This is a genomic window from Bacillus sp. 01N45 (genome assembly GCF_056399205.1).
The window spans coordinates 1-56655 of the sequence record NZ_JBFTQW010000007.1 but is presented as its reverse complement, the minus strand read 5'-3'; the positions used below and the strand labels follow the sequence as shown (position 1 = coordinate 56655).

Sequence of the window (56655 nt, the reverse complement as noted above, 5' to 3'; positions counted from 1 at the left end):
CCTGATTGCATCATAGCAGTCCATGCACTCGCATCTTCTGAAGTTTTTGTTTCATATAGCGGTAGCATAAGAGCGAGTGGAAATACGCCGCCGAGCCCGATACCTAGTAAAATAGAAGGGACCCATGGTGTGGTTAATGGGTAAATCATAAGCGATAAACCTACGAGTACAAAGCATATACTCCCTAATAACCAAAGTGCTCTGTTTTTATAAATATCCGCTAATGTTGGAATTAAAAAGCTGCATATCATTTGAATCACTGTAAAAACAGTTATAAGAGTCCCCGCTTGTTCGCTACTCACACCCATACTTTGATTTGCCGGCGCAAGCCAAGTCGTAATGGAATAAAAGATTCCTGATTGTATCCCGAAAAAGATTGTGAACAACCATGCTTTTTTATTTCTTAAAGGTAAGCTATTATTCTTTTTATTTTGTGTACTCGTATTCTTATTTCGTTTCATAACGGGATACCAAAACATAATAGCGATAATAGTAAGTACACCCCAAAAAGCGAGTGCCATATTCCACTCGTCTTTTAATACATGTTGTAAAGGAATCGTTAACCCTGCACTTAAAGAAGCACCAGTTCCCATACCTACTGAATATATGCCAATCATTAAGCCGATTTTCGTAGGGAATTTTTCTTTAATAAAACCTGATAGTAACGGACCTGCAAGTGCAATTCCAATACCGATAAATAAAGAGCTCGCGAATAATGTGAAAATAGAAAAGGTAACAGCCCTCATACATGTGGCAAAGCCAATTAAAATAAGACAAGCCATAATTGCTTTTTCTGCTCCGAATTTTTTAATTACCTTCCCAGTCAGTAAGGCGAATGTCCCCATACAAAAAACAGGAATAGCTGTTAAAAAACTAACGGAAAAATTGCTTATATTTAAGTCTTGTCGGATTGTTTCTAATACAGGTGAAACAGATGTAATTCCGATACGTAAATTAATGGAAACAAAAAATAGTGCTAGTATATACAAATAAGTTCGTTCTTGATGTTTCAATTTCATTTTCTCCTCTCATAAACATCAGATGTTATTCGGTATATCATCTGATGTTTGTGTGTAATAGATAAGGAGCTTATTTCAGCTCCAAATTTTGAACAGCGTATGTTCGTGCCTCTTCTGCATTTTGTTTAAAAATAGCTTGGAATAACTTTTCATGAATGTCAGAGTTATCTTTATAGTCCACTGTATTTAATATGAATTGGCTTAAAATGTGGCGAAGGGCAGGTACGAAAGATTGATACAAATCAAGTAGAACTTCGTTTTTGCTCGCCTTTGCAATGGCTAGATGAAACTGAATGTCTGCATCTATGTATGCTACATAATTACCTTCTTGAAGGGCATGTTTTCTTTTGTTCAAATGTCCTTTCAAGTATAAAAGATCCTCGTCGCTTCGGCGCTGTGCCGCTAACATCGCTACTTCTTTATCTAGCATATTTCGTGCTTCATACACATGATTTATATTAGCTACTTGCAATCGTTTTTCAAATGAATCTTGCGTTGTATTGAGTGAGACAATACGAGTACCTTGTCCTTGTCGAACTTCTAATATGCCAGCATGTACTAATATCTTTATGCTTTCTCGCAGTGTTGAACGTCCTACCCCTAACTCTTCCATTAACTGCGGCTCTGTAGGGAGGCGATCACCAACTTCATACTCGCCAGAAAAGATTTTCTCTTGTAGACGTTCCAACACTTCATCGACTAATTTCCGCCGAGAAACTTTTGAAAAAGGTTTCTTTTCGTTCATATTCATCTGCTCATCTCCTGTTATATTCGTTTTTATGATAACCAATTTAAGTTCGGTTGACAATGTTATTTTTTAGGTAGTTGAAATGGGATACTAAAATAGGGTTTATAAGACATAAAAAAATCTATTTTGAAAAAATCAATCAAAATAGATCCTTCAATTGCATTTAATAGCTCGTCAAAAACACTTTCCCTTTCATTTTCTCAGCAGACTGCACAACATCAACCGCACTTTTCACATCTGCTAAGTCATACGTAGAATGGACTTTCATAAAATGTAATTGTTTGTTTTCCACTAAGCGAATTAAGTGACGAAACGTTTCTTGCCATTTATATGGTGATACTTCTTTATTCCAATGTCGTAAATGAAATATGTTCGCGTACACTTTTGCTTTCGTGACAATCTCTGCCCAGTTCACTTGTATTCCTGATAGAAGACCAATTGTTAAAAAGTGCCCGTTTGGACGTAAGGAAAAAGCTAATTCATTTCCATCTGGTCCTCCGATAGAGTCAATCGCAGCATCTGCACCGAGCCCGTTTGTTAATTCCATAACTGTTTCATAAAGCGGGGCAGTGGAGGTATCAATTACATACTCAGCACCAAGGCGTAGTAATTCTTCTGTATGCTTATTATTTCTTGTAACAGCAATTAATCGGAAGTTTAAAATTTGTGATAACTGCGCGAAAAGATGACCAATAGCGGATCCACAAGCGTTCACTAATAAAACGTCATCCTGTTTTAAATTTAGTGTTTCTGTACATGTAACCCAAGCTGTAAGGGGATTAATATACATTTGTGCCGCTGTAAAATCATCGATAGAATCAGGGATAGGGACTACAAAGTCAGCTGATGTTGTAACGAACTCTTGCCAGGTACCATCTCCGCGTAACGGTAAAACACGTTTACCGATAAGGTCTCTAGAAACGAAAGAGCCAACATCTTCTACAATGCCAACACCTTCATAACCAGGTATGCTAGGTAAAGGGATTCTATGTGCGTACGCTCCGGTTACTGGAATTAAGTCAGATGGATTAATCGGTCTAACTAACATACGAACTAAAACTTCATTATCTTTTAATGGTTCTATATTTTTATATTCAACTTGTAATACATCTTTTGGGTTACCAAACTTGTGAAATTGAATGTGTTTTCCGTGCAAAGTAATGTTCCCCCTTAGTGTAGTTGGATTTATTATAACACCTGTAGTTCAATTGCTTGTTTGATTTACATGTAGGAGGGGATATGTGCAAAATAAAAAGGAAGCAACCGCAGCTGCTTCCTACATCTATTAAGCCGAAGCCTTCTTCATTCTCTCAAGTAAACTAGATAACACATGCGTACGATATGATTCTAGTTTTTTACCTTCATAAGTACGAATACCTAATTTTTTAAGTTCTTTTACATACCAACCTTTGCTTCCGAAATACATGTGATCGCTCCCCTTCAACTTTGTTTTTATTTGTTCTGATTGCATATGGAGGTACAGGTAATATAATGAAGGAAATGAATTTCGCGCGAAAATGGTTAACTTTGTTGCAAAAGACATATATACTAAGGATAGTATATAACGAGGTGGGCAAGACGTGATTATAGAGAAGCACGAAATTCAAATTGACCAAATTACGAGCGGTAAAGTGAATATCTTTACTTTCTATAGGAATAGAAAGCAAGTTGATGATCATTTTTTACGATTGCAAGAACCATCGCTTACAGCAAACTACTTCTTCCATTTTCATTTTGATGCAGAGAGCTTGCATCTACTGCAGGAAGAGTTTCCGAGCGTATATCCGTACAACGGTAGTGAAACGATTCACGACTGGACGGAAAAGATGAAAGCAGAATTGCAACATCAGATCCAAACAGGAAAATGGAATAAGCGCGTACGTATCGGTAATCGCATTCTAGATGTGGTGTTTACGTGGTGTGACGAAGATATAGTAGAGTGAAAAAGAAGCGGATGACGCTTCTTTTTTTAGCGCTGGAATAAAACGAGCTTACCTGCAGAAGATGTGCAGCGATGTGTTTTTTCATACAATCCTTTTTCTTGTAAAATAGATTCACCTTTTGCTTTCGCTTCTTTTTCAGTTGCCGCCTCGAATGATTCGTCTAATGCTTTAGAACCATCTTTTTCAAAGACTGTTAGAACGTATACTCCCATGAAAATTCCCTCCAATAATAAAAATCAGAATCTTATAACTATTTTGGCATAAATCGCTAGAATATGCAAAGAAATATATGACATTGCGTGTTACAATAAAGTGAAACTTTAACTAGTGGGGAGTCTTTTCATCCCCACTAGTTATTAGTTGAACCAATCGGGTATTTATGGGCAGTTTACTTTCAGATTGGCTTCTTTGCCTACTGCCCGTTAATACGGGGTAAAGTGAAACTTTAATCAGTGGGGAGTTTTTTATTTCCTGCTTATTACTAGTTTTCACCAATTGAGCATGTAGTGTTTGTGTTCATGCGGATAAAATGAAACTTTTGAAATATAGAAAGGATCGTTATTTGTGAAACAAGTGAAGTTTATACATGCGGCTGATTTGCATTTGGATAGTCCGTTTAAAGGAATGGAGATGAATGTACCGCAGTCTGTTTGGGAGAGAATGAAGCAGAGTACGTTTGAATCGTTCGAGCGTATTGTTGATAAAGCGATTCAAGAGCGCGTTGATTTCGTATTACTAGCCGGGGATTTGTATGATGCGGAGACGAGAAGTTTGAGAGCGCAAGTGTTTGTGCGCGAGCAAATGAAGAGACTGTCGCAGTATGATATCCCTGTTTTTATTATTCACGGTAACCACGATCATTTAGGGGGAAGCTGGACAGCAATTGAGTTTCCGGAAAATGTTCATGTGTTTACGGAGCCTTATGTAGAAGAGAAATCATTTTATAAAAATGGTGAGTTGTTAGCTTCTATTTACGGGTTTAGTTATTTGCAGCAAGCGGTAACGGATAATATGACAGCGCAGTTTACGAAAATGAGTGATGCGCCTTTTCATATTGGCATGCTTCACGGAAGTGTGGAAGGAGATGCAGAGCATAATCGTTATGCACCGTTTCAAATTCGTGAGCTGAAAGAAAAGCAGTTTGATTATTGGGCTCTTGGTCATATACATAAACGTGAAATTTTATCAGAAGAGCCGTGCATTATTTATCCAGGTAATATACAAGGACGTCATCGTAAGGAGACAGGGGAAAAGGGTTCATACCTGATTGAACTCACGAAACAAGGAACGCACTGTTCATTTTTCCATACGGCGGATGTTGTGTGGGATGAGATAGAAGTGAATATTGATGGACTTGAAACTGTTGATGAACTTATGACGAGCGCATCGAGTGCGATGAATGAGTGCCGAAGAGAAGAGGAAGGGACGCTACTTACTGTCGTATTTACAGGACAAGGCCCACTTTCTCCTTATTTACGTGATGAAAAACGTGTGGAAGAGATCTTTCATATTTTAGCAGCTGGCGAAGAGCGAAAAGACTTCGTATATGCGATGAAGTGGAAAAATGAGACGGTTTCTTTTGCGGAAATCGAGCGTTTGAAAGAGGAAAATCATTTCGTCGGTAGTGTGCTGAAAGAGTTAGAAGCTTTCACCAATATGGACGGCGTATTGCGCAGTATTTGGACATCTCCTGTAGCGCGTAATAGTATTGAATCTTTTACAGAAGAAGAGAAGAAAGAGATTCAAAAGGAAGCAGAAAATATTATTTTAGAGCAATTATTCCAGCAAGAGAGGGATAAGAAATGAGAATTGAAAAACTCCATATTTATGGGTACGGAAAATTAGAAAATGTGGAAATGGATCTGTCAATGCTGACAGTGTTATACGGTGAAAATGAAGCGGGGAAATCGACAATTCGCTCATTTATGAAAAGTATTTTATTCGGTTTTCCAACGAGAGGACAGCGCCGTTATGAGCCGAAAGAAGGCGGCAAGTATGGCGGTGCGATGACTGTGCAAACAGAGAAGTACGGCCGTTTGAAAATTGAACGGTTGCCAAAGACGGCAGCTGGTGAGGTGACCGTTTATTTTGAAGACGGGAAAACGGGCAACGAGGAAATTTTACACGATATATTAAGCGGGATGAATGAAAGTTTATTTGAATCTGTCTTTTCATTTGATATGCACGGCCTTCAAAATATTCATCAGCTCGGCGAAGCGGATATCGGAAATTATTTATTTTCAGCAAGCGCAGTCGGAAGCGATGCGTTATTACAGCTAGATAAAAAGCTAGAAAAAGAAATGGATCAGCGTTTTAAGCCGAGTGGGCGTAAACCTGAAATTAACGTATCACTGCAAGAAATGAAGAAGCTTGAAGAGAAGATGAAAGAGTGGCAAGGGAAAATTGGCACGTATGAAAAGCAAGTGGAGCAGTTAAAAGAAAGTGAAGAGCAGCTAGCTTTTGTTCGCGTGGAAAAAGAGAGTGCAGAAAAGCGAAAGCAAGATTATGAAATATTAGCAGTGCTAGAGCCTCTCGTTATTGAAAAGCGTGCGCATGAGAAAGTGTTAGAAAACGAGGGCGGACAATTTCCTGTAAACGGGATGGCGCGCTATGAAGCGATTAAGGCGAAGATTGAGCCGCTTCAATTACAAGTGGATTCACTCCATAAGAAAATAGAGACTGTGCAAACGGAAATTGAATCGATTCAAATAGATGAAGAATTTTTACAAAAAGAAAGTTATGTAGAAGAACTTCGTATGCAGCATATGTCTTACGAAAATGCACGCCAAGAAATGCGTGATATAACAGGAACGATTACGAATATAAAAGAAGAACTGACAGAATTAGAGCAACAAATTGGTGCTACTTTTGAAAAAGAAACAGTTCTTTCGTTTGATATGAGTTTGGCAACGAAAGAGTTAATTACGCAAACGGTGCAAAAGGCGCGCGAACTAGAAACGCAAAAAGTACAGCTTGACGATCGTTTCAAAGTAGCGCAGGAGCAATTAGAAGAACAAGAAGAAAACATAAGACAGGTTAAGCACCAAATGTTAGCGGATGAAGAACGAAATACGCTAGTTGAGAAAGAAAAGTCATTCCAAGATGCGGCGTTTATCGGTATGGGCGCAGAGAGAATGAAGCGCAAGTATGAAGAGAAGGCAGGAGCGGCAGTGCAAAAGAAAAAACAGTGGCAAAGAGTTTGTCTTCTGTTACTTCTTATTAACACAGTCGTTTTATTCACAAGCTTATTTATAGACAACCGCCCGCTCTTATTTATTAGTGTCATTGTTTTTGTAGGGATTGTTCTTGCCCTCGTTTTATATAAAGATCCGTCAAGTGGATTACAAGAAGAGCTTCTTACTCTTCAGCAAAGTGCTGGTGGGAGACAAAGTGAAGAAGCAATGTCAGTTCGTTATCAATTAGAAAAAGATGAAGAGATACGTAAATTATTTGAGCGTGAGTCGTATAAGTTACAGCAAATGGAGCGAGCTTATGATAAAGTCGTTTCATCGTATGAGGAATGGGAGAGAGAAACGTTCCGCATTAGCGAACAAGTAAATGTGTATAAAGTGCGCTATATGTTCCCTGAATTTTATACGTATGCACACATATTGCCGGCGTTTGAGCGTATGGAAAAAATGCAGCAATTATATCGCGAGTTAGAGAAACAAAGTGAGCGGAAATCTTCATTATATGAAATGATTTCGCAATTTGAACATAAACTAGAAACTGTTATCGGTAGTGTGGAATATAGTAAGCTGCACGAGGCGCAAAGCCGTATGCAAAATGAGAAAGAAAAGCGCCAAACTTGTAAGCAGTTAAAAGAGAAGCTTGTGGAATGGCAAGAAGAATATGAGTTCATGCAAGAGCAATTGAAACAACTGTTAGTAGAACGAGATAGTTTATGGCATATCGCACATTCTACAGATGAAGAGATGTTTTTAGAAGCAGGTAAACTGGCAGAAAAACGTGAAGATGCTGAGCAGCAAGTCGGGCGTTTATTACCGCAAATTGATCTGTTAGAACAGCGTTTAACGAGTTTATCATTAGCTGAACATTATGAGGCTGACGGTTATGATGAAAAATTAAAGCAAGAAATGACAGCTGCGCAAAATTGTCTTATGAAAGAGAAAGAACTGACAGAGCGTATTGCGAAACATCGTATGGAAATCGCGAATTTAGAAGAAGGTAGTACGTACGGTGATTTACTGCACGAATGGGAAATGAAAAAAGCGCAAGTGCGTGAACAAGTGAAGAAGTGGGCTGCTTATGCGGCCGCAAAGACAGTATTAACGAAAACGAAGCAATATTATCATGAAGTACATCTTCCGCGTATTTTACAAAAATCAGAAGAGTATTTTGTCTATTTAACAGGCGGACGATATAGTAAAATCTTTTCACCGTCAGAGGCAGAACCGTTCATCGTTGAGCGTAACGACGGTATGCGTTTTTACAGTCATGAACTAAGCCAAGCGACAGCAGAGCAGTTATATTTATCGTTACGATTTGCATTAGCGAAAACATTTGAGCATGATTATCCGTTCATTATTGATGATAGTTTTGTACATTTTGATGCGGTAAGGACGAATCGTACAATTGAACTAATAAAGGAAATTGCGAAAGATAGACAAGTCATCTTCTTTACATGCCATGCGCATTTATTAACGTATTTTACAGAAAAACAGATTATAAAATTAACGCATAAGCGTAAAGAAAATGAGTTGTAGTATGCTATACTAAAAGTAATTGATATGGTGGAGGAATTCGAATGAAAAAGAAAATTGCAGAATATGAAGTTGGTGAACAAGTCGATGTTTTCTTGTTAATTAAAACAGCGACAAAAGGTTTAGCAAGCAATGGCAAACCATTTTTAACAGTAATCTTACAAGATCCAAGTGGAGATATTGAAGCGAAGCTATGGGACGTATCACCAGAAGTTGAGAAACAATATGTAGCAGAAACAATCGTTAAAGTAGCGGGTGATATTTTAAATTACAAAGGACGTATTCAATTACGTGTGAAACAAATCCGTGTTGCGAATGAAAATGAAGTGACAGATATCTCGGATTTCGTAGAAAAAGCACCAGTGAAAAAAGAAGATATGGTTGAAAAAATTACGCAATACATATTTGAAATGAGAAACCCGAACATTCAGCGTCTAACAAGGCATTTGTTAAATAAGCATCAAAACGAATTTTTAGAATATCCTGCAGCGACAAAGAACCATCACGAGTTCGTATCTGGACTAGCTTATCACGTCGTATCGATGCTTGATTTAGCGAAAGCTATTGCGGCTTTATACCCATCGTTAGATAAAGACTTACTATATGCAGGCGTTATTTTACATGACCTTGGTAAAGTAATCGAATTATCTGGCCCAATTTCCACAACATACACGTTAGAAGGAAATTTATTAGGCCACATTTCTATTATGGTGAACGAAATTGGTAAAGCAGCAGACGAGCTACAAATCGATGCAGAAGAAGTATTAATTCTTCAACACATCGTCCTTTCTCACCACGGAAAAGCAGAATGGGGTAGCCCAAAACCACCATTAGTAAAAGAAGCAGAAATTCTGCACTACATCGATAACTTAGATGCAAAAATGAACATGATGGACCGTGCATTAGGACGCACAAAACCAGGTGAATACACAGAGCGTGTCTTTGCACTTGATAATCGTTCGTTCTATAAACCGACGTTCCATAATTAAGATTGTGAATAAAGTGGCCTCATTAAGTGTTAATAAGCTTAGTGGGGCTGTTTTCTTTATTAAAAATGAAATAGTTAAAAAGATAGTACAGGATTTTCAGCTATTGAATACGCTAGAAAATTCCCATATAGATCAAGTTTAATTGAAGGGGTGAGAAAATATGGATAAAAAAGAGCCTGTTGAATTTATTGAAAAAGCTGGGGCCTGTATTGTTTCAAAAAATATAATAAATAAAACAGGAAAATTGAAATGGATATTGAGAGAGCAATCAATAGATGCGGTAGATAATGGTTGGAGATTTTTTTCAGAAATTGATGATGATGATTACATTAATAATCCTGATAATTTAGTAGTATGTGATTTTAATACTGTAGCAAATATTGAACCGGCTATTCTGGGAATATACGAACTACCAATAGGTAGTGATTTACAATTAGTTTCTGAAAATGGAAAAATAAGATTTATTGATAATTTAACTGGTAAAGAAGTTTGATGAGGATACGAAAATCTAAAGACAACAAGGTAAAATGGTTCGAGGAGATGTAAATTTAACAAGTGTGAGTTCATTAAATATCTTTGAAAAGAATGTGAAATATTATAATGAGCGAGGAACAAAGAGTAACCTTAAGACATTTAATTCTGAGACAGAAGCATGTGAATACTTCTATACTAGTTTAATTGAGATGTTAAAGGAATGGGTGTAATTTAAACCTGAAATAAAAGGGCATTTCCGTTTGGGGATGCCCTTTTATTTTATTAGCGTAATTGCACACACATAGGTTCTATTTGCAATTAAGCAGATTTTATTTCATACAAACATTGCTATACTAATCTAAAATTTCTGTATTTACATTTTTTTCTTTTTGTCTCATAATTTTAACCAGTAAGGAGATTGAAAATATGGGAGTTTGTGTAGACTTATTTAAAGAATATGAAAATAAAGAAGAAGTCGTTTATCGTTTTTTTCCTTGTGAAGATGAAGAAAAAGCAGGGAAAATTCAATTTAATAAACTAGAAAAAAAATCTGTAGAATTAGAACCAGCTAAAGGCGAAGGTGCAAATTATTATTTTCTTAAGGCAGTTGGCGCTATACAAAAACATGTAAGAAATTCACCTGATTTAGTTGAATTCCCTGAATTCTTATTTTCACAATCGTAAAAATAAGAACAAGCTCTCAGTATTGAGAGCTTGTTTTTATTTTATTATTACATATGTCGGACTTGCAGTAATATAGAATGTTTCGCCTTTACTATTATACACTTTATATTGTGGTGTTCCATTAACATTTACCTTTGCATCAATCCTAAACCTAAACCTAAACCTACAGTGCTAGCAACATCTTTATCCTGCATCAAGATTTAAGTAACTCCCTTTTTCAGCCCACACAATATAAGTTTCTGAATTCATTTTAATAAAAACACACGGCAATATGCCGCGAACAAAAACATTGAGTTAATCGATGGTGATGCGCTCATTCATATGATGAAGTTACGAATTTAGTATGTGGGGAATTTTTGAAATCAGATATGGACTTAATTCGTCATGAAATATTCGAATCTCGATTTGAAGGGATTTTTAAAACGGATTATAAAACAGCACATGATGCAACTTTAAGATCCGGTCGCCCTTGGAAAATACCTGATATAGATGCAGAATAAAAATGGAGGAGATACACTATGGCAATCCATATAACAATGAACAAAGAATTTGAAGATGAGGAAATAGTTGTATATCAATTTTATCCCTCGGAATATTCAGATAAAATAGGGAAAATGTATTTTCATAAAAAAGAGCAAATGTTTCATGAAATAGATCCAGTTCCGATAAAATCAGCTGCAACAAGTGAACATTACTTTCATTGTGCATGTAGTAGACTAATGAAATGCATCAAGAGTGGTGGAGAATTTTTGGAAGAAATGACATACGGAGTATAGCATAACAAACAAAGTTAAAAAAAACTGCTCAAATAAAGAGCCGGTTTCTTTTTCATACTGTTACTAGGTTAATAGACTTATACATAGACGTCATTTACAGTAACATCTTTACCCTGCCGAGAAGAGTATTATTGAAACGTAGATCATTAATCTATAAACCCTGCTGATTAATAATTGGAGGAAAAAATATGAAATACATGGCATATGTAGAAAAAATCGATGAGCTAATTGAAGAGGAAGTTACAATAAATATTAACGGTGTAGTGTTTACGGGATTCTCCACTGTTTGTTCATATAAAATTGAAGAAGGAAAAAGTTATCCTGTTATTCTCGACATTACAGTTTTCGATAATATTGAAATAAACGAAGGAATAGATGGAGTTAAAAGTTTAAAAAGAATTGATAATTCTTTTAAGTATCGTATTAGTGGAATGTTAAATCGTGGGTTTATTGATGCAGGGATTATTATTATAGATGAAGATGAAATATTCCCGGAACGCAGTAAATACTTTAACAAGTATGTTGAAATTGAAGTTGATAGAATTAACATTGAATTTTTAAAAGAAGACTAGTCATTTTCAACAATTTCAAACTAGAAATCAGGAAATTATTTTTCTCAGACAACTCCAAACATGAAATTCAATAAAAATAAAGGGGTCTTATTTATGGCAATATGTTTATTAATGACTAAAGAATTTGAGGATGAAGAGATAGTTGTTTATCAATACTATCCTTCTGAATCACCCACTAAAATAGGTAAGATGCACTATAATAAAAAGGAACGAATGTTTTATGATATAGAGCAAGCTCCAGTGGATTCATTAAATATGAGAGAACATTATTTTAATTGTACGTGTACTAGGATTGTGCGATGTCTTAGAAAGAACGAAGAATTTCCAGATAGCATGGCGTATGAAGCATAATAAACGAACAAAAAAAGAAGTCCAACAGGGCGGGTCTTATCTTACTTAACCTCATACCACCGACCACTACGATCAAGGTACCCTTTCACTTCATTAATTTTCCCATCTGGTGTTTCATAAGTGGAGAAAGATCCTGATTTGCTGATGTTGTGTTTTGCAGATGACGTTTTCAACTTTAATCTAGATTGACGGTTCTTTTCTCCACTAATGTTTTTTATATTTACTAAACCATTCTCTAGTCCAAAATGTTATGCAATAAAAAAATATCTCGAATTTGAGATAAATCTCTTGCTTTTTAATCACTTGAGTTGTAAAGTGATAGTAACGAAAGCGATTGAGTCATATGAAGAACATACACTCAGTTGCTTTCGATTAAAAAACAAAGTAACTTATTCAGTAAAAACTAAGATGAATTTACAAAAACATAATGAGGATAAATTGAAAAGCTAAGAAGCATATTATTTTTTAGGTATCACTTGACTAGTAAAATGAAACGGAGGAATTATCAATGTATGAAATTAAAGGGCATCATCACATTTCAATGGTTACAAAAAACGCGAGTGAGAATAACCATTTTTATAAAAACGTGCTTGGTTTACGCCGTGTGAAAATGACGGTAAACCAAGATGATCCGTCCATGTATCACTTATTTTACGGAGATAAAACAGGAAGTCCAGGTACAGAACTATCGTTTTTTGAAATGCCTTTAGTAGGAAAAACGTACCGTGGTACGAATGCAATTACGCGAATCGGATTACTCGTTCCGTCAGAGGAAAGCTTACATTACTGGAAAGAACGATTTGAGAAATTTGATGTGAAACATAGTGAAATGACAACATATGCAAATCGTCCTGCTTTACAATTTGAGGATGCTGAAGGTCTTCGCCTCGTGCTACTCGTTTCAAACGGAGAAAAAGTGGAGCACTGGGAAACTTGGGAGAAATCAGAAGTTCCTGCCGAACATCAAATTCAAGGAATGGGTTCTGTAGAAATGACAGTGCGTAGACTTGATAAACTGGCGAATACATTAACAGATATATTTGGTTATACAGAAGTTAGCCGAAGCGACGAAGAAGCGATTTTCCAGTCTATTAAAGGAGAAGCCTTCGGAGAAATCGTTGTGAAATATTTAGATGGTCCTACTGAAAAGCCAGGCCGCGGTAGCATTCATCATTTAGCAATTCGTGTAAAGAACGATGCAGAGCTTGCTTACTGGGAAGAACAGGTAATACAAAAAGGTTTCCATTCTTCAGGCATTATCGACCGTTTCTACTTTAAAAGCTTATATTTCCGTGAATCAAACGGAATCCTATTTGAAATTGCGACAGATGGACCAGGATTTACAGTTGATGGCGATGTAGAACATTTAGGAGAAAAACTTGATTTACCGCCGTTCTTAGAAGATCAGCGAGCAGAAATTGAAGCGAAATTAGCACCTATTGAAGAGAAAATATAAAGTGAAACTTTAATCATTGGGTGGGGGCTTTATCTCCAATGATTATTAGTTGAACCAATCGGGCTTTTACGGGCAGTTGATCCCAACCGAACTTCTTTGTTTTCTCTGAATTTTGAGGTGGGGATCTTACTGCCCGTTAATGCGGGATAAATTTAAAAACCATTGGAGGAATATAAAATGAACCAATTAAAAGGAATTCACCACGTTACAGCAATTACAAGTAGTGCAGAAAAGAACTATGAATTTTTCACTCACGTTTTAGGAATGCGTCTAGTTAAAAAAACAGTAAACCAAGATGATATTCAAACGTATCATTTATTCTTCGCAGATGATAAAGGTAGTGCAGGAACAGATATGACATTCTTTGATTTCCCAGGTGTTCCAAAAGGAGTACACGGTACAAATGAAATTTCAAAAACTTCATTCCGCGTTCCAACTGATGCAGCACTAGAGTATTGGGTGAAACGTTTCGACCGTCTTGAGGTGGAGCATACAGGAATTAAAGAGCAATTTGGTAAGAACACTCTTTCTTTCGTTGATTTTGATGATCAACACTATCAATTAATCTCAGATGAATTGGATAAAGGTGTGGAATCAGGTACACCTTGGCAAAACGGACCAGTTCCATTAGAATATGCAATTACTGGCTTAGGACCTGTATTTATCCGTATCGCGAACTTTAGTTTCTTTAAAGAAGTGTTAGAAAAAGTTCTATTATTTAAAGAGATTGCTCAAGAAGGAGAATTCTATTTATTTGAAGTAAATGAAGGTGGGAACGGTGCCTCTGTTATTGTAGAACATAATACGGTTCTTCCAGAAGCACAACAAGGATTTGGTACAGTACACCATGCTGCATTCCGCGTAGAAGATCGCGCTGTATTAGAAGAGTGGATTGAGAGAATAGGTAGCGTTGGACTTCCGTCATCTGGATATGTAAACCGTCACTTCTTCGAGTCATTATATGCAAGAGTTGCACCACAAATTTTATTTGAATTCGCAACAGACGGCCCAGGGTTTATGGGGGATGAGCCATACGAAACACTTGGCGAAAAATTATCTTTACCTCCATTCTTAGAGCCAAAACGTGAAGAAATCGAAAAATTAGTTCGTCCAATTGATACAGTGAGAAGTACGAAGGAATTTATTAAAGAGTAACAATAGAAATAATAAGTAGGAGAGCAAGTAGTTTTAGCTGATAGCTGGAACTGCTTGCTTTTTTATTTGGTCTATAAAATTTTCTGAAAAATGTTTCTCAAGTTTTTAAAATAGAAATATTTGGTATAATCCACTTAAATTATAAATTTTCTGACAATTATTTTTCAATGCATAGAAAAGAGGTGATAATATACAATTTTGATAATTGTATAAATATCCTAATTTTGTAAGTTTGAAGAAAAGGGGATGCGAGTGTATGGGAGCAGATGTAGTAACAAGGGAGCAAATGAAACATTCTTTAGATGATTGGTATCGTGTAATGTTGCAGCAAAATATAGAGAAAGCTACGGAGATGAAGGAAGAGATTGATAGTAAGATTAGTGGTTTGGACGTGGAGCAAGATGTATTGCTTTATCATACATTATTAAATTTTAGATATGATGCATTAGTTGATTGGATTTCAGTTAGAGAAGATAGCTTTGATAAAGTGGAATCTTTCGAAATTCCAACAGAAGGATTTTTAGCTTATTATTATCACTTTTTCAAAGGATTTCATTGCACATTAATTTCAAATTATAACGAAGCGAAAGAACAGTATGAACAAGCGGAGAAGTTATTGAAATATATTGCAGATCCGATAGAACATGCGGAGTTTCATTATCGGATGGGGAATTTCTATTATCAAAAATATGACCAGGTTCATGCGATAGATTACTTGAATAGGGCAAAAACAGCATTTTTGCAATATCCAGGCTATGAAATAAAAGTAGGATTATGTGAAAATGCTTTTGGACTATGTTGTGTAGACATAGATCACTATGAATTAGCGGAAGAGAACTTTAATTCTGCTATGGAAGTATTGCAAAAAGCGGATCAAAAAAAATATATGCTAATGGTTCGGCATAATTTAGCTTGGCTTTATGCTAGCCAAAATCTTTCAGAATTAGCGATTCGTCATATATCTGAGGTGACCAAAAATTACCCAGAACACTTTAAAGCCTTGTTTGTAGAAGCACGTGAATATTACAAATTAGGACGATATAATTTAGCGAATCCAATTGTTGAAAAAGGTTTAAATATTTGTGTTAATTTAGGAGAAAAAGAATTTCAACATCGGTTTAAAATTTTGAAAGAACTCAATGGGAAATCTTCAGTATCAATTATTGAAGATGTAATTTTAGAAGGACTTTCTTATTTTGAAAGAGAAAGATTATGGGATTGTATTCAAGAATACACTGAAATTTTAGCACTGAAATTTTATGAGTTTGATGATCATGTTAAGGCAAGTAAATATTTTTATATGAATAATAAGGCTCAAAAAAATATATTGGAAAAGGGAGCGTTAAAATAATGAAGAAATTTCGTTTGGCTATTGTTGGGACTGCATTAGTAGGGGTATTATCAATTGGATTCAATAGTTCTTTTACAAATCAAGCTGTAAATATAGGAGACACAGGAGGGGCACCAGCAAAACCAGACTACGTTAATATAGGAGACACAGGAGGGGCACCAGCAAAACCAGACTACGTTAATATAGGAGACACAGGCGGAGCACCAGCAGATAATAGAGGAGACGGCGGAGTAAGCCAACTATAATGATAAAGAAAGGGACTTCAACATGAAGTCCCTTTCTTTATCATTAGGGTATGTAGAGAAAAGAATTGACTTACTTTAAATGTGTAACTATAATGGTTACAAGATAACCATCACTAATAGAAGTAAGTAATATTTTTTTAGTATAATTGTAACTAACGTAGTTACAATTAAAATTAATCATAAAACAACCAAATAATGTAAAAACTTTAAATAGCAACAAGAGAAAGGAGACGGGAATTTTGAAACGGTTTAAATTTTATTTTATTAGCGGTATTGTGCTCGTTTTGTTAATCGTATGTAACTTCGTTGATAAGCCGATTGCAAAGGTTGGAGAAGTGAAAAATACTGTTATGATGAAGCTGAATACGAAAGAGAGTATGGCGCAAATTGATGGACAGACGATTTATTTTAAGCAAATTGGTGAGGGCAAGCCGCCTTTACTTATGCTTCACGGGTTTGGTGGTTCTTCAGATGGGTTTAGTGATATTTATCCGGAACTTGCACGAGATCACACGATTATCGCGGTTGATATTTTAGGATTTGGACGTTCTTCGAAGCCGGTTGATTTTCAGTATTCGTTCCCTGCGCAAGTGAATTTATATTATAAGTTAATGAAGAAACTCGGATACGATCAATTCGCAGTACTTGGTCATTCGATGGGCGGAGAGATGTCTCTAAATTTAGCGTATTTATATCCGGATGCAGTAACGCATCTCGTTTTAGCGGATTCTACAGGGATCGAGTCTTTCCAGCAAAAAGAAAGCTATGAAGTGCCGCCGCTATCAACGGATTTACAAACTGTAACAGAGATTACAGATTATAATAAAAATGCAGTGAAAAATAGTCGCGACGATAAAGAGCATTATGATCAGCTTACGAAAATGAGAGAGCGCCGCATCGCGATGGAGGCCGATAAAATTAAGGTGCCGACTTTAATTATATGGGGACGACACGATAAGAGCGTTTCTTGGAAAAATGGTGAACTGTATCATGAGCTATTTGCGAATAGTACGTTCCATATCATTGAAAAAGGATACCATGCACCGTTTCGCCAGGAACCAATAGAATTTATGGAATATGTACAAGCGTTCTTCGCGAAGAATCCGCAATAAATTTTAAGCATAAATCCACTTCTTTCCTCATACAGTGAAACTAATAAGGCTTGTCTAAGGAAAGGAATGAAGTTGCGTGGAAACTTTACCATGGTGGGTGTATCTTGTAATCGTCGGGATCGTATTAAGTGGCTACATGGTTTTATATACTTCAAAAAAAGAGCAAGAGATGGATAATGAGTTTATCGAAAAAGAAGGCGAAGTGTATATGAAGCGTTTAGAAGAAGAGCGAGAGAAACGGAATCAGGATACTGATAAGGATTCGGTATTGCTTTAATAGAAATTTTGAAAGGCTATCACCTAGTAGAATTTTATATCTAGGTGATAGCCTTTTTCTTCTGGGGGAGCAGGTTATATAAGTTTAACTTTACATGTATACGAGATTCATCATGAACTTTTATAAATGGTATTTATATATTTTTTTACTCATAAGAATGGAACTAGCGCAGTATTTACTGGGGGGGATTAACAATGCATAGGGATGAAACATCATTACATCCTGATACAGGTGTTACATCTGTAATGTTTGTTGAGCGTTCATTAAATGAAATTCGTTTTTGGTCTAGAATCATGAAGGAGCATTCTTTTTTTCTTCGCTTAGGGTTTAGATGTGAGGATACTCAACTAATCGAAGAGGCTAATCAATTTTATCGATTGTTTGAACATATCGAACAAATAGCGCATTCCTATACAAATGAAACAGATCCTGAGCAAATAAAAAGATTTAATTCAGAAGTACAACAAGCCGCAACTAATATTTGGGGATTTAAACGAAAAATTTTAGGATTAATTCTCACATGTAAATTGCCAGGACAAAATAACTTTCCATTGTTAGTTGACCATACGAGTAGGGAAGCTGATTATTTTAGAAAACGTTTAATACAATTAAATGAAGGTAAATTAGATGCTCTTCCTGATGCTATTATTAAAGAAAATGTTTTCTTTTTAAGGATTATGGCAGACCATGCTAAATTTATTGGTCATCTTCTTGATCCATCGGAAAGAAAGCTTGTAGACACAGCGCGGAATTTTAGCAATGATTTTGATGAATTGATGTATCAAGCAATTGACTTAGAATCTATGAAACCACAATCTCAAACAGTCCCACTTTTAGATCAATTTTTAGATCAAAATCGTGTGTCGGTTGCATCTCTTCGGGATTTTAAGAAAACAGCACGTGATTTAATTGAGCAATGTAAAATAAAGAGTATCATTCATCCATTATTAGCAGATCACGTTTTCCGTGAAGCTGATAGATTTCTTGAAATAATTGATATGTTTGATACTCATCTTACAAATATTCAATCACAACCTAGATATTAGAAGATAAGGAAAGATACTATTTTACTTTCAGCTGAGAAGTTAACAATTTATTGTTAGCTTCTTTTCTTTTTGATGAAAAAGTTTAAAAATGAAACTTTGCGTTATTCTTTCTGGAGAATGATAAGAAGGAATAGCGTATTTTTTATGTCTCCTCCTGTATTTACTAGTGTTCATTAGTTGTATTATTGTTCGGGAAATTATTATAGAAGAAAAGTATATAAAACCAGCGTGATATAAAGTATGAAATAGCGCCATTTTACTATGTAACGCAAAAGTTGCACTACCTACGCAACGACAACTCGCTTTACTCTTCATTAGTTATTTGCCCATACTAGACGTAGAGAGGTGATAAACACAGTATGATTTTTAGTGAACGCTTGAAACGAGAACGAGAAAAACGAAATTGATCGCAACATGATTTGGCTGAAAAAATTCATGTAAGTAGACAATCTGTTTCGAAATGGGAGACGGGAAAGAACTATCCGAGCATTGAAATTATTATTCATCTAAGTGATCTGTTCGGTATTACGATTGATGAGTTGCTAAGGAGTGATGAAGAGTTGACGCAAAAAGTAATTAACGATAGCAAACAATTAGCATATCCAAAATGGAAGGTGTTTTTCGATAGTTTATTTATGATGGGCGTATTTTTATTTCTTACAAAAATCGTTGTATGGACGCTAAATAAGTTTGCCGGAGCGAGCATTACACTTGTAGCAGATGCACCGTATGTAATGAATTTTTTACCCCTCATATTAATGGTTATAGGTGGCACGGCTTCTGATAAGTTGAAGAAAATATATAGATAGAGGAAATAATTTCTCCGCACTAGCTGTTCTTTCTACTCAAATTGTGTACTATAAAGGATAGGATGACATAAAGAAGGGGACATTTAGAATGGAATTTCATGAACAGAAGATTTTGCCGGCAGTGAGGCAAATTAAAGATTTGGAAAAGCTATTACATAGTTCATATGAGTATATTGTTATTTTAGATATTCATGTTGGTCAATTGAAGAGTGTTGTGTCACTTGCGAAGCAGCATAGTAAAAAGGTGTTTTTACATGTTGATTTGATCCATGGATTACAAAGTGATGGGCATGCGACGGAGTTTTTATGCCAAGAATATAAACCGTACGGGTTACTGTCGACAAAGGCGAGCGTGATTATGAAGGCGAAGCAAAAGGGTGTCGTCTCAATTCAACGCATCTTTTTAATTGATTCTAGCGCGATGGAAAAGAGCTGTAATTTGCTAGAAAAGACGAAGCCGGATTATATAGAGGTGCTTCCTGGTGCGCTAACGGATGTGATTGCTGAAGTGAAAGAGCGTACTGGTGTCCCGATTTTAGCGGGTGGTTTCATTCGTACTGTGCAAGATGTTGAAAGAGCTTTAAGTGCTGGTGCGACAGCAATTACGACATCAAAAAAAGAACTATGGAAACATTACCAAAAAAAGTGACGAAAATGTGAAAAAATTCTGTTGACACCGCTTTCATGAAAGGTTAACATTATAGACAAGTTAATAAACGTGACGGAGAAAAGAAGAGATCCACATTTTATTGTTTCTATATATTTTTATATAGAAGCATGTAAGCTGTGGATCTTTTTCTTTTGAAAAAACGAATGGCCATTCATTTTACCTCTATCACATTTGAACGCATTTAAATTGATTGTGGAGGGATTTTATGTCAGCATTTTTAGGGGAATTAATAGGGACAGCGTTGTTAATCGTACTTGGTGGCGGCGTTTGTGCTGGTGTAAGTTTAAAGAAATCGTTTGCGAAAGATTCTGGATGGATTGTTATTACAATGGGCTGGGGCTTAGCAGTTGCTATGGCAGCGTATGCAGTTGGATCAATTAGTGGGGCACATTTGAATCCGGCTTTAACGATAGGACTAGCATTTAAGGGAGCGTTCCCATGGAGTGACGTACCAGGTTATATCGCAGCACAAATGATTGGGGCAATTATCGGGGCAGTTATCGTATATTTACATTACTTACCACACTGGAAAGAAACAGAAGATCCAGGAACAAAGTTAGGCGTATTTGCAACAGGTCCAGCAATTCCGAACACATTTGCAAACCTTTTAAGTGAAATGATTGGAACATTCGTTTTAGTATTTGGTATATTAGCAATTGGAGCAAATAAATTTGCAGATGGTTTAAATCCATTTATCGTAGGTTTCTTAATTGTAAGTATTGGTTTATCATTAGGTGGAACGACAGGATACGCGATTAACCCGGCTCGTGATTTAGGTCCGCGTATCGCACACTTCTTCCTTCCGATTGCAGGAAAAGGCGGTTCGAACTGGAAGTATGCATGGATTCCAGTAGTTGGTCCAATTCTAGGTGGATCACTTGCAGGATTATTCCATCAAGTTGTATTTGAAGGAAAACAAAATGCAGCACTTATTTATGTGATTATTGCAACTGTGATTGTACTAGCAATCTCTTATATGACAAGTAAAAAAAGTGAAAGCACTACAAATAGTAGAAAAGTAGCATAGGGGGAAACCATTATGAAAAAATATATTCTTTCTTTAGACCAAGGAACAACTAGCTCACGCGCAATTCTTTTCAATAAAAAAGGTGAAATTGTTCATTCAGCTCAAAAAGAGTTTACACAACATTTTCCAAAGCCAGGGTGGGTAGAGCATAACGCACAAGAAATTTGGGGATCTATTTTAGCAGTTATCGCAACTTGCTTAAGTGAAGCAGATGTAAAACCAGAACAAATTGCTGGTATCGGTATTACGAACCAACGTGAAACAGCGGTTGTATGGGATAAAACGACTGGAAAACCAATTTACAACGCAATCGTATGGCAATCTCGTCAAACAGTTGAAATTTGTGATGAGCTAAAAGAAAAAGGTTATAGCGAAATGGTTCGCGAAAAAACAGGTCTTTTAATTGACGCATATTTCTCTGGTACGAAAGTAAAATGGATTTTAGATAATGTTGAAGGTGCAAGAGAAAAAGCAGAAAACGGCGATCTATTATTCGKAACAATTGATACGTGGCTTGTATGGAAATTGTCCGGCGGCAAAGCGCACGTAACGGATTACTCAAATGCATCACGTACATTAATGTTTAACATTCACGACTTACAGTGGGATGATGAGCTTCTAGACATGTTAACAGTGCCAAAGAGCATGCTTCCAGAAGTACGTCCATCATCTGAAATATATGGAGAAACAATTGATTATCACTTCTTCGGTCAAAATATACCGATTGCAGGTGTAGCTGGTGACCAGCAAGCAGCATTATTTGGACAAGCTTGTTTCGGTGAAGGTATGGCGAAGAACACTTACGGAACTGGTTGCTTCATGTTAATGAACACAGGAGAAAAAGCAGTAGCTTCTGAGCATGGCCTATTAACAACAATTGCATGGGGTATAGATGGTAAAGTAAACTATGCATTAGAAGGAAGTATTTTCGTAGCAGGCTCTGCAATTCAGTGGTTACGTGACGGAATGCGCATGTTTAAAGATGCAAGTGAGAGTGAAGTATATGCTTCTCGCGTTGAATCAACTGACGGTGTATACGTGGTACCAGCATTCGTAGGATTAGGTACACCGTACTGGGATAGTGAAGTACGCGGCGCTATGTTTGGTGTAACGCGCGGTACGACGAAAGAGCATTTCATTCGTGCAACACTAGAATCTTTAGCGTACCAAACGAAAGATGTATTATGTGCAATGGAAGCAGATTCAGGCATTGAACTGAAAACATTACGCGTTGATGGCGGAGCAGTTAAAAATAACTTCTTAATGAAGTTCCAAAGTGATATTTTAGATGTTCCTGTAGAGCGTCCAGTAATCAATGAAACGACAGCTTTAGGTGCAGCATACTTAGCTGGTCTTGCGGTTGGATATTGGAAAAACCAAGATGAAATTAAAGAACAGTGGCATATGGACAAACGCTTTGAACCAACGATGGAAGCGAAAACAAGCGAAGAGCTATATGCTGGATGGAAAAAAGCGATTGAAGCAACAAAAGCTTTCAAATAATCATAAACAGTGTTATAATGGTGACAAGTTAATAATTCGGTAGGAGATTTGGAGAGACCACAACACGCTATAGAGGCGAAATCTATAGCGGAGTTCGTGGTCTCTTTTTTCGTTATCAAAGGGAGGAATTACCATGAAATTTTCAAGTAAACAACGTAAAGACGTATTAAACGGAGTAAATAAACAAGAGTTAGATGTGATCGTAATTGGTGGAGGTATTACTGGTTCTGGTATTGCATTAGATGGAGCAACACGCGGGTTATCAACAATTGTGTTTGAAATGCAGGACTTTGCAGCAGGTACATCAAGTCGTTCAACGAAGCTTGTACACGGTGGTCTACGTTATTTAAAACAACTTGAAGTGAAAATGGTAGCAGAGGTGGGGAAAGAGCGTGCAATCGTATATGAGAACGGTCCCCATGTAACAACACCAGAGTGGATGTTACTTCCGTTCCATACAGGCGGTACGTTCGGATCATTCAGTACATCAATTGGTCTTCGTGTATATGACTTCTTAGCAGGTGTAAAACGAAGCGAGCGCAGAAAAATGTTTAACCGTGAAGAAACATTAAACAAAGAGCCTCTTGTAAAAAAAGAAGGACTAAAGGGCGGCGGTTACTACGTAGAATATCGTACAGACGATGCGCGTCTTACAATTGAAGTAATGAAAGAAGCGATTGAACACGGTGCGAAAGCTGTTAACTACGCAAAAGTAGACAGTTTCTTATATAAAGATGGAAAAGTATGCGGTGTACGTGTAATCGATTTACTAGATGGCGAAGTATATGAAGTGTACGGTAAGAAAATTGTAAACGCAGCTGGCCCTTGGGTAGATACACTTCGTGAAAAAGATAACTCGAAAAAAGGGAAAGTACTTCAGTTATCAAAAGGTGTGCATTTAGTAATTGACCAAAAACGTTTCCCATTAGGGCAAGCTATTTACTTCGATACACCAGATAAACGTATGGTGTTCGCGATTCCTCGCGGCGGAAAAACATACGTAGGTACAACAGATACGTTCTATGATAAAGACGCAGCTGTACCGCACATGACAACAGAAGATCGCACATATATCATTAACGCGATTAACTACATGTTCCCAAGTGTAAAAATTACAGAAAAAGATGTGGAGTCAAGCTGGGCTGGTGTACGTCCGTTAATTTATGAAGAAGGTAAGAATGCATCTGAAATTTCTCGTAAAGATGAAATTTGGACTTCTGAATCTGGTTTAATTACAATCGCAGGTGGTAAATTAACAGGATACCGTAAAATGGCTGAAATGGTAGTAGACTACGTAACGAACCTACTACAAAAAGAAGGTCATAGTGCATATCCGAAGAGCGATACGAAACATATGCCAATCTCTGGTGGACATGTAAGTGGTTCACACGGATTCCCAGCATTCGTTGCGAAAAAAGCAGATGAGGGTACGAAATCTGGTTTAACGAAAGCACAAGCAGAAGAATTTGCGAAATTCTATGGCTCTAACGTTGACGTACTGTTCGACTTAGCGAAAAAACATAAAGACGAAGCGAAAGAATACAACATGCCGCTAGACGTTCTAATCCCACTTGTATACGCAATGGATTACGAAATGACAGCAAAACCAGTTGACTTCTTCGTACGCCGCAGAGGCGCTGTGTTCTTCAACATCCACTGGGTATACGAGTGGAAAGAAGCAGTAATCAACTACATGGCTGCGAAACTAGGCTGGAGCAAAGAAGAGCAAATGAAATACACAGCTGAATTAGAAAAAGCATTAACAGACGCTGTCATTCCTGTAGATCAACAAGAACAAGCAGCTGCATTAGCGTAAAATAGAGAAACACCTGAAGAGAACCTCTTCAGGTGTTTTTTATCCTTTTCGGCAAGAAGGCTCCATCTGATTTGTGTTACGGGTGAAACCCAACAATTCAGGTGGAGATGAATTGCCGTCAGAAGGTAGTCTGAACTCTTTTGTTTTTTTGTCTTACGATACAATCTGCCCTTAGATAAGGAGGGAATATATCTTAAGATAACGAAATTGGATAATAATCATCATTTGTTGACCTTGACTAAAAATAAATAAAATGTGTTACAATGATGATAGAGTATATAGTATGAATTTTGCATAAAATAAAGAAGACAGAAGCCTGAGAAACTTCTGCCTTGTGTAACCTAACTTACTATTGTGGTGGTAGTAGATGCGGTTATAAGACAATTACATTAACGTTTTAGCCGAGAACCGCCCTTACCTTTTCCACGAAGCAGGGTGGTTCTCGCTTTTTTGTATACAGAAATTAGCCACGGACCGACGTATCTTCTACCGATGACAACGCCAGCTCCGGTTAGGATACCATACACTAATTTAATTACAAACATCGCGATCATTCTATCACCTCCCCCCTTTTTTCAAAATGGAAGAGATGATTATCACACCTACTAGTTATAGCTTATTAAGTTACATTTCAATTGTATTATGTTTTAAAATAGGGAACAAGACAAATGAATACGGATATGAGGTGCAGCATGAAAAAATTAATTACTTATGACCCTGAAATCCAGATGGCATATCTGTATGTAATTCCATTCACTTCAGAAATTGAGATTGAATCGACTGAAGAGTTGGAAGAAAATCCAAAACTGAATGTAGATATAGATCAATTTGATCGTATAGTGGGGATTGAGTTTTTTGGAGAAAATGCTCGTAAATTAAAAGGATTAACAAATAGAAGTAAAATATATAAAAAGAAAGCTTCAAATGATAATAAATACATATACTCATTTAGAATTTCTCAGGATATTCATTTGCAAAAAGTGTTATTTCAAAACGTTGTATTTTATTTTGCAGATAAGAAGTATGAAGAATTTATTGGTTTTGATATTATCAAGCCATCTTTGTATGACCATGAAATATTAGATTCTTTAAGTGAGTGTTAGGAGGGAAGAGGACTCGATTGAATGGGTTCTCTTTTTCATTTAGCGATGAGGGGAATCTTGACGATAGAAAACTAACACAAAATCCTTATTGCAAACTTAAAAAGCGCCTTGGGAGAGAGGCGCTTTTTAAGTTTGCAATAAGGATTTTTTTTATAAATTTATAAAACTTTTCCATACAGTACGTCGTCTAATATATGGGAAGGAGGAAATGATGTGGATGAATTAACGGTAGAAGCGTTTGAAATAGAAGATAAGGAACTCCTTATCGATGAAATCATGAACAAGTATGGACAAGAAGTCTTACAACTTGTGTATTCATATGTAAATAATAAAGAGGTTGCTGAGGATGTAACGCAAGATATATTTGTGAAATGTTATAAATCTCTTCATACATACAAAGGGAAGTCGAATGTGAAAACGTGGTTATGGAGAATTGCGATTAATCAATGTAAGGACTATATAAAGAGTTGGTATAACAAAAAGGTGATCGTGGCAGAGGATGAATCTGCTTATATTGGGGTTCAAAATGATAGTGTCGAACAAATTGTCATTCAAAATGCGGAGGACCGTGAGCTCGCTTCTGCAGTAATGAATTTACCGATAAAATATCGAGAAGTTATTTATCTATTTTATTATGAAGAATTATCAATTAAAGAGATTGCTATTGTAATAGACGTGAAAGAAAACACGATAAAAACGAGACTGAAAAAAGCGAAGGAGCTTGTGAAGAAAGGATTGGAGGAATAATCAAATGGAAGATCGATTAAAAGGCCTGCGAAAATCAATGGAGAATACAACGTTTAAACATTTGAGTTTTTCTGATCAACACCGAAAGCGGGTGCGCGAAAAAATCAATGCATCACACGAAAAGGAAGAGGACATCTCTTTAGCCATTTTACAACTCCTCAGTAATGAAAAAACAGGATACGAATTGTCACAGCTGTTACGAGGGAGAGGGATTCGAAAATTCGAAGGAAATGAAGGTTTTTTATATACCGTATTACATCGTCTAGAACAGAATCGTTTTATTCAATCTAGCTGGGATCATGCAGGAGCAAAATATTATCAATTAAATGATAAAGGAAGAAAGATGCTGCGAAAGGCAGAAAAAAATGTTACGAAGGTACAATTTATATTAAAAGGCTTAGTACAGGAGTGAGGAGAAATTGAATAAAAAAGGGGAGCGTTTTGTAAGCGAGGTTACGAATCATATTAAATCAAAAGAAGCGAAAGATTTTGTAGCAACTGAACTAGAGTTTCACTTAAAACAGGCAAAGAACACATGGATAGAAAAAGGATTAAGTGAGGAAGTTGCTGAAAATAAAGCTGTGGAACAAATGGGAAGTCCAATTAAACTAGGGCAGGAGCTTAATAAACTGCATAAGCCAAAGGTGGATTGGTTCTTACTTATTTTATTAGTGGCTGCTATGGGGTTAGGGTTTTTACCGGTTATAGCTTTTGGATATATGAATGATTTACTAATGAATAAAGTGATATCTGTTATTCTCGGTATTGCAACAGTTGTAGTTATGATGCTGACTGATTATCGGAAGTTAGAAAGATTCGGGTGGCTGTTTTATACAATTGGGGCACTTATCTTGCTAATATTAAATTATTTTCCGAACGTTTTGGTGGCTGGAGAACCGTTAATAAAAATTGGTCCCGTTGCAATTAGTCGTTTAATGGCAGTGCCGTTCTTTTTTCTAGCTTGGGCTTCTTTTTTCAATAATAGTAGGTTGAAAGTTAGGTATCTTGTCGCCCTATATTTATTTTCTCTGTATTTATTCTTAATTGGAGCCGCTTTTTCAACGATGTTTATTTATATCACGATGGTCTTCGTTATGCTTTGGTGGAGTAAATTAGGAAAGAAAACGGCAGTGATTATTACAGCTGTGCCCATTTGCTTATTTGTTATTAGGATGTCCTTTTCCTTACATTCAGTGAAAAATTACTACTGGCCTACCTTTTTAGCATATATAAATCCAGAGCGTGATGCACGTGGCGCAGGGTTTATGTATATACGTTTAAAAGAGGCGGTGTCGTCAGCAGGTTGGTTTGGTACAGCTGGAGATACAAGGTTCATCCCTGCTGGAGATACTGATTTTGTATTTGCAAGTTTGACTTACTATTATGGGTATTGGCTTGCGCTAATTCTTGTCTTCGTTCTTTCGCTTTTTGTAGTAAGATTAATAGTCATCTCTTATAAAATAAATGATCGGTATGGTAAATTGCTGCTTGTTGGTGGAGTGACTCTTTTTGTATTTCAGTTCATTTATAATGTTGGAATGATACTAGGATTATTGCCGATTGCTGCTATATCCTTACCTTTTATTAGTTACGGATTAACGCCGACTGTATTTCATGCGCTTATAATGGGGATCGTGCTGAGTGTATATCGGCGTAAGGATATTTCATTTAGAATGAGAAAAACACCTTAATATTTATAAAAGTTGTCTATAAAAGTATTCATTATTATGATCAAGTACAAACGTAAATAGATAGTAGAAGAGGGTTATGATAAATAACCCTCTTTTCGTGTTTAAATAAGTGCACTCTCTTTAATAGAAATACATAATTCAGAACGAGAGATTGATTCAGCTAGTTGTTGTAAATAGGAGTATTCTTCCGCATTTTTTTCGGAAGTGTTAGGATCTAATAAAGGTGAAGATAGAAGTACATTCAGTGTAAGTATGTCTGCATCATGAGAAGTGATGTTATAACCTGCAAATACTGGGCGTTTTAAGTCTTTTACTGTTTGAATCATTTTATGGAATTTCGTAACACTTATACGGATTGTTGCTAGTGGAAAACATTTTTCGCTAGGGTTATCGATAGTCTTTCTAATTTTATAATCGTATACGTAATAGTACTTTTCTTGTTCTTCTAGTTTTTGCAATTCTTTCGTTAATAAATGGTATGTATCTGTAAGACCGGTTGTGAGTGCATCGTGTTCTGCGCCAACTAATAATGTGATAGGTCTTGGTGATGAGATTGAGAGAGGGCGGATGTTTAGGGCGGTAAAAGTAGGATTAGATTGTAAAATGTTATGTAATTTTTCGGTAGGAAACACGCCGTCATAAATAGCAATAAAATAATGGTTCATCTTGTCACTCCTTAGCTTTTTCTAAACTGATATATTCTACTTTTAAGGTATAAATCCTGCACAAAAAAGAAACACCTTGATTAGTATCAAGGTGTAATAAGCTCAAAACTCTCCGAATCAGCCCCAAGTATAAAAGGACTAACCTCGCCAACGCTATAAAGTTGCAATTCATGCATTGCGCGCGTGCAAGCAGTGTAGAACAATCTACGAACGCTCTCATCGCTGTACACATCCTTAGAAGCATCGTAAATAATAACAGCATCAAATTCGATACCTTTCGCTAAGTAAGCAGGGATCACGACAATGCCTTGCTCATACTCGGCTGAGTTACTTTTCACAAGTTTAATATTGTCGATATGACGAAGTGCTTCGTAGGCAGCGGCGCTTTCAGCTGCAGATTTACATATAATTGCGATCGTATTGTGCTGCTCTTTTTGTAGTTCAGCAACTTTGGCAGTAATATGCTCGTGCAGTTCGCTGTCATTTGATACTTTCGTCACTGTAGGTTTCTCACCGTCACGTTCAAAGGCGTGAATGTTCTTGCCCTCCGGTACGAGAGTGCGTGTAAATTCAATAATTGGTTTTGTTGAGCGATAGCTACGAGTTAAGTTGATGCCGTTCGTTTCATCTGGTCCGTATAAGCTAGTAAGTGTGTTGAAATTCACTGCTTCACTCGCATGGGCAAATATCGCTTGGTTAAAGTCTCCGAGTACAGTCATTCTTGCAGCAGGGAAGAGACGTTTTAAAAACTCAAATTGAAACGGTGAATAATCTTGTGCTTCGTCTACGAGTACATGTTTAATCGATCTATTCGTTTGGAAGCCTTCAATTAATTCTTTTAACAGTAAAAATGGAGTCGCATCCTCGTAATATAGCTTTCCTTCATCAAGCATGTTTACTGTTAAGGAGCAAATATCGTCCCACTCTTTCGGTTTTTCCCCAGCAACCCATGATGCATCTGTGAAGAGTTGTTTATATATGCCTGTGAAGTTGATGAAGCGCAATGTTTGAACACCTTTACGAAGCGGCTTCAATTTTTTACGGACAATCATACGTCCAAGTACTTTCGTTTCTTTCTCAAAATCATTAAAGGAGTTGTCGTCAAACTCGCCTTTTTTCTGTAAATATTTATAAGCCTTTTGATATTCATCTTTACTCAGTAATTCAATTTCCTCTTCTACCCAAGGCTTTTTCAGCTCTGTTTTTTCAATTGCATCTATTTGTTTATTTAGCCAATCTGTTAACTTTTCAATTCGATTATGGAAACGGAGGGAGGAGTCAGTGCTGTAAAATTGTTCTGTAATTTCTTTAGCAGAAACAATTAACTTTCCTCTAAATTTCATTCCTCTAAATAACATGCCTGAAGATTCAAGAGATTGTCTGTACGTTCTAATCATTTCAAAAAATTGAGTGGATGCTTTAAAGCGAATGCTCGCATTTCTCGTTTTATAGGTAGGGCTATTCGTTTCAGTTAACATATATTCTAATTGTTCATAAGGGTCTTCAACATCAAATGACTTACTGAGTCTATGGTTTAAATATTCTTGGAATGTCACTTGCTGCATATTTTCTTCACCGAGTTCAGGTAGTACGTTAGATACGTAGCTGTTGAACATAGAGTTAGGGGAGAAGAGAATAATTTGATCAGCTTTTAACCATTCGCGATATTTATATAGTAAGTAAGCGATTCGTTGCAGGGCAGCTGACGTTTTACCGCTACCAGCAGCTCCTTGCACGATAAGGAGTCGGCCTTCATCGTGACGAATAATTTCATTTTGCTCGCGCTGAATCGTAGCAACGATGCTTTGCATATGTTTATTCGTACCTTTTCCAAGCGCTTGTTGCAAGATTTCATCACCAATTGTAAGGCTCGTATCGAACATAGAATCAATCTCGCCATTTTGAATAATGTATTGTAATTTTTTCTCCACATTACCGTGGATTACGCCTCCTGGTGTACTGTATTCAGCCGGTCCTGGTGGATAATCGTAGTACACACTCGAAATAGGTGCGCGCCAGTCATATATAAGAAAGTTTTCTCCGCTTGCATCAGTAAGTGTAGCTACGCCGATATAAATTTTCTCCGCAGCAGATTCTCCTTCTTCTTTAAAATCAATTCGTCCGAAATAAGGTGCTTTATGCATACGTCTTAATGCGGCAAGTCGATTAAAGGTGTGCTTATGGGTAATTTGTGTGACAGCTAGTGACTGAGCTTGTTGTCTCAAGTTGATAACTGTTTCAAGATAATCATCGAAAGTATCAGTATTCACTTTCACGTCATCCCAAAAGTGTTTACGAATATTGATTACTTCTGCCCGACGTCTGCCAGTTTCGTTTTCCAGTTTATCAATTTGCTCCGTAATCGTTTCTATTACGGTATCCAATCGTTTTTGCTCTAAATCAAGTTTTTTGTTCATACGTAAGCACTCCTTTAAAAGTGAAAAATAGAGGTTGACTGAAGATGTGTTTTGGTGTACAATTAAGATACGGATAAATACGTTCTGTGTATTTTCGGAAACGTGTTTCTGTACTAATTTAACATAGTTTCTTAATTTAATCAATGATAATAAGATAAACCTTGGTTCCGTGTGGCGTGAATCGAGGTTTTTTTGTGTTTTTCTTTAAGGGAGAATTGTAATTTTATTGAGAAGAATGTAAGTAAACCAAAGGAGAAAATCGGGAATAGGGGGATACTGATGGAAAAATATTTTGAGGAAGCACATCGTTTTTGTTCTTGTAATAGAAAGCACTTAGAAAAGGATGTTATATGTGGTTGTTTCTATTGTTTAGAAATTTTCCATCCAGAAAAAATTACAGAGTGGTGGGATGATGATAACACAGCAGTTTGTCCGCATTGCGGGATTGATTCTATTATCGGAGAAAGTTCTGGATTTAAAATAAAAGAAACGTTTTTAAGTGAAATGCATAAAAGATGGTTTTAGTTAAATGAATGACAAAATCAACTTTCGTTAATGAAGAGGATACATAAAAAAGCTCGGGCTAATCCCGAGCTTTTCATTATTTCTTTTCGTCTTTCTTAGCGTCAGCTTTTTGCTCTTTGAAAAGATCTTTTAAATCTTTATCTTCAACTTTTACGTCAGCTTTTTTGATTTCTTTCATCATAAGATCGTTCATGAATTCAGCGTCTTGTGCTTTCTTCGCAACTAACTCTTTTTTCAGGTCAGCTTTTGATTGCTCGAATGATTTTTCTGGCTCTTTAATGTCTGTAACTTTAATGATGTGGTAACCGAATTGTGTTTTTACAGGTTCGCTTACTTCATCTTTTTTCAGTTTATAAGCAGCATCTTCGAATTCTTTAACCATTTTACCATGTTCGAAGAATCCTAAGTCGCCACCTTTTTCTTTTGAACCAGTATCTTCAGAGTATTGTTTCGCTAACTCTTCGAAAGATTTACCTTGTCCAAGTTCCTCTTTAACTTTTTTCGCAGTCGCTTCATCTTTTACAAGAATGTGGCTTGCTTTAACTTCAGGCTTGTAGTTATCTTTTAATTCTTTATCAGTGATTGTTTTCTCGATAGCTTTTTCTTGAGCTAATTGAGCACGCACACCAGTTTTTAAAGTTTCTTCTTTAATACCTTGTTGTTTTAATAGTGTATCGAATTGATCACCGTATTGTTTTTTCATTTCATCGAACTTTTTGTCTACTTCTTTGTCTTCAACTTTGTAGTTTTTAATAAGTACTTTTTCCATAACCATGTTGTTTAGTACTTGTTTACCAGCTTGTGTCTTCATTTGATTGTAGAACTCGTCTTTTGTAATGTCACCAGCTTTAGATGTAACGATTTTGTCTGATGATGATCCTGTTCCACATGCTGATAATGCGATTACACTTGTTGCGGCTAAGGCAAGCATAGCTTTCTTCATTCGATAAACACTCCTACTATTATGTATTTTTAATTTATCCTACACCAATGAATTTTAGTTCATAAGAGCCCGATTAAGTCTCACTGATACTTTTGCTTTGTATATTGGTAAAGCGCGCTTAACAGGGCTTACCGAGGCTGAGGATAAAGTTAAGATGCGTGTCATTTATTTCATAGTATAAGCAATATGTACAAAATTTAATATATCATATTTCGACTCGATTTCATATTGATAAAGAAAATTTAACCAGTGCGTGTCAGATTTTGAAGGTGTTCCATATTGGGCGCATGCCGCATATACAGAAAAGAGGAGGGGATGGGGATGAATTCTCAACTTATTTTATTACTTGTACTGTTTATTTTATTGGTTATAGTAGGTATAATTTGCTTATAGAGGAAAAAAGTGAGGAAGGGGCTTCCTTCCTCACTTTCCATGAAATATAATTTCTATATAACTAGAAATTAATAAAATTGTTATACATACATTAATAACCCGAAAGACACCGGGTTGGCGGCTCGCAGCTATTTGTTTTCGTTCACACAGTGTATGTGTCATGAAATTCGTGTAAAATATAACAAGAAGTGCGAATGCGACAAAAACAACTGTTATAAGTGTCATGAGGCGAGACCTCCTTTTGGTAAAATACATATACTTTATATATTGTATCATACGATATTTTGTTCGTGTTATAAAATTCAGAAATAGAAGACTTTGTGTTAGAAAGAGAGGGAGAAAATGGACGTTGTTAGAAGATTAGAACAAGCTGAATACTACGTAGACCTACTATTTAAAATGATTGATGAAGAAAAGTGTCCATTTTATTCTTTGATCATAAAGAAAAAAGCTCGTAAAAAAGATATTGAACGTATACTAAATCTTTGTGAAATATTGAACGAGCAATATGTAGTGGAGAAAGCAGAAGGGCTTCTTTTGTTCGATGCGCTGTTAGATCAATTTGAAAAAGCGCTTCCACATCAGCTCGAAGTACACGAAACTGCGGAAGCGCTAGCAAAACAAGGTTTATTTAAGCCGCTTATGAATGAATTCTTAAGCATGATTGCGAAACAATAAATAGATTACTTCTTAACTAACTTCTGATCGGATTCCGTAAAATTCTCCTCAATATTCTCTAATGATTTCTCAAAAATATCGATGAAGTCTTGTCCGTAAATGTTGCGCAAGATAGCGATAAGTTCGATATTTTCTGGGAACTTACCATAGAAATTACGAAGTGCAAGAGCCCCATTAAATACAGAGTTATTTTCAGGATCATACTCCTCCATTAAGCGAAGTAGTAATTCTTCCCCTTTGTCTGTAATCTCAATGTACGTATTTCGTTTATCATCTTCTTTTTTTGAGAATACAAGATAGCCGCGTTCTTCCAGCTTTTTCGAGAAGTTAAACGCCGTTGATACGTGCATAACTCCAAACTTAGCAATCTCAGAAATAGAAGCCCCTTTTAAATGATAAGCGATTGACAAAATATGATGCTCATTAATGTTTAAATCGTAAGGCTTAATCCACTGTTGCCAATCTTTCTCTACACATTTCCATAACGCTTTCGATAATTGAGCAATGCGTTGGCTGAAAATCATCGCTTCTTTTACCGAGTAATCTTTTTCTCCACTTTTCATTTACTCACCCACTTTAACATTCTTTTTCATTACTATCTATTATGCCAGTAAAGTAAAAATTAATAAAGTCTTTTTGTGAGAATTGTGAAAATTTTTCGGAAAAATGACATTCTATACAAATCATGCATAACTATGGAAGCGTTTTATGAGTCGTGAATACATGTGTTGTCCTTACATGTTAAGTGATAACATATATTGTAAATGCATAAAAACACGGCATATCTGTGTGATATGCCGTGTTAAGGTCGATTTATATAAAAAATATTTGTTATATGCAAAAAACTAAGCAGGAATTTGTTTACGCCTTTTCCGGAACAGCTTCTTGTAGTTTCTCAATTGATTTTTGAATGTCCAAAATCTCTTTCTCAATATGGCGTTTGTTTTGAGAAATGTCTTGCTTCCAGTTAGAAATCGTATCGTGCATATCGTCTTTTAATTCTTGAAACACTTCTTTACCTTCTGAAGCAGTTTCAACGATTTGACGTTTTAATAATTTTGTATCAGCTGTAATATCAGCTAAAGTCTTTTTAATATCATTTCCTTTTTCTTTTAACTTACCGCGCATAGCTTTGCCAGAAGAAGGAGTAGAGAAAAGAACGGCTAGTCCAGCAACTGCTCCACCGCAAATGACACCTGTAATAAAGGATTTAGCTTTTGACATAAAAGGAAACCTCCTTATTTTTTGTTCGTATTCATGATGTGAAAAATATGCATATCTTTAAGATAAGGGAAAGAAAATTGTGCGGTGCACGTTCCCTGGCATCTTGAGTGAAGAAACAAGCCTTGCAATATTTAATCACGTTAGGAAAGTGGCTTGTTATGTATTACTTCTTATTATAGTGTCACTATTTCACACTATTTGCAATTGTACTTGCGATGTTCTGTAAATTTTCCATTGTGTATTCATTTTGATGTGATTTCCAAACAGCACCGAAACCATCGTTTTCACCGTAGCGTGGAATTAAATGAAGGTGGAAGTGGAACACAGTTTGTCCAGCTTTTTCACCGTTATTGTTAAGTAGGTTAAAGCCAACTGGGTTAAACTCTGCTTTAATCGCATTTGCGATTTTCGGAACGACAGAAAAAATGTGTGATGCGATTTCGGGCGTTAATGCAAAAATGTCTTGTTTGTGAACTTTTGGAATAACAAGGGTATGTCCTTTTGTTACTTGACTAATATCTAAAAATGCAAGCACATGTTCATCTTCGTATACTTTTGAGCAAGGGATTTGCCCGTCAATAATTTTACAAAAAATACAATTATCTGCTGTATGATTCATTGATCTCATCCTTTCAAGTAGCCTTAGCCGTATTTTACCATAATTATATAAGAGAACAAACACGAAAAACAGGAAGCTGACTCAGCTTCCTGTTTTCTGAAGAGGGATTGAAAAAGCATTATCGTAATTTACGTTTCGCAGACACCTCATTTATTTAAGAAATGCACGGTAAATCGGCTAAAGTTTCTGCCGTAGACACCCCATTTTCAAGTGAAATGAATTGCAATCTTTATAAAAGGAAATTGTTTATTTTTTAAAACAGTATATGCTCTTTCGGAGACACCCCGTTTCTAAAATGAAACAAATGATCTGGTTATGTGTAAATTTCTTTGTCCAACATGGACACCCCATTTCATGATGACTTAACTATGTTGTTGTACTCATCAATTGGTGGTCGCTTTTTCAATGTGTTCCTTCTTCACTAATTATGATGTCCGCTTTCGTAAAAATATATGCTAACAAATTTAAAATTTTTTTAAGACATCGATACTATGTAGTACAGCGCCATTTTTGGTAAGATGAATATAGAAAATACTAATGAAGAAAGTGGTGTCGTATGAGCGAGTTATTGCGTGTAGAAAATGTTACAGGAGGATATACGAAGCGCCCTGTACTAAAAGATGTTTCGTTCTCTGTTAATAAAGGCGAACTTGTCGGCTTAATTGGTTTAAATGGAGCTGGTAAAAGTACGACGATTAAACATATTATCGGTTTAATGGAACCGAAAAAAGGAACTGTCACAATTAATGGGAAAACAATTCGTGATGATATGACAGCGTACCGTTCTAGCTTTTCGTTCATCCCAGAAACACCAGTATTATATGATGAGCTAACGCTAGAAGAACATTTGAAGCTAACAGCGATGGCGTACGGTGTCGATGAAAAACAATATGAAGAACGTGTAGGACAACTATTACAAGAATTTCGCATGAAAAATCGTTTGAAATGGTTTCCGTCTCATTTCTCAAAAGGGATGAAACAAAAAGTAATGATTATGAGTGCGTTTTTAGTGGAACCATCTCTTTACATTGTGGACGAACCTTTCGTAGGGCTTGATCCGTTAGCGATTCAATCACTTCTTCAAATGATGGATCACATGAAAAAAAGCGGTGCAGGAATCTTAATGAGTACACACATTTTAGCGACAGCAGAGCGTTATTGTGATTCGTTCATTATTCTGCATCAAGGTGAAGTAAGAGCGAAGGGAACATTAGCTGAACTACAATCACAGTTTAATATGCCGGGTGCAACGTTAGATGATATTTATATTGCATTAACGAAGGAAGAAGATTATGAATAGCACAGCATTATGGAAAGAACGATTTCGTCACTTTCTAAAAGAAGTTCGTACATATAGTAAATACGTATTTAATGATCATTTGAAATTTATTTTTGTATTTATCATCGGCGCAGGAGCGTATTATTACCAGCAGTGGTTACAAACGCTAACACCGTCGTTTCCGACAGCACTCGTTATGGCAGTGTTGCTTGGACTTGTATTAACGGCCGGATCGATACAAACGTTATTAAAAGAAGCAGATCTCGTTTACTTACTGCCAGTGGAAGAAAAGTTAAAACCTTATTTCACAAAGGCATTTCTCTTTACGTTTATGATTCAGTTATACATAATCGCCATCGTAGCGGCAGCACTAGCCCCGTTATACTTCCAGCAAATGAAACAAACAGGAGCGGCTTACATATGGATTGTACTCGCGTTTGTTATCGTAAAAGCGTGGAACTTATTCGTAGCATGGGAAAAGTCATTTTTAACAGATCAAAATATACAAAGAGCTGATTGGTTCATTCGTTTTATTTTAAACGGCTTATTTGTTTATTTCCTTGTAGAGCGTACTTCCGTTATGTTTATTGGCGGAATCGTCCTTCTCATGATGTTATACCTTGTAGTACTGCATCAAATGGTGAAGGGAAAGCCGCTAAACTGGGAGTATTTAATTTCTGAAGAAGGTAAGAAGATGATGCTGCTGTATCGCATAGCGAATATGTTCGTTGATGTACCGGCATTAAAAGAAAGAGTAGCACGGAGAAAATGGCTCGATTTCATTCTTTCGATGATTGGTGAAAAACGTACCTATTTATACTTATATACGAGAACGTTTTTACGATCTGGTAACTATTTCGGCTTGTATGTGCGCCTGCTCGCTCTTGGAGGAGTTATTCTTTACTTCATTCCGTTTTTATATGGACGATTTATCGTAAGCCTTATCTTCCTATACTTAATCGGTTATCAGCTCTTAACTTTATGGAAGCATCACCGCATGAAGATTTGGCTTGATTTGTATCCGGTCGGGGGAGAAGAGAAGAAGAAAGATTTTCTTACTTTATTAAATGCAATCCTTATTATCGGTAGCGTGATATTTACAGTTATATTCGCCCTTGCGACGAAAGATTTCATGATGACGGGCATTTTATTAGTCGTAAGCATAGTATTTAGTATCGGTTTCGTTTATCAATACGGGGCGAAACGTATTGAGCGTTTAAATTGAAGGGAATGAACCTATGATTACATACGAAGAGAAGGTTATAAAAGAATTGGAGCAGTGGAAAGCTACATTCATGAAAGATTCTTCTATGATGACACGGTTCTCTAAGAAAGTGCAGACGAAAGTACAACAGCTTATTCCGGCGAAAGTGCAAAAAGTATTAACAGAAACGATTCGGATGATGGTGCAAACGATTAGTGCCGGATCAAACTTTATAAAGCCGAAATTAAAAGAGACGAACTGGTCATTGCAAAGAAGAGACGACGAAGTACGTAAAAAAATGGATGAGTACAAAAAAATAGCAGCGGCAGAAGGAGCGGGGACGGGAGCAGGCGGTATTCTCCTTGGCCTTGCTGACTTTCCGCTTTTACTCGGCATTAAAATTAAATTTTTATTCGATGCAGCAACATTGTACGGATTTGATACGAGCGACAAAGAAGAGCGCCTTTTTATCCTTCACGTTTTCCAACTTGCCTTTTCAAGTGACGACCACCGAAAAGAAATATGGAAAGCCATCGAAACGTGGGATACAGAAGAAGAAAACCATATGGACTGGGAAAAGTTCCAAACAGAGTACCGAGACTATATCGATTTAGCAAAAATGCTTCAGCTCGTACCAATAATCGGTGCCCCGGTCGGCGCGTATGCGAACTATCAATTACTGCAAAGACTTGGGGAAGTAACGATGAATTGTTATCGTATGCGATTGCTGAATAGGAATTAAAAAGAAAGCATCCTAAATGTGTGATTTAGGATGCTTTTTTGTTTTAATGATTAATGCATCAAAAGAAGAAGGTATAATTCAGATTGTCTTTTCAGTGTTTTAGGCTGAAATTAGTAGTGGAGGTAGTTGACATGTAATAAGGTAATTATGACTCTAGATGATCTAATTCCCATCCAACAACTGAATAATTTTAACGTTTAATAATTGAAACAAAGAAATTTCTGTTTTTCTGGTCTTTTACATGACCAGAAACTCGAATCATACCACCACTAGCGGCAGGTTTAATATCAACTTTAGTCACTATAACATCAATATTTTCTTTTTTCTTCATATGTTCTATGGCAGCTGTAGCAGCTTTTTCTTTTTCTATATTTCTATCATGCATAATTTTTAGTGTACATCCTATAGTTAAAGTTATAATTGTGATCATGATTAAAATTATGATGTTTTTCTTTTTTAATTCCCTCATACAATCCCTCCTGGAATTATCTTGTAATTAATACTATAAATTATTTTTAAGGAGAGGGAAATATAAGTAATACGGTTAGTGGTGAATTTCTTGTTCGTTTATCAAGAATAAGTTTGGAATCATAAAGAAACTTGGGAAGCTATTGAAATACCTAGTTCTGTATCATTACATAATTTTATAAATAGTTGCATCAAAATAAATTGTTATTGCTTTTCGGAGTTTGCTTTATGATGCGGACACATTTGATGTACTAGGTGTCCTTACGTTTTTTAATAGTTTGTATGTTTCTCGACTGTACTTAAGGGATGCAAAAAACACTTATAGATACAATCTATGAGTGTTTTTGGTGGTATGGGTTTATTTAGGCGTTCATTATAATCTTATCTCGCCCCAAATTCGTCTGGAGCACAGAAGTTAGGTGGGGACGAACAAAACCCCCACTGATAAAAATTTTACTTTATTCGTCGCCCCAATATGCAACTTCATAATTTTGGGATTTATTTATTACAACGTAAAGTTTTTTTTGGTTATTGTTTTTATCATACCCTCTAACTCTAATAAAGCCCGCAAGTTCTAATTGTTGAATTTTTACATCGGTTACCACAAAATCTATTTTTTTCTTTTTTCATAGTTTCTATTGCAACTTCAGCAGCCTTTTCTTTTGCAGCATTTTGGTCATGAATAAACTTTGCTATATAACCTATGATTAACATCATAATTATTACGGATAATAATATGAAAATATTTTGTTTCTTATTGAGAATCATCTAAATTCCAACCCATGATAGAATAATTTTGTTTTTTGCTTACTGTGACATAAAACTTTCTTTTTTTATCATTTTCCGCATATCCTCTAACCTCAATAACCCCCCCTTGAAAAGCGGATTTAATATCGACTTTAGTTACTATAACATCTATATTTTCTTTTGTTTTTATATGTTGTATAGCAGCTTCAGCAGCTCTTTCTTTTGTTATATTTCTATCGTGAATAAAGGATGCAGTACAGCCTATGGCAAAAATTATAACTGTTACAATGATTAAAATTATAATCCTTTTCTTTTTTGATTGATCCATATGTATCTCCTGAAATTTCTTTATATTATTTTTTATAAAGAAATAATATAAAACAAATCGTGAACTAATCGTATTTTAGTTCGAAATTTTTGGTGGTTGAAATGGTACTGATATGATAGTTATTAGCGTATTCAACTGCAACACTAAATTCTTTGTTTTTGTCATCCGTTACATAACCAGATATAAAAATTGTTTGAAGATCATTTGGAGTGAATTTATGTTTAGTAATAGTTACATCTACGTTTTCCTCCTCCTTGAAGTATTTAAGAGTTTCTTCTTTAGCCTTATTAACGATTTGTTGTTCCTTATTTTATTATTTTAATATCCATATTTATCCTCCAATGATGGCATCTTGATTATATAAAATATCGTGATAGAAGGAATGTTTTTAGTGAAAAAAGCACTCACTTTTTCTGGTAGCGGGTGCTTTTTAGTTTTCTTTCTTATAAGGAATACTCCTGAATTAAAGAAACAAACTTAAATAGTTATGTTGAAGTGAAACCGTTAGATTTAGTGTTTTAAATCAAAACCTTCAGATGTGGAAATGGAACCGATGTGATAATCATCTTTATAATCAATTGAAGTAGTAAATTTCTTATTTGTATCATCTTTGATATGACCCGTTATAAAAATAGTTTCGATATCATTAGAAGGAAATCTATGATTTGTAATAGTCACTTCTAAATTCTCTTTTTCTTTGAAATACTGAATGGTTTCTTCTGTTGCTTTATTAACGATTTGTTGTTCAGTATTTTTTTGATCTATAGTACATCCTCCTAAAAGGATAAGTGTGAAAGTAAAGAATAATCTTATAGCATATTTTTTCAAGAATAATCACTCCATGAATGTTGCGTTATATTCCTCTTCACTAAATTGTATATCCACAGAATATGTTGTGGCTGGGTATAAAGAAACGGGACTCTAAAGTAAAAAGGTTATTAGTTTTTAAGTTTTAAATTTTTAATGTTGGGAGTTAGGCTTATTGAATAGTCATCCTAGCTTATATGCACATGAAATAATTAGAATTAATATAAATTCCCAACAAAAATATATTGTATTTTTATATTAATTTCACTCATCATAACTAATACTTTCAACCTTATATTTATCTTTATAATTTATATCTGCAGTTATTTTACGATTTGGATTATTGGTTACATGACCCGATACAAAAATTACTCCAAAATCTGCAGGGCCGAATTCGACTTTTGTCACTGTAACATCTAGTTTTTTATCCTCTTTAAAATGTTGGATTGCGATCTTTGTTGCTTTTTCTTTTAATGCTATTTCTTCATCATTTTTTTGTTTGTTCATATACATCAACCCTCCAATAAAAAGTATTATTATAATTACTATTAACAAAAATCCCTTTTTTTTCAAAAAAATCACCCTCTTCTAATAATAAACTATTTATTATAGGGGTAAAAGAATGAAAGAAAGTGCAGTTTTAGATCAAACTTATTATGATTTGGCAAAGGGAGCTTGTAGGAATAATTTAGGTGAAAATTATGAGATAAAGGATTATATAGATCAAAAAAAGTTTTACAGACATGAAAAGTAGGAGAAACATTCCACGATAAACCGGAATGGGCGCAGTAGTCTTTTTATTAGATGTGAATGGGGAAAAGCAAGTTATGGTAGCTTTCCGAGGAACAGAAGGGGATAAAATTATAAAGAAAAACTCTTTAGGCGTTCCGATGAAGCTAGGGAAGGTATGAGGGATTTAAAAACAGATACAAATCATTTTGTTAATAAAAAAATTTATATGCTAAAATATTTTACGTAAAAAAGACACTCTAGTGAGTGTCTAATAATTATTCTTTTAATTTTAGATTTTTAGAGTATGATCTAGAACTTATATTATACTCTCCACCCCCATATTCTACACCTACTCCAAACGTTTTGCTTTCATCTCCTTTAACATGTCCATCTATAAAAACAGTTTGAAAATCATTGGGGGAGAACTCATGTCCTGTAATTACTACATCTAGCTCCTCTCTTTCTTTAAAATATTTAATGGTTATCTCTTCTGCCTTTGCTACTATTTCTTTTTCTTCATTTGTTTTATTATTCATACTGCATCCCCCTAAAAGTATAAGTGTAAGGATAATGAATAATCTTATACCATATTTTTTCAATCAAAATCCCTCCATTAATGTTATTCTATATTTAGAATATATTAAATTATCTGGGAGGGGAAATGTTTTGAATGAAAATGATAAAGTTTTAGATTCTAGTTATTATCAAATGTCAAGGTTTGCTTATCGTGGTGATGAGAAGTTAGGAAACAGTATTGAGGTCACCGACAACAAAGGTAATCCTTTACAAAAATGGGAAGTAAGCGAGACGTTCCACGACAAACAAACCGGAATGGATGCAGTAGCCTTTGAACGAGATGTCGATGGGAAAAAGCAAGTTATGGTAGCTTTCCGAGGTACAGAAGGGGACAAAATTATAGAGAAAAACTCTTTAGGCATTCCGATGAAGCCAGGGGAAGGTATGAAGGATTTAAAAACGGATACTAATCATTTTGTATTACGAGAAGGTGTTCATGAACCAGCAGCACCTCCTGTAGCAGGGACTGAGAATGAAGGTTCAAAGAAATATTGGAATGAAGAGAATCAGCGCTGGGAAACACATAATCAATTCGAACAAGCTGAAAGGGTCATGAAACAAGTAACGGATACATACAAGGACAGGGATGATGTGGAGATATATACGACGGGTCATTCGTTAGGGGGAGCTTTAGCGGAATATGCAGCGGCATCTAATGATAATGTAAGATGTATGTCATGGAATGCGCCGAGTGCAAAACATTTGTTACCGCCTGATTTACAAGAAAGAGCAAATAATGGTGAGTTTAATAATAGAATTGTAAGTGTTGTTCACGGAAATGATTCAATTGGCTATGGACCATTTGGTGCATATGAAAGTCATATAGGCTCTACTTATGCGGTAACCCCACCAATTTCGAAAGAAGAAATGTCAAAGCTATCATTACAGCAAAAGCTTGGGATGGATGTTACTCGATTTTTGAATTCGATAAGTGGCCCTGGTTATCATTATCAAACAGATCAGAACTTCCGGTTTGGAGAGAATGGGTCTTTATCCAATAAATACTTGTTAAATGTAGACACGAATGAAAGAGTTTATGATTCACCAGGCGCGTTATTAGGCGGGGGAGAAATTCGTGTAGTGGTAGAGAATTTAGAACAAGCCGTAAGAGATATGAAGCGAAACGCACAAGAATTTCAAGATAGAGTACCGAGGTTAATTTCTAATATGATGACACTATTAGAAACGGCTGAAAGTAGACGGGTAGAAGCTAAAGTAAATAATATACGTGCACATGTAGAGCATTTAAGTTTTTGGTACATACGAACAGCAACGGAAATTTCAGATTTTATTGAGAAGAAAGCCGATGATTATAAGAAGACGGATCAACAATATTAAGGGAGAAGATTAGGATGCCGAGAATTTACTTAAATGAAGAAGCATTGAACCAAGCTTTACAACAATTTGACCATATGATTCAAGACTTAAATCATAATAAAAGAGTTGTAAGTAATGTACATAATTTACTCTTATCAAGCTGGTCGCAACTTGGAGTGGGGAAGAAGGCTATTAGCGATTTAGAATCTTTTAAAAAAGATATCGAAAGAAGGATGGAAGAATTAGAGTCTGATAAAAGAGAGTTAAAGGGTGCGATTGATTTATTAAAAGCGCTGGACCAAAGCTATGATTATATGGGTCCTAAATATTAAATTACAAGAAGCACTCACAAAGGTGCTTTTTGTAGTTTAACTGGATTAAAGGTTATTGTAGTCATTATTAAGGAATATGATCCTAGATCCATAATGTAGATTGAAAAGTAATATACAGTTTTGAATCAAACTTGCAAATGATGATTTTTTATTTTACAATTTATTTACCGACCGGTAAGTAAAAATAAGTGAGGTACAGTATGACAAAGAATTTACAAACATCGCAAAACATTGTAGAGGCATCATTTAAACTTATGGCAGAGCACGGCATTGAGAAGATGAGTCTTTCCATGATCGCGAAAGAGGTAGGTATTTCAAAACCGGCTATTTATTATCATTTTTCTTCTAAAGAAGCGTTAGTCGATTTTTTATTTGAAGAAATTTTTTCTGGGTATCATTTCGTGAGTTATTTCGATAAAGAACAATATACGAAAGAAAACTTTGCAGAAAAGTTAATTGCCGATGGTTTACATATGCTTTCTGAATATGAAGGGCAAGAAGGAATATTACGCGTTATAAATGAATTCATCGTAACTGCATCGCGAAATGAAAAGTATCAGAAACGCTTATTTGAAATACAAGAAGATTTCTTAAATGGTTTCCACGATTTATTGAAGAAAGGTGTGGAACTTGACGTTGTGTCACAACAGGCAACGGAAGAAAATGCTCATACGTTAGCGCTCGTAATCGATAATATGAGTAATTACATGTTAATGGGATTCCAGTTAAAGTATAAAGAAATTTGGATTCGAAATGTGAAAAACGTCTTGAAGGAGGAATAAAAGTGAAAATGCAAAAAAACTGGTGGCTCGGTTTTCTCGGATTTATTGGGATTTATAAAATTCCAGGTATGATTGAAGCTTTTCAAGCAGATGGAAGTTGGATGAAGTTAATTGGCTTCATTTGGCTACTTTGGTTCGGATATTTTATTCCTGAGAAGAAAGAAGATTAAATTTCAATTTTATGTAAAGTTATGTAAAATATAGATTGAGAGTATTCGTATATTAGATTACTAGATTTGGAGTGGTTACATGGATCCATTGAAAAATGAAATTAACCCTGACATGGTCAAGGTGTGGAAAGTTCGTGCTGTAATTGAAGAAGGAATCGGTATTCTCGTCATTTTAGCTTACCTTTTCCTCATGATAAAGTTTGATTGGTGGGCGTGGATTTTGTACGTGTTAATTGGGTTAACGGTTGCACTAGCACCATTGGAGTACTTCGTATTCCCAAAACTTCGTCAACGTTATTACAGTTATCAATTAAATGAAGAAGAACTTGAAATTCAGCACGGTCTTTTCGTCGTAAAGCGCGTATTAGTACCGATGATTCGTGTACAGCACGTGACGATTGAACAAGGTCCGATTATGAGGAAATATGGCTTAGCAGAATTGCACATTTCAACAGCAGCAACTTCTCATAGCATCCCAGGCTTAACGATGTATGAAGCAGAAATGTTGAAAACGAAAATCGCAGAATTAGCGAAAGTGAGTGATGAGGATGTATAAGAGACAGCATCCAATCACGATGTTATTAGAATTAAAAATAACAGACTTTATACCACTCATTATTTTCATGTTTAGCTTAAATGGAAAATTCCCGTTTTGGTATTTAATTCCCGCTGCATTCGGTTTACTCACTGTTTTTTCAGCGTTTGAAAAATGGTATTACACAACGTATTGGGTTGAAAATAACGTATTACACGTAAAACAAGGGCTCTTTGTGAAGAAGGAGAGCTACTTAAATAAAGAACGTGTTCAAACGATTAATACAAGTTCTAACGTGTTATATCAAATGCTTCGCTTAAAAAAGATTCAAATTGAAACAGCAGGGGGAGGCGACGATGCAGAAGTAAGCTTAGCTGGTATTACAGTAGAAGAAGCAACAGAGCTTATTGCAATGCTAAATGATCCAACTCCAGAAGTGAACGCAGAAGAAACATCAGAAGAAGTAGTAGAAAAAGAAATCGTTACAGAAGAAAAACAAGCGACTGAATATAAATTAACTTGGAAAGAAATTTTGCTAGCGTCTGTTACATCTGGTCAGTTTGGACTATTATTCTCATTAATCTTTTTCGTGTATCACCAAGTAGATGAGTACATTCCGAAATGGATAGAGAATGGCGTCAAGTCGTATGTAATGGAACATGATATATATGGCTGGATTTTCATGATAGCTAGTTTGATTGTCCTTTCATGGATTATATCGACAATCGGTTATGCGCTAAAACATGGAGATTTCACAGTGAATCGAAGAAATGATGAAGTCCGCATTTCGCAAGGATTACTTGAGAAAAAAGAACTCGTCCTAAAATTGCACCGCATTCAAGGTATTACGATAAAAGAAAGTATTTTACGTCAGCCATTCGGTTATTGTGCTGTACAAGTAGAAGTGATTCAAGGTAAAGGACTGGGTGACGAGAAAGAAAAAGTTACACTGCATCCTATCATTCGAAAAGATCGCGTACAACAGTTACTCGCACATTTACAATTACCATACGAACTGAATACAAACATTATTTCATTACCAAAAGTAGCATTACGTCGTTACTTAATTGATAGTTTTATATTCTTCGCAATGCTAGCAATCCCGCTTATTGGAATAAGTATATACTTTGAAAAGCACTTCATCATGTGGGCATTGATTCCGCTCGCGATCCTCATCTTTACACTTGGATACGCAACATTTAAAACAAATGGCTACAGTGTAAATGGAGAGCAAATTACGCTTGTATATCGCAGCGTCGGCAAATATACAGGGCTTGTTAGAAGAAGGCACGTCCAATCAATGGAAAAGACACAATCCTATTTCCAGCGCCGTGCAAATCTATGTACGTACAAATTCTCTAACGCATCATCGGATTATAAATTAGAGCATACGAGAGTAGAAGATGCGGAGAGAATGCAGGATTGGTATAAGAAGAGAATGAGTGAGAATTAACTTGAAAAAGCTTGCCTATTATGAAAGGCAGGCTTTTTTTATTATAGGAAAATGAGTGACTTAATTCATATATTAGTAAAGCTACAGCGCACATATATCAATACATATCAAAAAAGGTAGTATGCTTCTATTTTCAGGAAAATCTGTGGAATTTTTGATATGAATGGTATACTAATATAGAAAAAGTATTAGGAGGCTATATATGATAAGTCAGTTAAAAAGAGAAGCACTTGATGCATTAAAAGGAAAATGGGGATTAGCGGTAGGGGCAACCTTATTAGTCGGAATCCTTATTGGAGCTGTTGAAATGCTAACCACAGGTATTTTCTCGATATTTTGGGGTTGGGAAGAAGCAAATGAGTCGCTTACGGTAACTATTATTGCAATGTTTATTATCGGTCCGTTAACAGTGGGTGCTTCTTATTTTGTTTTAAATGTAATTCGCGGGACTAATGCTCGTATTGGTCATATATTTAGATGGTTTAACGATGGAAGTAAGTTTATGAAATCGTTTTTAACATATTTACTAATGAATGTGTACTTGATTCTATGGACATTACTTCTTATTATTCCAGGTATTATTAAATCATTTTCTTATTCTATGACATATTTTATTTTGAATGATCATCCAGAATATACAGCGAATCAAGCGATTACTGAAAGTCGTCGTATGATGAATGGACATAAAATGGATTACTTTTTATTATGCTTAAGCTTCTTAGGTTGGTTCATTTTAAGTATTCTTACTTTAGGAATCGGTTTCTTATGGTTAGTACCATATTTCTACACGACATCAGCTGCATTTTATGAAGAGATTTCAAAAGAATATTATAAAAAAGAAGACACTAATTTCTAATAACCACCTGTCCCTTAAAGAATATAGGGCACAGATAGTTTAGATGTTCTGTTTATGGGGAGCACTTCAGGATAAGGTATAGGTTTTTATATAAAAATTCTGCCCTCTATGTTTTAGGATAGAGGGCTATTTTTTCATGTAAAAATAATGAATAATATATGTGAAACAAAAAAGCGAGGTGAATGAGAGTGAGCAAGTTTTTAATTCCGTATTCATTTTCTATATTAAGTTTCTTTATTTCAGTAACGGCACTTGATTTATATGATAGGATAGGAAAAAATGATGAGATGACTTCGCCAAACATAATTGGAAAGATAATTCAATCTACTGCGCAAATGGGAGTCCTTACATTATATTTCGGAGTACCTATCATTTTAGGTGGCTGTCTACTTGGGGAATTATTGTTTAGAGGTATCATTTTACGATTTAAAATAAGCTATATTATATCTTTATTATTATATTTACTTTTAGCTTGTAGTATTGTTTCAGTAACAGTTGGGATTCCAACTACATATGAAGATTCTAATATTTTTTTCATGGGAATAACTATGATTTGCGCTGTTACATTCTTTGTGGGCCGGAATATATCGGAAAAAACAAGTTAATAATGGAGTGACAGAATGAAATACACTTGTCCGTGCTGCGGGTATAGAACAATAGAAGAACCACCAGGTACATATGAAATTTGTAATATATGTTATTGGGAAGATGATGAGGTCCAGTTTAACGATCCTGACTTTGAAGGCGGGGCGAATGAAGTTTCGTTAAGACAAGCACAGAAAAATTTCATTACATTGGGTGCTTGCGAGGAATGTTTTGTTGGATCAGTTAGAAAGCCAAATAGTGAAGATGTGAAGGACGCTAGTTGGAAGCAAATTTAGTAAGTAAAATGTTATTACTCAATTTATCAGGAGTAATAACATTTTTTTTATGCAATGATGAAAGAATTAACGCCGTCTTATAAGATAAAATAGTAAAGATGATACAGTAATAGGAAGGCCAGTATCCAGAAAAGCTTCTAAATAAAAGGATAGAAAATCTCTGTCATTAAACCACATAAAGAATAAATGATTGTAGGAAATACCTAACAGTATAAATAAAGGAATACCGATCTTTAATTCGTGACTTCCTTTTATTTTTCTATAACAAAATTCACCTAATAAACAACCGATAAGAACAGGAATGCTTCCAAGAATTAAAAACATAATAATAGATACCCAAATCGGTCCCCATGAATCCGCATAATTTGGAACTAGTGTATACTGTAAAACGTTCACAATGATAGAAAAAACCAGTAAGCATATTAAATAACTAATAGAAAATTTTTTCAATGGAATCATCCTTATAAAAGTTCACTTTATTTTTATGAACATATAAACCTCTTTGAATTATAGATTAAATATATAAGGATAATCAATTTGTATGCATTTCATGTTTATGGATATATTTTCAACGAATATAAATGTATAGATGTATAGTCAATTGTGAGTATTTGATGTTATCATATTGAATGATATGGAAATTTTTAATAGAAGAAGCAACGAACAATTCAAAGGTAATGAAGCCTTTGTGGTATAAAGAAAATATTTATTATTACTCAGCGATATTAAAAATAAGATACATATTTATATAAATTTAGTAGAAATGGGGGTTTTAAAAAGGAATGAGTATAAGTATAACAAGGCAAAAAATTTTAGCAGCCGCTTCTCAAATTGTGCAATGTAAAGGGGTTGCTAAGTTAACCTTAGAAGCGGTAGCAAAAGAGGCGGGGATAAGTAAAGGTGGATTGTTGTATCACTTTTCAACTAAAGAAGCTTTAATAGAGGGCATGATACTCAAAGGGACGGAGGAGTATCAAGACGCTATTCACAATAAAGTAGCGGAGGACTTAGAGAAGAAAGGAAGGTGGGTACGTTCTTTTGTAGAGGAAAGATTAAGTAATGAGGGAAGAGTAGAAGAGCTGGGTAGTAGTATGATGGCAGCATTAATGCTAAAGCCTGAATTACTTGAACCGTTAAAACAATCATTTCAGCAACTGCAAAATAAAATAGAAAATGATGAGATAGATTCAGTTTGTGCCACAATTATTAGATTAGCGGCAGATGGATTATGGTATTCGGAATATTTAGGGGTTGGAAGACTAAGCCCCGAATTAAGAGAAAAAGTGATTCAAGCTCTTATTTTTAATTCATATAAATAGAATATATGAACTATATAATGTAAAACAATTCACCATTGCTTATTTAATGCACTGGTGAATTGTTTTTTTTATTAGAAAAATAGAACAATTTCATAGAGTATTGAATTATAACCGTCCAGACGGTATAGTAATATTTGGTTTAAGAGGAAAATGAAACAAAAAAAGAATAAAAAATATTTTTAGCACACTATTCGAAAGGATAGGCCGCAAAGCTTAGAGTCTACGGTAATACATATTGGTTACTAAGATCGTCTGGTTGCACATTTTTGATGCAACCGGACGGTCTTTTTTTGTTATATAAATATAAAAAATAGGAGGGAATTATGCAAATGAAAAGTACTAAGAGGCATATTTCGATGGTTTCATTAGTTTTTCTAGTATTATTTTCAGTGCTAAATGTGTGGGCTCCAGTTATTCAAGCCGCTGTGATAAAAAATCCAGTGGACGAGATTAATATCTCCCGTACTGATGGTACAACGTCTGAACCATATCAAGCCTCAGATGGCATGAAAGTAGAAGTGAAGTGGTCAGCTAAAGAAAAAATAAAAAGTGGAGATCAATTCACAATTGATATGCCAAAAGAATTTAGAAAAGATCTTATGAATATGAGTTTTCCTTTAAAAGATGCTGAAGGAAAAACAGTTGGTACATGTGAGATGAAAAAAGGTCTATTGACATGTACTATGGGTGATTACGTAGAAGGAAAGAATAACGTTAAAGGTTCTTTATTCGTAGAATTCTACTTTGGGCTAGAAGCATATGATGGTGTCAAAGAAATTCCATTAGAATTTAACGTTGATGGTCAAATCGTAAATAAAGAAGTAAGTGTAAATAATACGACAGAGAGACCGAAGCCACATCCCAATACAGATAATCTATTGAAATGGGGTTCTTATAATCAAGAAGATCCATCCATTGCTGATTGGCTTGTATATGTAAATGCAACTGGAACAGAAATGCAAGATCTTAAATTAACAGACACATTAGGACCTGGGCATGAATTAATTACAGATAGCTTAGTATTAGAAGAGGCTGTATTTGAAGATGGCTATGCACCAACAAATATTAAGCCAGCAGATTTATCTAAAATTAAAATCAATGCAACGAAAACTGGATTTACAATTGAATTTCCAGACAGTTCAAAAGGTTATATTTTAAGATATAAAACAAAGATTACCAATCCCGCTGCAAAGCCTCATAAAAATACAGTGAAATTAGAAGGCAAAAATATTAAAACTGAAGAAAAAGTAGGAGAAGTATTCGTAAGTGGTGGGGGAGGAACTGGTTCAGGCGACGATCATCCACCTAGTATTGAAAAGAATATAGTTGATGAGAGTGGTAAGCTTGTAGAGAATCAGCAGTTAGCGCAAATGGATCAACCTATTCAATATCAAGTTGGTACACATATACCAAACGATCCTCCTAAATACACATCTATGGTAATTAGTGATGATTTAGAAGATGTATTAGAAGTATTAGAGGCAAAAGTGTATGATCAAAATGGCCAAGATATTACTTCTAAAGGAACACTAAAGATAGATAAACAAAAAAGTGAAGTAACATTTACGTTCGGTGAGAGTTTTGACTATAAGTCATATGAAGACCAGATAATTAACCTTAGTATTAAGGCGAAAATTAAAGCTAATGCAGACTTATCTTCTTACGTAGATAAGAAGATTCCTAATAAGGCAGAATTACATTTTGATGATAAAACATTAACATCGAAAGAAGTAAATGTTACACCGCCTGAAGCTCCAAAAGAAGGTACAGTATCGATTCATAAAATAGATGCTGAGAATCCGAACAAAGGGTTAAAAGGTGCCGAATTTGAAGTTCGAAATAGTGCAAATGAAGTTGTTGCAAAACTGATAACGGACGAAAACGGCTTTTCAGTACCTCAAACTTTAGCTCCTGGGACGTATAAAGTTTATGAAAAAGTAGCACCTGAGGGATATCAAAAATTAACAAGTCCGGTAGAGGTTACACTTCAAGCTGGAGAAACAAAAGCAATTGAAATTAAAAATACTTTGCAAAAGGGTCAAATTGAATTAAAGAAAATTGATTCAGAAAATGGTGAAAAACCATTAGCAAATGCAGAGTTTGATATAGTAAAAGACGGTGTAGTAGTTGAGCATATTATTACAGATAAAGATGGTAAGGCAATTTCTAAACCGTTAGCGCCAGGAAAATATATTTTAAAAGAAACGAAAGCGCCTGAAGGATACCAATTAAAAGAAACAGAATTCGAAGTAAATGTAACAGGGGACGGTATATTCCCGATAACAGTAGAAAATGCAATGACAGACAAAGGTAATGTAGAAATTACAAAGGTGGACAAAGAAAACGGTTCAGTATTAGCGGGTGTCGAATTTGAAGTCCAAGATGAGAAAGGTGAAGTAGTAAGAAAAGTAACGACGGATAAAGAAGGAAAGGCAAACGTTTCAGATCTTTCAGTAGGAAAGTACAAATTAGTAGAGACGAAAAGCTTACCAGGTTACAAGAAACTAACAGAGCCAGTATCGTTTGAAATTACAAAAGGTATGACGAAAGTCCTATCATTAAAAGTAGAGAATGAACAGTTAGAAAACGGTTCAGTAGAAATTACAAAAGTGGATAAAGATAGCCAGAAAGCATTAAAAGGCGTAGTTTTCGAAGTACGAGATGAAAAAGATAAAGTAGTCAAAGAGGTAACAACAGATAAAGAAGGAAAAGCAAACGTTTCAGATCTTTCAGTAGGAAAGTACAAATTAGTAGAGACGAAAAGCTTACCAGGTTATAAGAAACTAACAGAGCCAGTGTCATTTGAAATTACAAAAGGTATGACGAAAGTCCTATTATTAAAAGTAGAGAATGAACAGTTAGATAAAGGTTCAGTAGAAATCACAAAAGTAGATAAAGACAGCCAGAAAGCATTAAAAGGCGTAGTCTTCGAAGTACGAGATGAAAAAGATAAAGTAGTAAAAGAAGTAACAACAGATAAAGATGGAAAAGCAACAATTGATGATTTATCAGTAGGAAAGTATAAATTAGTAGAAAAAGAAAGTTTACCAGGTTATAAGAAATTAATAGAGCCGGTATCGTTTGAAATTACAAAAGGCATGACCGAGGTCTTATCATTAAAAATAGAAAATGAAATGGTAGATACGGGAAATATAGAGATAACAAAGATAGATAAAGATAATAAAGCACCGTTGGTGGGAGTAACGTTCGTTGTCCAAGATGAGAAAGGTAACGAAGTTAAAAAAGTAACGACAGATAAAGAAGGAAAAGCAAATGTTTCAGATTTATCAGTAGGAAAGTATGAATTAGTAGAGGTAGAAAGTTTACCAGGTTATAAAAAGCTAGAAAAACCAGTATCATTTGAAATCAAAAAAGGCATGACCGAAGTTCTATCATTAAAAGTAGAAAATGAAATGGTGGATACAGGGAATGTAGAGATAACAAAAATAGATAAAGATAGTAAAGCACCATTAGAAAATGTTGTATTTGAAGTACGTGATTTAAAAGGTAAAGTAGTTGCAAAAGTAACAACGGATAAAGAAGGAAAAGCAAACGTTTCAGATTTATCTATTGGGAAGTATGAGTTGGTGGAGGTAGAAACACCAGCAGGATACAAACCACTTGAAAAACCAATTTTATTCGAAATTGAAAAGGGTAGAGTAACAGCGTTAAAGCTAACAGTCGAAAATGAATTAGTGGATACAGGAAATGTAGAAATTACAAAAGTAGACAAAGAAAATAAAGATGCTTTAGCTGATGCAGTATTTGATATTCAAGATGAAGCAGGACAAGTAGTTGCTAAAATAACGACAGATAAAAAAGGACAAGCAAAAGTTACTAATTTATCAGTTGGAACATATAAGTTAGTAGAAGTGAAAGCACCAAAAGGATATAAGCAATTAGTAGATCCGATTACTTTCCAAATTGAAAAAGGCATGACAAAATCTCTTGCTTTAACAGTCGAAAACGAAATGTTAGACAAGGGTAATGTAGAAGTTACAAAAGTGGATAAAGACAGTCAAAAAGCATTAGAAGGCGTAGTCTTCGAAGTGCAAGATGAGCAAGGAAAAGTAGTAACGAAAGTAACGACAGACAAGGATGGAAAAGCAAGCGTTTCAGGTTTATCCATAGGAACATATAAGTTAGTAGAGGTAGAAAGTTTACTAGGTTATAAAAAGCTAGAAAAACCAGTATCATTCGAAATCAAAAAAGGTATGACGAAAGTCTTATCATTGAAAATAGAGAATGAATTGGTAGACAAAGGTACTTTAGAAGTTACAAAAGTGGACAAAGAAAGTGGCACAGTATTAGCGGGTGTAACTTTCGAAGTGCAAGATGAAAAAGGGAAAGTAGTAACAAAAGTAACGACAGACAAAGAAGGAAAAGCAAACGTTTCAGGTTTATTCATAGGAAAATATAAGTTAGTAGAGGTAGAAAGTTTACCAGGTTATAAAAAGCTAGAAAAACCAGTATCATTTGAAATCAAAAAGGGTATGACAGAAGTTTTATCGCTGAAAGTAGAAAACGAACAAGTAGATAAAGGTTCAGTAGAGATCACAAAAGTGGACAAAGACAGTCAGAAGGCATTGGCAGGTGTAGTCTTTGAAATCCAAGATGAAGCAGGCAAAGTAGTAACGAAAGTAACGACAGATAAAGAAGGAAAAGCGAACGTTTCAGATCTATCAGTAGGAAAATACAAATTAGTAGAGACGGAAAGCTTACCAGGTTACAAAAAGCTAAGCGAATCAGTATCATTTGAGATTACAAAAGGTATGACAGAAGTTTTATCGCTGAAAGTAGAAAACGAACAAGTAGATAAAGGCTCAGTAGAGATTACAAAAGTGGACAAAGACAGTCAGAAGACATTGGCAGGTGTAGTCTTTGAAATCCAAGATGAAGCAGGCAAAGTAGTAACGAAAGTAACGACAGATAAAGAAGGAAAAGCAAACATTTCAGATCTATCAGTAGGAAAATACAAATTAGTAGAGACGGAAAGCTTACCAGGTTATAAAAAGTTAGAAAAACCAGTATCATTTGAAATCAAAAAAGGTATGACAGAAGTCTTATCACTAAAAGTAGAGAATGAACAGTTAGATAAAGGTTCAGTAGAAATTACAAAAGTAGATAAAGACAGTCAAAAAGCATTAGAAGGCGTAGTCTTCGAAGTGCAAGATGAGCAAGGAAAAGTAGTAACGAAAGTGACAACAGATAAAGAAGGAAAAGCAAACATTTCAGACCTATCTGTAGGGAGTTACAAATTAGTAGAGGTAGAAAGTTTACTAGGTTATAAAAAGCTAGAAAAACCAGTATCATTTGAAATTACAAAAGGTATGACGAAAGTCTTATCATTGAAAATAGAGAATGAATGGGTAGACAAAGGTAATGTAGAAGTTACAAAAGTGGATAAAGACAGTGGAACAGTGTTAGCGGGCGTAACTTTCGAAGTGCAAGATGAACAAGGCAAAGTAATAACGAAAGTAACAACAGATAAAGAAGGAAAAGCAAACATTTCAGACCTATCTATAGGGAGTTACAAATTAGTAGAAGTAGAAAATTTACCAGGCTACAAAAAACTAACAGAGCCAGTATCATTCGAAATCAAAAAAGGTATGACAGAAGTTTTATCACTAAAAGTAGAGAATGAACAGTTAGATAAAGGTTCAGTAGAAGTTATAAAAGTAGATAAAGACAGTCAGAAAGCATTAGAAGGCGTAGTCTTTGAAGTGCAAGATGAAAAAGGAAAAGTAGTAACGAAAGTAACAACAGATAAAGAAGGGAAAGCGAAAGTTTCAGATCTATCAGTAGGAAAATACAAATTAGTAGAAACGGAGAGTTTACCAGGTTACAAAAAACTAACAGAACCAGTATCATTCGAAATCAAAAAAGGTATGACAGAAGTTTTATTACTAAAAGTAGAGAATGAACAGTTAGACAAAGGTTCAGTAGAAATTACAAAAATGGCTGCTGAAAGTAAGAATGTATTATCAGGGGCAGTGTTTGAAGTTCATGACGAAAAAGGAAAAGTAGTAACGAAAGTAACAACAGATAAAGAAGGAAAAGCGAAAGTCTCAGACTTATCTGTAGGTCACTACACACTTGTAGAAGTAGAAGCACCAAAGGGTTATGAAAAATTAACTAATCCAATTCCATTTGAAATTACAAAAGGAATGATAAGTCCAGTTCAATTAGAAGTATTAAACAAATTGACTTCTTTAGCACCACCAGGCCCAGAGAAACCAGAAACGACGGATCCAGAAAAACCAGAAACGACGGATCCAGAAAAACCAGAAACGACGGATCCAGAAAAACCAGAAACGACGGATCCAGAAAAACCAGAAACGACGGATCCAGAAAAACCAGAAACRACGGATCCAG

General features: G+C 35.4%; 63 protein-coding genes, 5 pseudogenes and 1 riboswitch (1 of these 69 only partly in view). Of the genes and pseudogenes, 46 read left to right on the top strand and 22 right to left on the bottom strand.

The window, feature by feature from the left end; translation table 11 throughout:
- The 4 genes from AC1DMU_RS17450 to AC1DMU_RS17435 all read right to left on the bottom strand — a co-directional run.
- A protein-coding gene (locus tag AC1DMU_RS17450) for an MFS transporter (protein WP_476941539.1) crosses the window boundary here: on the bottom strand, positions 1-1019 show its 5' portion. Its footprint begins 172 nt before the window's first position; 1019 of the gene's 1191 nt are visible here — the first part of the coding sequence; the start codon lies at positions 1017-1019; the stop codon falls past the left edge of the window.
- 70 nt (positions 1020-1089) lie between these two features.
- A complete protein-coding gene (locus tag AC1DMU_RS17445; protein WP_088062287.1) occupies positions 1090-1770 on the bottom strand; it encodes a FadR/GntR family transcriptional regulator in 681 nt (226 codons plus the stop codon).
- A gap of 160 nt (positions 1771-1930) precedes the next feature.
- A complete protein-coding gene (locus tag AC1DMU_RS17440; RefSeq protein WP_088062289.1) occupies positions 1931-2923 on the bottom strand; it encodes a zinc-dependent alcohol dehydrogenase family protein in 993 nt (330 codons plus the stop codon).
- A 129-nt stretch (positions 2924-3052) separates the two neighbouring features.
- A complete protein-coding gene (locus AC1DMU_RS17435; RefSeq protein ID WP_000273536.1) occupies positions 3053-3193 on the bottom strand; it encodes a YflJ family protein in 141 nt (46 codons plus the stop codon).
- 154 nt (positions 3194-3347) lie between these two features.
- Here AC1DMU_RS17435 and AC1DMU_RS17430 point away from each other — a divergent pair, with 154 nt between their 5' ends.
- Positions 3348-3710, top strand: coding sequence for a hypothetical protein (locus AC1DMU_RS17430; protein ID WP_000582797.1), 363 nt, complete (start codon positions 3348-3350; stop codon positions 3708-3710).
- 26 nt (positions 3711-3736) lie between these two features.
- Here AC1DMU_RS17430 and AC1DMU_RS17425 read toward each other — a convergent pair whose 3' ends face one another.
- Entirely contained in the window at positions 3737-3922 is a 186-nt protein-coding gene (locus AC1DMU_RS17425) for a YhzD family protein (protein WP_000539551.1), read from the bottom strand.
- A 352-nt stretch (positions 3923-4274) separates the two neighbouring features.
- On the opposite strand from AC1DMU_RS17425, the gene AC1DMU_RS17420 reads away from it, so the two are divergent.
- From AC1DMU_RS17420 to AC1DMU_RS17400, 5 genes are all read left to right on the top strand, one after another.
- A complete protein-coding gene (locus tag AC1DMU_RS17420) occupies positions 4275-5516 on the top strand; it encodes a metallophosphoesterase family protein (RefSeq protein ID WP_088062291.1) in 1242 nt (413 codons plus the stop codon).
- The gene (locus tag AC1DMU_RS17415) at positions 5513-8437 is read left to right on the top strand and encodes an ATP-binding protein (RefSeq protein WP_088062293.1); all 2925 of its coding nucleotides are present in this window, start codon (positions 5513-5515) and stop codon (positions 8435-8437) included. The genes AC1DMU_RS17420 and AC1DMU_RS17415 overlap by 4 nt, the downstream gene beginning before the upstream one ends.
- Before the next feature lie 41 nt (positions 8438-8478).
- Positions 8479-9423 (top strand): 3'-5' exoribonuclease YhaM, encoded by a 945-nt coding sequence (gene yhaM / locus AC1DMU_RS17410; RefSeq protein ID WP_000726645.1) that lies wholly within the window; start codon positions 8479-8481, stop codon positions 9421-9423.
- 160 nt (positions 9424-9583) lie between these two features.
- Positions 9584-9916: a DUF2185 domain-containing protein gene (locus AC1DMU_RS17405; protein ID WP_088062295.1), complete on the top strand. Its 333-nt coding sequence runs from the start codon at positions 9584-9586 to the stop codon at positions 9914-9916.
- Between the two features lie 407 nt (positions 9917-10323).
- On the top strand, positions 10324-10581 hold the full coding sequence (locus tag AC1DMU_RS17400; protein WP_078417632.1) for a hypothetical protein: 258 nt from the start codon (positions 10324-10326) through the stop codon (positions 10579-10581).
- A 36-nt stretch (positions 10582-10617) separates the two neighbouring features.
- On the opposite strand, the pseudogene AC1DMU_RS17395 reads toward AC1DMU_RS17400, so the two are convergent.
- Positions 10618-10731, bottom strand: a pseudogene (locus tag AC1DMU_RS17395) (N-acetylmuramoyl-L-alanine amidase); the annotation flags it as partial.
- 96 nt (positions 10732-10827) lie between these two features.
- Here AC1DMU_RS17395 and AC1DMU_RS17390 point away from each other — a divergent pair.
- The 17 genes and pseudogenes from AC1DMU_RS17390 to glpD form a co-directional block, all read left to right on the top strand.
- Positions 10828-10923: pseudogene (locus tag AC1DMU_RS17390) on the top strand (restriction endonuclease); the annotation flags it as partial.
- Between the two features lie 14 nt (positions 10924-10937).
- A complete protein-coding gene (locus AC1DMU_RS17385; protein WP_236805537.1) occupies positions 10938-11081 on the top strand; it encodes a hypothetical protein in 144 nt (47 codons plus the stop codon).
- 18 nt (positions 11082-11099) lie between these two features.
- Positions 11100-11357, top strand: a complete 258-nt coding sequence (locus tag AC1DMU_RS17380) for a hypothetical protein (protein WP_088062296.1) — start codon at positions 11100-11102, stop codon at positions 11355-11357.
- Between the two features lie 188 nt (positions 11358-11545).
- A complete protein-coding gene (locus AC1DMU_RS17375) occupies positions 11546-11929 on the top strand; it encodes a hypothetical protein (protein ID WP_088062298.1) in 384 nt (127 codons plus the stop codon).
- A gap of 93 nt (positions 11930-12022) precedes the next feature.
- Positions 12023-12280 (top strand): hypothetical protein, encoded by a 258-nt coding sequence (locus tag AC1DMU_RS17370; protein ID WP_088062300.1) that lies wholly within the window; start codon positions 12023-12025, stop codon positions 12278-12280.
- 508 nt (positions 12281-12788) lie between these two features.
- A complete protein-coding gene (locus AC1DMU_RS17365) occupies positions 12789-13736 on the top strand; it encodes a ring-cleaving dioxygenase (RefSeq protein ID WP_088062302.1) in 948 nt (315 codons plus the stop codon).
- 177 nt (positions 13737-13913) lie between these two features.
- Positions 13914-14891: a ring-cleaving dioxygenase gene (locus AC1DMU_RS17360; protein WP_088062304.1), complete on the top strand. Its 978-nt coding sequence runs from the start codon at positions 13914-13916 to the stop codon at positions 14889-14891.
- A 256-nt stretch (positions 14892-15147) separates the two neighbouring features.
- Positions 15148-16242 (top strand): response regulator aspartate phosphatase, encoded by a 1095-nt coding sequence (locus tag AC1DMU_RS17355; protein ID WP_106383138.1) that lies wholly within the window; start codon positions 15148-15150, stop codon positions 16240-16242.
- Complete coding sequence (locus AC1DMU_RS17350; protein ID WP_215559002.1) at positions 16242-16487, top strand: Phr family secreted Rap phosphatase inhibitor; 246 nt, start codon at positions 16242-16244, stop codon at positions 16485-16487. Before AC1DMU_RS17355 ends, AC1DMU_RS17350 begins: the two co-directional genes overlap by 1 nt.
- A 239-nt stretch (positions 16488-16726) precedes the next feature.
- Complete coding sequence (locus AC1DMU_RS17345) at positions 16727-17599, top strand: alpha/beta fold hydrolase (protein WP_000819463.1); 873 nt, start codon at positions 16727-16729, stop codon at positions 17597-17599.
- 76 nt (positions 17600-17675) lie between these two features.
- Positions 17676-17876, top strand: coding sequence for a sporulation YhaL family protein (locus AC1DMU_RS17340; protein ID WP_088062310.1), 201 nt, complete (start codon positions 17676-17678; stop codon positions 17874-17876).
- A 194-nt stretch (positions 17877-18070) separates the two neighbouring features.
- Entirely contained in the window at positions 18071-18922 is an 852-nt protein-coding gene (locus AC1DMU_RS17335; protein WP_044444076.1) for a DUF2935 domain-containing protein, read from the top strand.
- 419 nt (positions 18923-19341) lie between these two features.
- Entirely contained in the window at positions 19342-19731 is a 390-nt protein-coding gene (locus AC1DMU_RS17330) for a helix-turn-helix domain-containing protein (protein ID WP_252196017.1), read from the top strand.
- An 88-nt stretch (positions 19732-19819) separates the two neighbouring features.
- A complete protein-coding gene (gene glpP, locus AC1DMU_RS17325; protein WP_000394296.1) occupies positions 19820-20380 on the top strand; it encodes a glycerol uptake operon antiterminator GlpP in 561 nt (186 codons plus the stop codon).
- Between the two features lie 226 nt (positions 20381-20606).
- Positions 20607-21428 carry a glycerol uptake facilitator protein GlpF gene (glpF, locus tag AC1DMU_RS17320; RefSeq protein WP_088062312.1) on the top strand — a complete coding sequence of 274 codons (822 nt, stop codon included), beginning with the start codon at positions 20607-20609 and terminating at the stop codon, positions 21426-21428.
- Between the two features lie 12 nt (positions 21429-21440).
- Positions 21441-22931: a glycerol kinase GlpK gene (gene glpK, locus AC1DMU_RS17315; RefSeq protein ID WP_476941538.1), complete on the top strand. Its 1491-nt coding sequence runs from the start codon at positions 21441-21443 to the stop codon at positions 22929-22931.
- Between the two features lie 133 nt (positions 22932-23064).
- Positions 23065-24747 carry an aerobic glycerol-3-phosphate dehydrogenase gene (gene glpD, locus AC1DMU_RS17310; RefSeq protein ID WP_000672824.1) on the top strand — a complete coding sequence of 561 codons (1683 nt, stop codon included), beginning with the start codon at positions 23065-23067 and terminating at the stop codon, positions 24745-24747.
- Positions 24748-25136: 389 nt separating this feature from the next.
- On the opposite strand, the gene AC1DMU_RS17305 is transcribed toward glpD, so the two are convergent.
- Complete coding sequence (locus AC1DMU_RS17305) at positions 25137-25301, bottom strand: hypothetical protein (protein ID WP_000561154.1); 165 nt, start codon at positions 25299-25301, stop codon at positions 25137-25139.
- 138 nt (positions 25302-25439) lie between these two features.
- On the opposite strand from AC1DMU_RS17305, the gene AC1DMU_RS17300 reads away from it, so the two are divergent.
- The 4 genes from AC1DMU_RS17300 (at position 25440) to AC1DMU_RS17285 (ending at position 28288) form a co-directional block, all read left to right on the top strand.
- The gene (locus AC1DMU_RS17300; protein WP_088062315.1) at positions 25440-25850 is read left to right on the top strand and encodes a DUF2283 domain-containing protein; all 411 of its coding nucleotides are present in this window, start codon (positions 25440-25442) and stop codon (positions 25848-25850) included.
- A 213-nt stretch (positions 25851-26063) separates the two neighbouring features.
- On the top strand, positions 26064-26597 hold the full coding sequence (locus AC1DMU_RS17295) for a sigma-70 family RNA polymerase sigma factor (protein WP_088062317.1): 534 nt from the start codon (positions 26064-26066) through the stop codon (positions 26595-26597).
- A 4-nt stretch (positions 26598-26601) separates the two neighbouring features.
- Entirely contained in the window at positions 26602-27009 is a 408-nt protein-coding gene (locus AC1DMU_RS17290; protein ID WP_088062319.1) for a PadR family transcriptional regulator, read from the top strand.
- 7 nt (positions 27010-27016) lie between these two features.
- The gene (locus AC1DMU_RS17285; RefSeq protein WP_088062321.1) at positions 27017-28288 is read left to right on the top strand and encodes an FtsW/RodA/SpoVE family cell cycle protein; all 1272 of its coding nucleotides are present in this window, start codon (positions 27017-27019) and stop codon (positions 28286-28288) included.
- Positions 28289-28389: 101 nt separating this feature from the next.
- On the opposite strand, the gene AC1DMU_RS17280 is transcribed toward AC1DMU_RS17285, so the two are convergent.
- Positions 28390-28953, bottom strand: a complete 564-nt coding sequence (locus AC1DMU_RS17280) for a hypothetical protein (RefSeq protein WP_088062323.1) — start codon at positions 28951-28953, stop codon at positions 28390-28392.
- An 86-nt stretch (positions 28954-29039) separates the two neighbouring features.
- Positions 29040-31370, bottom strand: coding sequence for an RNA polymerase recycling motor HelD (gene helD / locus AC1DMU_RS17275; RefSeq protein ID WP_088062324.1), 2331 nt, complete (start codon positions 31368-31370; stop codon positions 29040-29042).
- 279 nt (positions 31371-31649) lie between these two features.
- On the opposite strand from helD, the gene AC1DMU_RS17270 reads away from it, so the two are divergent.
- Positions 31650-31895, top strand: coding sequence for a cytoplasmic protein (locus tag AC1DMU_RS17270; RefSeq protein WP_087985646.1), 246 nt, complete (start codon positions 31650-31652; stop codon positions 31893-31895).
- A 76-nt stretch (positions 31896-31971) separates the two neighbouring features.
- On the opposite strand, the gene prsA is transcribed toward AC1DMU_RS17270, so the two are convergent.
- The gene (gene prsA / locus AC1DMU_RS17265) at positions 31972-32838 is read right to left on the bottom strand and encodes a peptidylprolyl isomerase PrsA (protein WP_088062326.1); all 867 of its coding nucleotides are present in this window, start codon (positions 32836-32838) and stop codon (positions 31972-31974) included.
- 279 nt (positions 32839-33117) lie between these two features.
- Between prsA and AC1DMU_RS17260 the strand changes: the two genes are divergently transcribed.
- Positions 33118-33231, top strand: coding sequence for a hypothetical protein (locus tag AC1DMU_RS17260; RefSeq protein WP_002007073.1), 114 nt, complete (start codon positions 33118-33120; stop codon positions 33229-33231).
- A gap of 30 nt (positions 33232-33261) precedes the next feature.
- Here AC1DMU_RS17260 and AC1DMU_RS17255 read toward each other — a convergent pair whose 3' ends face one another.
- Positions 33262-33456, bottom strand: a complete 195-nt coding sequence (locus AC1DMU_RS17255) for a hypothetical protein (protein WP_000172690.1) — start codon at positions 33454-33456, stop codon at positions 33262-33264.
- Positions 33457-33573: 117 nt separating this feature from the next.
- Here AC1DMU_RS17255 and AC1DMU_RS17250 point away from each other — a divergent pair, with 117 nt between their 5' ends.
- Positions 33574-33909 (top strand): DUF1878 family protein, encoded by a 336-nt coding sequence (locus AC1DMU_RS17250; RefSeq protein WP_000383652.1) that lies wholly within the window; start codon positions 33574-33576, stop codon positions 33907-33909.
- A 5-nt stretch (positions 33910-33914) separates the two neighbouring features.
- Here AC1DMU_RS17250 and AC1DMU_RS17245 read toward each other — a convergent pair whose 3' ends face one another.
- The 3 genes from AC1DMU_RS17245 to AC1DMU_RS17235 all read right to left on the bottom strand — a co-directional run bounded on the left by AC1DMU_RS17245 (position 33915) and on the right by AC1DMU_RS17235 (position 35752).
- Positions 33915-34472 (bottom strand): HTH-type transcriptional regulator Hpr, encoded by a 558-nt coding sequence (locus AC1DMU_RS17245; protein ID WP_000834920.1) that lies wholly within the window; start codon positions 34470-34472, stop codon positions 33915-33917.
- A gap of 298 nt (positions 34473-34770) precedes the next feature.
- Entirely contained in the window at positions 34771-35133 is a 363-nt protein-coding gene (locus tag AC1DMU_RS17240; protein WP_087985644.1) for a YtxH domain-containing protein, read from the bottom strand.
- A gap of 184 nt (positions 35134-35317) precedes the next feature.
- Complete coding sequence (locus AC1DMU_RS17235; protein ID WP_001016840.1) at positions 35318-35752, bottom strand: HIT family protein; 435 nt, start codon at positions 35750-35752, stop codon at positions 35318-35320.
- A gap of 556 nt (positions 35753-36308) precedes the next feature.
- Between AC1DMU_RS17235 and ecsA the strand changes: the two genes are divergently transcribed.
- From ecsA to ecsC, 3 genes are read left to right on the top strand one after another with little or no spacing between them, the layout of a single operon-like run.
- Positions 36309-37052 (top strand): ABC transporter ATP-binding protein EcsA, encoded by a 744-nt coding sequence (ecsA, locus tag AC1DMU_RS17230; protein WP_088062328.1) that lies wholly within the window; start codon positions 36309-36311, stop codon positions 37050-37052.
- The gene (gene ecsB, locus AC1DMU_RS17225; protein WP_088062329.1) at positions 37045-38256 is read left to right on the top strand and encodes an ABC transporter permease EcsB; all 1212 of its coding nucleotides are present in this window, start codon (positions 37045-37047) and stop codon (positions 38254-38256) included. Before ecsA ends, ecsB begins: the two co-directional genes overlap by 8 nt.
- Positions 38257-38269: 13 nt before the next feature.
- Positions 38270-38977 carry an ecs operon protein EcsC gene (gene ecsC, locus AC1DMU_RS17220; protein WP_000634127.1) on the top strand — a complete coding sequence of 236 codons (708 nt, stop codon included), beginning with the start codon at positions 38270-38272 and terminating at the stop codon, positions 38975-38977.
- Between the two features lie 190 nt (positions 38978-39167).
- On the opposite strand, the gene AC1DMU_RS17215 is transcribed toward ecsC, so the two are convergent.
- The 6 genes and pseudogenes from AC1DMU_RS17215 to AC1DMU_RS17190 all read right to left on the bottom strand — a co-directional run bounded on the left by AC1DMU_RS17215 (position 39168) and on the right by AC1DMU_RS17190 (position 41834).
- Positions 39168-39446 (bottom strand): hypothetical protein, encoded by a 279-nt coding sequence (locus tag AC1DMU_RS17215; RefSeq protein WP_088062331.1) that lies wholly within the window; start codon positions 39444-39446, stop codon positions 39168-39170.
- Between the two features lie 554 nt (positions 39447-40000).
- On the bottom strand, positions 40001-40213 hold the full coding sequence (locus AC1DMU_RS17210; protein ID WP_223270639.1) for a hypothetical protein: 213 nt from the start codon (positions 40211-40213) through the stop codon (positions 40001-40003).
- A complete protein-coding gene (locus AC1DMU_RS17205; RefSeq protein ID WP_088062333.1) occupies positions 40200-40520 on the bottom strand; it encodes a hypothetical protein in 321 nt (106 codons plus the stop codon). Before AC1DMU_RS17205 ends, AC1DMU_RS17210 begins: the two co-directional genes overlap by 14 nt.
- Positions 40521-40584: 64 nt before the next feature.
- Positions 40585-40830 (bottom strand): annotated as a pseudogene (locus AC1DMU_RS17200) (DUF1433 domain-containing protein); the annotation flags it as partial.
- A 200-nt stretch (positions 40831-41030) separates the two neighbouring features.
- A complete protein-coding gene (locus AC1DMU_RS17195) occupies positions 41031-41348 on the bottom strand; it encodes a DUF1433 domain-containing protein (RefSeq protein ID WP_088062334.1) in 318 nt (105 codons plus the stop codon).
- Positions 41349-41591: 243 nt separating this feature from the next.
- Positions 41592-41834: a hypothetical protein gene (locus AC1DMU_RS17190; RefSeq protein WP_223270640.1), complete on the bottom strand. Its 243-nt coding sequence runs from the start codon at positions 41832-41834 to the stop codon at positions 41592-41594.
- Positions 41835-41949: 115 nt separating this feature from the next.
- Here AC1DMU_RS17190 and AC1DMU_RS17185 point away from each other — a divergent pair, with 115 nt between their 5' ends.
- Positions 41950-42081 (top strand): hypothetical protein, encoded by a 132-nt coding sequence (locus AC1DMU_RS17185; RefSeq protein WP_255543204.1) that lies wholly within the window; start codon positions 41950-41952, stop codon positions 42079-42081.
- Positions 42078-42270, top strand: a pseudogene (locus AC1DMU_RS17180) (lipase family protein); the annotation flags it as partial. The gene AC1DMU_RS17185 and the pseudogene AC1DMU_RS17180, both read left to right, overlap by 4 nt.
- 64 nt (positions 42271-42334) lie before the next feature.
- Here AC1DMU_RS17180 and AC1DMU_RS17175 read toward each other — a convergent pair.
- Entirely contained in the window at positions 42335-42658 is a 324-nt protein-coding gene (locus AC1DMU_RS17175; RefSeq protein ID WP_176546175.1) for a hypothetical protein, read from the bottom strand.
- A 67-nt stretch (positions 42659-42725) separates the two neighbouring features.
- Between AC1DMU_RS17175 and AC1DMU_RS17170 the strand changes: the two genes are divergently transcribed.
- The 9 genes and pseudogenes from AC1DMU_RS17170 (at position 42726) to AC1DMU_RS17130 (ending at position 48961) form a co-directional block, all read left to right on the top strand.
- The gene (locus AC1DMU_RS17170) at positions 42726-43973 is read left to right on the top strand and encodes a lipase family protein (protein WP_199695145.1); all 1248 of its coding nucleotides are present in this window, start codon (positions 42726-42728) and stop codon (positions 43971-43973) included.
- Between the two features lie 14 nt (positions 43974-43987).
- Positions 43988-44284 (top strand): hypothetical protein, encoded by a 297-nt coding sequence (locus AC1DMU_RS17165; protein ID WP_001137435.1) that lies wholly within the window; start codon positions 43988-43990, stop codon positions 44282-44284.
- Between the two features lie 200 nt (positions 44285-44484).
- Positions 44485-45066, top strand: a complete 582-nt coding sequence (locus tag AC1DMU_RS17160; RefSeq protein WP_097890512.1) for a TetR/AcrR family transcriptional regulator — start codon at positions 44485-44487, stop codon at positions 45064-45066.
- A 2-nt stretch (positions 45067-45068) separates the two neighbouring features.
- Complete coding sequence (locus tag AC1DMU_RS17155) at positions 45069-45236, top strand: hypothetical protein (RefSeq protein WP_000783808.1); 168 nt, start codon at positions 45069-45071, stop codon at positions 45234-45236.
- 79 nt (positions 45237-45315) lie between these two features.
- The gene (locus AC1DMU_RS17150; protein ID WP_064473050.1) at positions 45316-45792 is read left to right on the top strand and encodes a PH domain-containing protein; all 477 of its coding nucleotides are present in this window, start codon (positions 45316-45318) and stop codon (positions 45790-45792) included.
- Complete coding sequence (locus AC1DMU_RS17145) at positions 45785-47224, top strand: PH domain-containing protein (protein ID WP_088062344.1); 1440 nt, start codon at positions 45785-45787, stop codon at positions 47222-47224. Before AC1DMU_RS17150 ends, AC1DMU_RS17145 begins: the two co-directional genes overlap by 8 nt.
- 202 nt (positions 47225-47426) lie before the next feature.
- Positions 47427-48080: a DUF975 family protein gene (locus AC1DMU_RS17140; RefSeq protein ID WP_088062346.1), complete on the top strand. Its 654-nt coding sequence runs from the start codon at positions 47427-47429 to the stop codon at positions 48078-48080.
- 182 nt (positions 48081-48262) lie between these two features.
- Positions 48263-48704, top strand: a pseudogene (locus AC1DMU_RS17135) (hypothetical protein).
- Positions 48701-48961 carry a CPCC family cysteine-rich protein gene (locus tag AC1DMU_RS17130; protein WP_088062348.1) on the top strand — a complete coding sequence of 87 codons (261 nt, stop codon included), beginning with the start codon at positions 48701-48703 and terminating at the stop codon, positions 48959-48961. The pseudogene AC1DMU_RS17135 and the gene AC1DMU_RS17130 overlap by 4 nt, the downstream one beginning before the upstream one ends.
- Positions 48962-49027: 66 nt before the next feature.
- Here AC1DMU_RS17130 and AC1DMU_RS17125 read toward each other — a convergent pair whose 3' ends face one another.
- Positions 49028-49411, bottom strand: coding sequence for a hypothetical protein (locus AC1DMU_RS17125; protein WP_088062349.1), 384 nt, complete (start codon positions 49409-49411; stop codon positions 49028-49030).
- 332 nt (positions 49412-49743) lie between these two features.
- Between AC1DMU_RS17125 and AC1DMU_RS17120 the strand changes: the two genes are divergently transcribed.
- Positions 49744-50280, top strand: coding sequence for a TetR/AcrR family transcriptional regulator (locus tag AC1DMU_RS17120; protein ID WP_060489215.1), 537 nt, complete (start codon positions 49744-49746; stop codon positions 50278-50280).
- Between the two features lie 171 nt (positions 50281-50451).
- A riboswitch (cyclic di-GMP riboswitch) is annotated at positions 50452-50544 on the top strand.
- A 59-nt stretch (positions 50545-50603) separates the two neighbouring features.
- On the top strand, positions 50604-56655 hold a 6052-nt coding region (locus tag AC1DMU_RS17115), incomplete at its 3' end, for a SpaA isopeptide-forming pilin-related protein (RefSeq protein ID WP_476941537.1).

Excerpts from the sequence above, each read along its gene's own strand:
- AC1DMU_RS17445 (WP_088062287.1), bottom strand. The coding sequence starts at position 1,770 with ATGAATATGAACGAAAAGAAACCTTTTTCAAAAGTTTCTCGGCGGAAA.
- AC1DMU_RS17435 (WP_000273536.1), bottom strand. The coding sequence starts at position 3,193 with ATGTATTTCGGAAGCAAAGGTTGGTATGTAAAAGAACTTAAAAAATTA.
- AC1DMU_RS17425 (WP_000539551.1), bottom strand. The coding sequence starts at position 3,922 with ATGGGAGTATACGTTCTAACAGTCTTTGAAAAAGATGGTTCTAAAGCA.
- AC1DMU_RS17415 (WP_088062293.1), top strand. The coding sequence starts at position 5,513 with ATGAGAATTGAAAAACTCCATATTTATGGGTACGGAAAATTAGAAAAT.
- yhaM (WP_000726645.1), top strand. The coding sequence starts at position 8,479 with ATGAAAAAGAAAATTGCAGAATATGAAGTTGGTGAACAAGTCGATGTT.
- AC1DMU_RS17405 (WP_088062295.1), top strand. The coding sequence starts at position 9,584 with ATGGATAAAAAAGAGCCTGTTGAATTTATTGAAAAAGCTGGGGCCTGT.
- AC1DMU_RS17400 (WP_078417632.1), top strand. The coding sequence starts at position 10,324 with ATGGGAGTTTGTGTAGACTTATTTAAAGAATATGAAAATAAAGAAGAA.
- AC1DMU_RS17380 (WP_088062296.1), top strand. The coding sequence starts at position 11,100 with ATGGCAATCCATATAACAATGAACAAAGAATTTGAAGATGAGGAAATA.
- AC1DMU_RS17375 (WP_088062298.1), top strand. The coding sequence starts at position 11,546 with ATGAAATACATGGCATATGTAGAAAAAATCGATGAGCTAATTGAAGAG.
- AC1DMU_RS17370 (WP_088062300.1), top strand. The coding sequence starts at position 12,023 with ATGGCAATATGTTTATTAATGACTAAAGAATTTGAGGATGAAGAGATA.
- AC1DMU_RS17365 (WP_088062302.1), top strand. The coding sequence starts at position 12,789 with ATGTATGAAATTAAAGGGCATCATCACATTTCAATGGTTACAAAAAAC.
- AC1DMU_RS17360 (WP_088062304.1), top strand. The coding sequence starts at position 13,914 with ATGAACCAATTAAAAGGAATTCACCACGTTACAGCAATTACAAGTAGT.
- AC1DMU_RS17355 (WP_106383138.1), top strand. The coding sequence starts at position 15,148 with ATGGGAGCAGATGTAGTAACAAGGGAGCAAATGAAACATTCTTTAGAT.
- AC1DMU_RS17350 (WP_215559002.1), top strand. The coding sequence starts at position 16,242 with ATGAAGAAATTTCGTTTGGCTATTGTTGGGACTGCATTAGTAGGGGTA.
- AC1DMU_RS17335 (WP_044444076.1), top strand. The coding sequence starts at position 18,071 with ATGCATAGGGATGAAACATCATTACATCCTGATACAGGTGTTACATCT.
- glpP (WP_000394296.1), top strand. The coding sequence starts at position 19,820 with ATGGAATTTCATGAACAGAAGATTTTGCCGGCAGTGAGGCAAATTAAA.
- glpF (WP_088062312.1), top strand. The coding sequence starts at position 20,607 with ATGTCAGCATTTTTAGGGGAATTAATAGGGACAGCGTTGTTAATCGTA.
- glpD (WP_000672824.1), top strand. The coding sequence starts at position 23,065 with ATGAAATTTTCAAGTAAACAACGTAAAGACGTATTAAACGGAGTAAAT.
- AC1DMU_RS17305 (WP_000561154.1), bottom strand. The coding sequence starts at position 25,301 with ATGATCGCGATGTTTGTAATTAAATTAGTGTATGGTATCCTAACCGGA.
- AC1DMU_RS17300 (WP_088062315.1), top strand. The coding sequence starts at position 25,440 with ATGAAAAAATTAATTACTTATGACCCTGAAATCCAGATGGCATATCTG.
- AC1DMU_RS17290 (WP_088062319.1), top strand. The coding sequence starts at position 26,602 with ATGGAAGATCGATTAAAAGGCCTGCGAAAATCAATGGAGAATACAACG.
- AC1DMU_RS17280 (WP_088062323.1), bottom strand. The coding sequence starts at position 28,953 with ATGAACCATTATTTTATTGCTATTTATGACGGCGTGTTTCCTACCGAA.
- helD (WP_088062324.1), bottom strand. The coding sequence starts at position 31,370 with ATGAACAAAAAACTTGATTTAGAGCAAAAACGATTGGATACCGTAATA.
- AC1DMU_RS17270 (WP_087985646.1), top strand. The coding sequence starts at position 31,650 with ATGGAAAAATATTTTGAGGAAGCACATCGTTTTTGTTCTTGTAATAGA.
- prsA (WP_088062326.1), bottom strand. The coding sequence starts at position 32,838 with ATGAAGAAAGCTATGCTTGCCTTAGCCGCAACAAGTGTAATCGCATTA.
- AC1DMU_RS17255 (WP_000172690.1), bottom strand. The coding sequence starts at position 33,456 with ATGACACTTATAACAGTTGTTTTTGTCGCATTCGCACTTCTTGTTATA.
- AC1DMU_RS17250 (WP_000383652.1), top strand. The coding sequence starts at position 33,574 with ATGGACGTTGTTAGAAGATTAGAACAAGCTGAATACTACGTAGACCTA.
- AC1DMU_RS17245 (WP_000834920.1), bottom strand. The coding sequence starts at position 34,472 with ATGAAAAGTGGAGAAAAAGATTACTCGGTAAAAGAAGCGATGATTTTC.
- AC1DMU_RS17240 (WP_087985644.1), bottom strand. The coding sequence starts at position 35,133 with ATGTCAAAAGCTAAATCCTTTATTACAGGTGTCATTTGCGGTGGAGCA.
- AC1DMU_RS17235 (WP_001016840.1), bottom strand. The coding sequence starts at position 35,752 with ATGAATCATACAGCAGATAATTGTATTTTTTGTAAAATTATTGACGGG.
- ecsA (WP_088062328.1), top strand. The coding sequence starts at position 36,309 with ATGAGCGAGTTATTGCGTGTAGAAAATGTTACAGGAGGATATACGAAG.
- ecsB (WP_088062329.1), top strand. The coding sequence starts at position 37,045 with ATGAATAGCACAGCATTATGGAAAGAACGATTTCGTCACTTTCTAAAA.
- ecsC (WP_000634127.1), top strand. The coding sequence starts at position 38,270 with ATGATTACATACGAAGAGAAGGTTATAAAAGAATTGGAGCAGTGGAAA.
- AC1DMU_RS17215 (WP_088062331.1), bottom strand. The coding sequence starts at position 39,446 with ATGAGGGAATTAAAAAAGAAAAACATCATAATTTTAATCATGATCACA.
- AC1DMU_RS17210 (WP_223270639.1), bottom strand. The coding sequence starts at position 40,213 with ATGATTCTCAATAAGAAACAAAATATTTTCATATTATTATCCGTAATA.
- AC1DMU_RS17205 (WP_088062333.1), bottom strand. The coding sequence starts at position 40,520 with ATGGATCAATCAAAAAAGAAAAGGATTATAATTTTAATCATTGTAACA.
- AC1DMU_RS17190 (WP_223270640.1), bottom strand. The coding sequence starts at position 41,834 with ATGAACAAACAAAAAAATGATGAAGAAATAGCATTAAAAGAAAAAGCA.
- AC1DMU_RS17185 (WP_255543204.1), top strand. The coding sequence starts at position 41,950 with ATGAAAGAAAGTGCAGTTTTAGATCAAACTTATTATGATTTGGCAAAG.
- AC1DMU_RS17165 (WP_001137435.1), top strand. The coding sequence starts at position 43,988 with ATGCCGAGAATTTACTTAAATGAAGAAGCATTGAACCAAGCTTTACAA.
- AC1DMU_RS17160 (WP_097890512.1), top strand. The coding sequence starts at position 44,485 with ATGACAAAGAATTTACAAACATCGCAAAACATTGTAGAGGCATCATTT.
- AC1DMU_RS17150 (WP_064473050.1), top strand. The coding sequence starts at position 45,316 with ATGGATCCATTGAAAAATGAAATTAACCCTGACATGGTCAAGGTGTGG.
- AC1DMU_RS17145 (WP_088062344.1), top strand. The coding sequence starts at position 45,785 with ATGTATAAGAGACAGCATCCAATCACGATGTTATTAGAATTAAAAATA.
- AC1DMU_RS17140 (WP_088062346.1), top strand. The coding sequence starts at position 47,427 with ATGATAAGTCAGTTAAAAAGAGAAGCACTTGATGCATTAAAAGGAAAA.
- AC1DMU_RS17130 (WP_088062348.1), top strand. The coding sequence starts at position 48,701 with ATGAAATACACTTGTCCGTGCTGCGGGTATAGAACAATAGAAGAACCA.
- AC1DMU_RS17120 (WP_060489215.1), top strand. The coding sequence starts at position 49,744 with ATGAGTATAAGTATAACAAGGCAAAAAATTTTAGCAGCCGCTTCTCAA.